Origin of the sequence: Nocardia exalbida NBRC 100660 (assembly GCF_000308575.1) — a bacterium.
Lineage (GTDB): Bacteria > Actinomycetota > Actinomycetes > Mycobacteriales > Mycobacteriaceae > Nocardia > Nocardia exalbida.
The window spans coordinates 1-55296 of record NZ_BAFZ01000124.1 but is presented as its reverse complement, the minus strand read 5'-3'; the positions used below and the strand labels follow the sequence as shown (position 1 = coordinate 55296).

The following is a 55296-nucleotide window of genomic DNA, read 5'->3' as shown; positions in this document are numbered from 1 at the left end:
ATCGCCTGGTACTCGCCGATCCAGCCGAGGTTGGTGAACAGCTGGAACAGCGGGGTCACCAGTACGACCACCGGGAACATCGAGGCGCTGAGGATCAGGCCGGACACCACGTACTTGCCGTGGAAGGTGAGCCGCGCCAGCGCGTACGCGGCGAGCACGCCGATCGCCAGCGCGATCGCCGTCGTGATGGAGCCGATGATGATGCTGTTGACCAGCGCCTTGCCGAAATTGTTGCCGCGGCTGGTGTCGAACGCGTTGCGGAAGTTCTCCAGCGTGACGTGCGTCGGCCACGGAGTGTTGTCGAAGGTGTAGTCGGGGTCGCGGAACGCGGTGACCGCCATCCAGTAGAACGGCGCGAGACCCCAGACCAGCACGATCAGCGCACCGAGGTACAGGCGTACCGAACCGAGTCGTTTGGTCCACGGAACCGGCCGCGCGGCGGACTTGTCGGTCGCCGGTTTTTGCGCCGTCTGCACGGACATCAGTGCGCCTCCCGCTGTTCTTCCTGGGTGCGAACCGCGTTCGCGCCGAGGATCTTCACCAGCACGAACGCCACGGCGAAGATCAAAAGGAAGGTGATCGTGGACAACGCGGCCGCGCTGTTGGGGCCTTGCCGGACCTGATCGACCACCAGGATCGACACCGTGCGGGTGGACGGGTTACCCAGCGTCATGATCGCGGGCAGGTCGTACATCCGCAGGGCGTCCATGGTCCGGAACAGCACCGCGACCAGCAGGGCGGGCTTCAGCAGGGGCAGGGTGATCTGGGTGAACCGCTGCCAGGCCGACGCGCCGTCGACGCGGGCCGCCTCGTACACGTCGGCCGGAATCACTTGCAGTCCGGCCAGCAGCAGCAGCGCCATGAACGGCGTGGTCTTCCAGACGTCGGCCGCGATCACCGCGAACCGGGCGGGCCATGCGTCGGAGGTCCACAGGATGTGCGTACCGAGTACGCGGTTCACCACGCCGTCGTACTGGAACATGAACTCCCACAACCGCGCGGTGACGGCGGTGGGGATGGCCCACGGAATCAGCACGGCCGCGCGCAGCAGCGCCCTGCCGCGGAAGGTCTTGCCCATCACCATGGCCATGCCGAGGCCGAGCGTCGCTTCGAGCGCGACGGTGACGACCGTGAAGAACAGGGTGACGCCGATGGCCACCCAGAATTGCGAGCCGAGGTTGCCGGTCGGGCAGGCCACCGTCTCGCCGGTGGCCACCTGGCACTGCTGCAGCAGCCAGTGCGTGTAGTTCGCGAACCCGGCGTTGCCGCCCTCGACGAACATGCCGGTCGCCGGGTCGAGGCCGGGGTCCTTCTGGAAAGACATCCACAGCGCCCGGATCACGGGATACCCGATGACGACCGCGAGCGCGATCAGCACGGGCGTGACGAACACCCAGGCTTTCCCGGATCGTCGCAATTCCAGGGCCGTCCTGGCGGCGAAGCCGCGCCCGGCCGGAACGACCTCGTCGTCTTTCGGCACGCTAGTCGCCGTTCCCGAAGGATCCGACACCGTTTCTCTCCTGCGGGTTCGTCGGGTCCGTTGCGCTCAACCGCTCACGATCCGGCGGTTTCGATGCCCTTTTGCATCCCGGTGATCGCGTCGTCGACGGACTTGGTTCCGTTCAACGCAGCATAAGCGTTGTCCTGGATGGCCTTGCTCACCGCGGGATAAAAGGGTGTCACCGGGCGCGGCACCGCGCTGGAGATGGAGTCCTTGAGCGCGGGCAGGTACGGCATCTTCGCGATCAGCGCCGGGTCGTCGTACATGGACGCGCGCACCGAGGGCAGCGCACCCGCGGCGACGATGTGCTGCGCGTCCTCGCTGATCAGGAAGCGCAGGAAGTCCAGCGCGGTGGCCTTGTTCTTGGAGTACGCGCTGATCGCCGCGTTGTAGCCGCCGAGGGTGGAGGCGCCGACGCCGTTCTCTCCGGGCAGCGGGGCCACCGCGAACTTGTCCTTCACGGCGGAGGCCTCGCCGCCGACGTCACCGAAGGTGGACGGCCACGAGCGCAGGAACATCAGCTTGCCCTGCGCGAAGGCGTTGCTGGACTCGGGCTCCTTGAAGGTGATGGCCTCTTTGGGGATGTCGCCGTTGTTGTACGCGTCGACCAAGACCTTCAGTCCGGCGCGGGACTGCGCGCTGTTCACCGTGGGGGTCTTGCCGTCGGCGCCGACGAAGCTGCCGCCATAGGCGTTGATCACCTCGGCCGCGTTCACGGTCAGGCCCTCGTAGGGCGCGAACTGGCCCGCGTAGCAACCGATGTTCTGCTGGCGCGCGATGGCGCACTGGGCGAGCAGTTCGTTCCAGGTCTTGGGCGGGTTCGCCACCAGGTCCTTGCGGTAGAACAGCAGGCCGCCGTTGGTGTTGCGGGGCGCGGCGTAGAGCGTGTTGTTGTAGGTGGCGCTGGCGACCGGCGGGGAGAGCAGCGCGCTGGTGTCGATGGTGAAGGAGTCCTTCAGCGGCTGGATCCAGCCCTTGGCGGCGAACTCGGCGGTCCACGGCACGTCCAAGGCGACCACGTCGTAGTTGGACTGCTTGGACCGCATGTGCTCGACCAGGTCGTCGTACTGCTGCGAGGCGTCGTTCGACTGTTCCTTGAACGTCACCGGCTCGTCCGGGTGCGCGGCGTTCCAGCGCTCGATCAGCTGCTTGACCGCGCCGGTCTCGGTGGTGTCCTTGCCCTCGACATAGGTGATCGGACCGCGACCGGTGAGGTTCTGGCTGGTCGGACTGCCGCCGCTGTCGCTGGAGCAGGCGCTGGTGAACGTCGCGGTCAGCAGCCCGACCGAGGCGACCGCCACCGCGGCTCGCGGCACCAGCGACGAACGTAGAGACGACACCTTCTTCACAGCCATCGCAAACACTCCAGGATCATTCGTGAGCGGCAGCACACCCTGCCGGTGCACAAGGCAAGATACATGGTGTCGATCCGGAGTGCGGGACAGTGGCGGTAGGAGCAGCTTGTGGGGCCTGTTCCCAGGATGCTCTCGGCGGTACACGCGGTGGCCACAGGGTGATTCCGGTGTTGCTCGGGCAATTCGTAATATCCTGCGCCACTCGATAATTCGATGGTATTCTCGTGCTACCGACGGGGGGTTCGTATGTTCGGTGTCCATTCCCGACAGGCGTTCGAGGTTGCACTACCTGTCTCTGCGAGTCTGTTCCACTTGTATCTCGGTGATCCGGCTCGCGGGTGGGCGGCCGTCGTTCGGAAGTGCTCTCCTCGCGGAGGGGTGCCTACACATGCAGGCAGGCACTTGCAGTTGATGGGAGTTGAGTTCGCCGCGTTATCGCGGGGGGAGGAATTCGCGTGTCTATCGCAATTCGGGTGGCTTTATCTGCTGTGTGCGCCGGAATCACTGTTCTGGGATTCGCATCACCCGCTGCAGCCGAACCCCAAGTCTGGGGTGCCTGCGGGGTGTCGGACAACGACGCAAAAGTAGTCAGAACCTTCTCGATCACTACCGGGCCTGTGGGAGGCAAGTCGGGCACGTTGCTGTGCGGGAACAGGGACAGTGGATTCCGTCATATCAAGGATCGCCACATGGCCGAATGGGAGGGCTTGGCGGCGATCGAGCGACGTAACTGGCGCGATATCGTTGATATGGCGATCGAAAAGTCACTGTCCTCGCCGGACAAGTTCACGACGCAAGACGGCGGGAAGTTCTGCTATACAGGCCAGATCTACCTGGTCAACAAAGTGACCGGCCAGATTGCACAGACCGTTCAACCTACGGTAATTGTTACTGGCAGTGGAAAGATCATTACGGCTTTTCCAGGAGGTGGGTGTGCACGTTGATCCGACGTCAGCCGAGCTGACCGAATCGGTGGCCCGCGCCGCGCGCGGGTTGGGACTTCGCGTGGCGACCGATGAGAAGGGCGGGCTCTGGATCACGGCCCGAGGGGAGGTCGAGCTGGCGCCGCCGGTCGCGATCGAGTTCAGTGAAGAGGCGATCAGTGACTACTACGCGCGGATCGCGTCGAGGGTTCCGGATGACGAACCTGACCATACGCCCTCGAGTTGGTGGTACATGCTGATGTCCACCCACCTGTACGAGGCGCTGTACGAGATGGATCGACTCGGTGTCCCGTGCGACATCGTGATCGGACCCAGCGGGCTCACCGCGGTACCCAGCGAGCGAATGACGTAGTTCTCGATCGAAGCCGACATCGGACGGAGTTCGACCGGCTACGCCCACTAGGCTGGGCGCGATGACTTCGCCGAACGCGGTTCCCGATCGGATGCTCACGCGCATCGGTGGGCTGCTGCGCAAGGCCGAGGCCACCGACAACGAGCACGAGGCCGAAGCGTTTCTCGCCGCGGCTCAGCGCCTGGCCACGAAGTCGTCCATCGACCTCGCGGTGGCGCGGGCGCACATCGCGGGACGCGAGCGCAGGCCCACGCCGGTGCAGCGGGTCATCCCGATCGGTGAGCCGGGCAAGCGCGGGCTGCGGACCTATGTCCAGTTGTTCATCGCGATCGCGGCGGCGAACGACGTGCGCTGCGATGTGGCCCGCACCTCGACGCAGGTCTACGCGTATGGATTCGACTCCGACATCGATACCTGCGAGGCGCTCTACGCCAGCCTGCTCGTGCAGATGGTGCGCGCGTCCGACCAGTACATCAAGTCGGGCGCGTACAAATCGGCCACCGTCGAGAAGATCGTGGTGGAGAAGCGATGGGGTCGTCCGGTCCGGCGCCGGGTGCAGGCGCCGGTCGCGGGTGTGACAGCACGACTGAACTTCCAGATGGCGTTCGCCGCGCGGATCGGGCGGCGGCTGACGGAGGTGAAGGCCGAGGTCGAAGCGGAGGTGTTGCCACGGGAGGCCGAGGCCACCGGCACGGCGCTGGCATTGCGCGCCAAAGAGATCGAGCTCACAGACTTCTACGCCGAGACGTCGGAGGCGCGCGGCACCTGGCGCGGGCCGCAGGCGTCGGCGGGGCATTCGGCGGCGGCGCGGGCGGCGGGGGATCGCGCGGGCCGGGCCGCGCGGATCGGTACCTCGCCCGAACTCCCGGCTGCCCGGCGGAAGTTGAGCACCCCCGAGGGCGGTTGACCAGCGTGCACAACATCGGGCGTGCGGGCGGGCGTGGCCGCGCGCGATCGTCGGAGGCATCGGCGGGTTTCGGCAACCGGTTGGTGCCCCCTGTCGCGAGATCGGCTTCGCGACCATGACGGTGCGCGACAGCCAGCGCGCCAAGGTATACGACGCCGAGCAGTTGGTACGCGGGGTGTTCGATCGCGCCGACGAGCACGGTGCGCGCACCGTAGAACTTTACGGTTCGCAGCTCACCTTGCCGATCGAGCGACGCTTCGCCTCGGTGGAATCCGTGCAGAGCTATGCGGACAAGGTGCTGGCCCTCAATTGGATACGGGCGCGGTGGGACCGGGCCGCCGTGGCGGTGCGCGTCCGCTCGCGAGCCGGGACCACCGCCGCGCATTACGAGGCGGCCGGGAACGTGTTAGCGGTTCCACTGCACACCGGCGGCACCGCCTGGGCGCTGCGGGAACTGGTGATCCTGCACGAATTAGCGCATCACCTGGAGTCAGCCCCGGCGTCGGTGGCCGCGCACGGTCCGGAGTTCTGTGACCGCTATGTGGAACTGGTCGACGGCGTTATCGGTCCCGAGGCGGCGTTGCTCTTGCGGACCACAATGCTGGGCTGCGGGGTACGGATCGGGTAAGGCCGCCGTTCAGCGGAAGACCACTCGGCGGGTGTGCCGCGGTGCTCGCGTGCGCGAGGTGGCAGTGGTTTCGCGCGGTCATGTGGGCGGGGCCTGCTGGACCAGGGCGCTGACGCGGGCCAGCCGCTCCTGCCACCACGCGGTGCGGTCGGCATCGGGATGGCGATGGCTTTCCATCAGACGCGGATCCGGCTCGGGCGGGGTGCGCAGGACGGGGAGATAACCGTCCGAGGCACGCAGCGCGCCCGGCGTCACGTCGCCGGTGAGCAGGCTCAAAGTGCCGAGACCACAGGCGAAGTCGAGTTCCGGCAGCGCGCCGGCCAGCGCCAGTTGCGCGGCGAGGCCGACGCTGGTCTCGAGCGCGGAGGAGACCACACACGGCAGTCCCGCCGCCTCCGCCACTTGCAGGGCGCGCCGGACGCCGCCGAGCGGCGTGCATTTGAGGACGGCGATGTCGGCGGCCCCGGCGACCGCGACCCGCAGCGGGTCTTCGGCGCGGCGGATGGATTCGTCGGCGGCGATGCGGACATCGACGCGGCGGCGCACCGCGGCGAGCTCCTCGATCGTCCGGCAGGGCTGTTCGACATATTCCAGGCCCCCCGCGGCCTTATCGATCCGCTGGATGTGGCGCACGGCGGTGTCGACATCCCAGACCGCGTTCGCGTCGACCCGGATCGCGCCGTTGCGGCCGAGCGCGTCGCGCACCGCCTCCACCCTGGCCAGATCCTCGGCGAGCGAGTCGGGGTGGTCGGCGACCTTCACCTTGGCGGTGCGGCAGCCGGACCGGCCCACGATCGCGTGCGCCTGCTCGGGGTCCACGGCGGGCACGGTGCAATTGATCGGAATGCGATCGCGCACCGGCTCGGGCCAGCCCGTCGTGACCTGTTCCAGTGCGGTGGCCAGCCAGGCGGCGGCCTCGCGGTCGTCGTATTCGGGGAACGGACAGAACTCGCCCCACCCGAGCGGCCCGTGGATCAGCATTCCCTCGCGCACCGTGATGCCACGGAAACGGGTGCGCATCGGAATGGCGTAGACGATGTTCTGCGCTGCGGAGTCGCTCATCGCCGCCCAGCTTATTCGGCCGCCGCCGCGGATCGGGGATTGCGCACGCGGACTCGAGTAGTTTCCCGGAGTCGCCGGGACGACCGACGCGGGATCGTCGGCGTCATGATCCAGACCGGTACCCCGCAGCCCTGGCCGCCGTACGGCATGCCGCCGGTGCCCGCACGTCCGGCCGCCGGGCAGCGGGCGGCGCGGACCTGGGACGTCGTGCTCGCCGTCGTGCTGTACTGCGTCGCGGCGGTCCTCGGCCTCGCCGCGGCCTACTTCACCGTCTTCTTCGCCTTGGCCACCGATCCGTGCGGGCTGGACAACTGCCGCACCGACTACCTGGGCTGGGCCTTCGTGGTGTCCTGGGGCGGCACCGCGTTCGCGATCGTCGGCGTGACCGGGATGCTCATTCTGGCCGCGGTGAAGCGCTGGTACATGTGGTACTGGCCGGTGCTGGCGATCGTGCTGATCGTCGCCTCGTTCGGCGGCGGCCTCGCCTTGGCGTCGCAGGTTTACCCGGGAAACTAACCGCCGAGATGCCGGGTGGCGGTGCCCCGGTCATGCTGAAGGCATGGCGTGGCATTTCCGGCGGCGAACGACCGATGCGCTGCGCGTGGCGCTGGGTTCGGTGATCGTGCTCGGATTCGGCTGGCTGATGGCGTCTTTCGTCCCGCTCTACGAAGTGCTCGCGCGCGACGGCGAGGCTGGGAGTGGAGTGGGGTATCTCCCGTGGGCGCAAGTGATCGCCTGGACCGGCATCGTGGCGTCGGTGCTCGCGGCGGTGTTCTCGGCGCTGGAGAAAGTGCGCGACGGCAGGCCGATCGCGTGGACCCCGCTCATCGCGATCCCGTTGATTCTCGAGTCCTGGTTGGTCGGTTTCCTGATCGCGGCAGTACTCGTTTCGTACTGATCGGCCGCCACCGGCGTGCGTCTTCGCGCGACGAACACGCACGCCGGTGGCGCTGCTGATCACAACCTTTCGACGATGGTGGCGTTGGCCAAACCGCCCGCCTCACACATGGTTTGCAGGCCGTAGCGGGCGCCGCGGTCCTGCATGGCGTGCACCAGCGTGGTCATCAGGCGCGCGCCGGACGCGCCGAGCGGGTGGCCGATGGCGATCGCGCCACCGTTGACGTTGACCTTCGCCAGGTCCGCGCCGGTGTCGTGCGCCCAGGCCAGCACCACCGGCGAGAACGCCTCGTTGATCTCGACCAGATCGATGTCCGACAGCCGCAAACCGGCGCGCTGCAACACTTTCCGGGTCGCCGGGATCACCGCGGTGAGCATCAGCAGCGGGTCGTCACCGGCCACCGCGAAGCTGTGCAGCCGGGCGAGCGGTTTCATCCCGAGTTCTTTCGCGCGCTCGCCGGTCATGATGAGCACCGCCGCGCTGCCGTCGCTGACCTGGCTCGCGGACGCCGCCGTGATGGCCCAGCCGATCTGCGGGAAGCGGGCGGCCATGGCCGGGTCGTAGTAGGCGGGCCGGAGTGCGCCCAGCGTCTCCAACGTGCTGCCGACCCGGATGCCCTCGTCGGTGGTGAGCCCGTTGATCGGCGCCAGTTCCCGGGCGAACAGACCGTTCTTCGTGGCGAGCGCGGCCTTGTCGTGACTGGCGAGCGCGAACTCGTCCAGCTGCGTGCGGGTGAGTCCCCACTTCGCCGCGATCAGCTCGGCGCTGATGCCCTGCGACACCAGGCCGTCGGGGTAGCGCTCGGCGAAGCCGGCGCCGGAGATATCGTCCGAACCGACCAGGTTGGCGCCCATGGGAATTCGCCCCATCGACTCCACGCCAGCGGCGACCACGATGTCGTAGGCGCCCGCGATCACGCCTTGCGCGGCGAAGTGGATCGCCTGCTGGCTGCTGCCGCACTGCCGGTCGACGGTGGTCGCGGGGACGGATTCGGGATATCCGGCGGCCAGCGCGGCGCGCCTGGTCATGTTCGCGCCCTGCTCGCCGAACTGGGTGACGACGCCGCCGATCACGTCGTCGATGAGTGCGGGATCGATGCCGCTGCGGTCCACCACCTCACGCAGGCTGTGGGCCAGCAGGTCCACCGCGTTGACATTGTGCAGTGCGCCGTTCGGCTTGCCTTTGCCGATCGGGGTGCGTACCGCTTCGACAATCACCGCGTCTCTCATGGTGCTTCCTTCCGGACCGAGAGCCGAGCCGCCATGCCTGGCTCTATCAACACATAGTCAGAGTACCTCTGGCAATAGCTGAGGCAAGTCAGCTTCGGTATGATGTTCGTCATGGCAGCAGTGATGGAAGGACCGTTGGCCGATCTCAGCGCGTGGAAGGCCGACGAATGCTCGATCGCGAAGGCGATGGACCTCATCGGCACGCGCTCGGCGGTGCTCATCCTGCGCGAGGCGTACTACGGGACGCGGCGGTTCGACGGGTTCGCCAGCCGGGTCGGCATCACCGACGCGGCGGCCGCCGCCCAGTTGCGCAAGCTCACCGAGGCGGGCTTGCTGGCGAAACGGCCGTATCGAGAGGAAGGCAAGCGCACCCGGCACGAATACGTGCTCACCCGGATGGGCCGGGATCTGCTGCCCGCCGTGCTGGCGCTCATGCAGTGGGGGGACGCCTACTTACAACCGGGACCGGCCCCGCTGCTCCTGGTCGAGGAGGCCACCGGCGACCCGGTGCGGGTGCAGGTGCGCAGCGAATCCGGCCGCGAGATCGAACTCGAGGAACTGGGCGTGCGGCTCAACGACGAATACTCCCGGCGGCGGCGCGAACGCCGTCGATCGGACGCGACGGACTGACCGCGCCGGGCCCGCTCCGGGTGACCGTGTTGCGGGCTGGCCTGGATCGCTGCCCGTCTGACGCGGGCTGCCGGTCCGCTCGTCCGGCTGGGCGAGCGGACCCCCTGGGCGCAGTGCTCAGTCGGAGCCCTGGACGCAGTGCTCAGTCGGAGCCCCCGGGCGCAGAGCTCAGTCGGACGTCTGGGGCGTAGCGCTCAGTCGGACGTCCTGGGCGTAGCGCTCAGTCGGACGTCTGGGGCGTAGCGCTCAGTCGGACGTCCTGGGCGCAGTGCTCAGTTGAGCCTGCGCCCGTCGATGTCGAAGAAGTAGATGTGCTCGGCATCGGTGGCCAGCCGCAGGCGGGTGCCCTTCGCGGGCGGGTTGCGCCAATCCGCGCGCGCCACAATGGTTTCCCCGGCGCCGTCGGTCGCGCCCTCGGCGCTGGTGCGGCCGTAGATGTAGGCGTCGGAGCCGAGTTCCTCCACCACGTCCACTTCCATCTCGATGCCGGAGCCGTCGCCCAGTTCGAAGTGCTCCGGCCGGATGCCGACGGTCACGGTGGCACCGGCGGCGTCCGCCACCGAGCGCGGCAACGCGAGCGTGTGACCGCCCAATCGGACCCGGCCGTCGGCGACCGGAAGCGTGAACAGGTTCATGGCCGGTGAGCCCATGAATCCCGCGACGAACACGTTGGCCGGATCGCGGTAGAGGTCGCGCGGCGTGGCGCACTGTTGCAGCAGGCCGTCCTTCAGCACGGCGACCCGGTCGCCCATGGTCATCGCCTCGACCTGGTCGTGCGTGACGTAGACCGTGGTGGTGGCGAGCCTGCGCTGCAACTGCGCGATCTGGGTGCGGGTCTGCACCCGCAGCTTGGCGTCCAGGTTGGACAGCGGCTCGTCCATCAGGAACACCTGCGGCTGGCGCACGATCGCGCGGCCCATCGCGACCCGCTGGCGCTGGCCGCCGGACAGCGCCTTCGGCTTGCGATCCAGGAAGGGCTCCAGGTCCAGCAGCTTCGCCGCCTCCAGCACCCGCTTCTGCTTCTCCGCCTTGGCGACCTTGGCCAGTTTCAGCGCGAAGCCCATGTTCTCGGCCACGGTCATGTGCGGGTAGAGCGCGTAGTTCTGGAACACCATGGCGATGTCGCGTTCCTTCGGCTCGGCGTGCGTCACGTCGTTGTCGCCGATCAGGATGCGGCCGCCGTTGACGTCCTCCAGCCCGGCGAGCATGCGCAGCGAGGTCGACTTCCCGCAGCCGGAGGGGCCGACCAGGACCAAGAACTCACCGTCCTCGATCTCCAGATTCAGCCGATCCACCGCTGGTGTGGTGGACCCGGGGTAGAGCCGCGTCGCGTTGTCGAAGGTCACCGTGGCCATGACGAATTCACATCCCATCCCGGCAGGAACGTGCCGGACGATCCGAGTAAGGGTGCGGCGATCCTATCGGGCCGGTCGGCGATGAGCCATGTCAGCGTGTGCGCGCCTCGAAGAACGCGCGCGGAACGTCGACCAGCATCGCGCCGATCTGTTCCTTGGTGACGCCGCGATCGAGCACATAGGGGAAGACGTCTTCGAAGAGGTGGGTGTAGTGCCACTGCGGCAGGGCGGCCATGGCGGCCGGCTCGATCCAGTCGATGTAACAGCTGGCGTCCTGGGACAGCACCATCCGGTCGGTGTAGCCGCGGCGCACCATTTCGATCAGCGTGTCCGCGCGGGCTTCGAAGGTGGTGTCGAGGTTGATGCCGAAGCGGTCCATGCCGAGCACGAAGCCGGAGTCGGCCAGGTAGGCGAGGTGATCGCAGTCGGTGGTGTCGCCGCTGTGGCCGAGCACGATGCGGCGGGGGTCGACGCCTTCCTCGTCGCACATCACGCGCTTCACGTCCAGCCCGCTGCGTGACTCGGGATGGGTGTGCACCGTGATCGGGACGCCGGTCGCGAGGTGGGCCCGGGCGACGGCGCGCATCACCCGCTCCACGCCCGGGGTGAGTCCTTGCCGGTCGATCGCGCACTTGAGCATGCCCGCCTTCACGCCGGTGCCCGCGATGCCGTCGCGGATGTCGCCGATGAACATGTCGACCATCGGGTCGGGGACCTGCGCGCCGACGATGTCGTTCAACGCGGGCCCGCGGTAGTGGAAGAAGAACGGGACATCGCCGTAGGTGTAGATACCGGTGGCGACCACCAGGTTCAGCGGCACTTGCTCGGCGATCCGCTGAATGCGCGGGATGTAGCGGCCCAGCCCGACCACCGTGGGATCGACGATCGTGCGCACACCGGCGTCGTAGGCGACTCGCAGCCTGCGCACCGCGTCGGCGATGCGTTCGTCCTCGGAGCCCCATTCCGCCGGATAGTTCTGCTGCATGTCCCCGGTGAGCACGAAGACGTGCTCGTGCATCAATGTCACTCCGATATCGGCGGTATCGATCGTCCCGCGCACCGTTTCCAGCGTTGACATGGCGGTTTCTCCTCAGCTCGGCTGCGCATCCGGGGGAATGCTACGAACCGGGATGTGAGACGGGCCATATTCGCCGACACCGAAAGTTCGTACAACTTTCGTGCGGTGCGCACATAGAGCGGCCGGCTCAGAGCGCCGGGTTCGGTCGCAGTACGGCCGGTCCGAGCCAGCGCGCGGCCTGCAAGGCCAGGTGCAGGTGCAGTGTGCGGTCGTGATCGTCGAAGACGTGGCCGATCAGCTCGACGGCCTGCCCCACCCGGTACTGGACGGTGTTGCGATGGACGGCCAACTCCTGTGCGGCCGCGGCGTAACTGCGGTTGTTGGCGAGGAAGACGCGCAGCGTTTCGCGCAGCCAGAGATTGCGCTGGTTGTCGGTGGCGAGCTCACCGAGGCAGTCGGCCACGTATCGGCGCAGTTCCTCGATGTCACCACTAAGGAGGGCGATGGCCGCCACCTGCTCGTGCGACACCGCCCGTGGCGCGCCGTCTCCGGCGAGCAGCACGAGTTCGCGTACCCGGTCGGCCTGGCGCAGGCTGCGGCGGAATCCCTCGACACCGCCGCCGCGCCCGCCGATCGCCACCCGCACCGGCAACGACAGGGCCGACAGCGCGCGCTGGATGGCGTCGATATCGATCGTCAGGTCGCGGGAGACGGAGAACCACATCCGGACCTCGCGTTCGTCGATCGGCACCAGCAACGCCCGGCGCGGGTTGCCCAACAGCGGCACCAGCGCCGCGCGAACGGCGTCGAGGACGTCCATCGCGGCCCGCGCCGAGAGCTGCGGCTCGGTCCAGGCGTTCACCGCGACGTGGTGGCCGGTCAGGGGATAGCGCAGCACTTGCTCGGCTCGGCCGATGTCGTCGGCCGAGCCGTCCAGTACCCGGGCCACCCACTCCTGGCGCAGGCCGCCGCGGCTGCCCACCCACCGGTCGCGTTCCTGTCCGTAGGCGACACCGACGTGCTCGCATACCCGGTCGATGTACACGGCGGTGCGATTGACGATCCGGATGATGGCCGCCGCACTGTCCGGACCGCCCAGTTCCACGGCGTAGCGCATCGCGACATCGAGGAACCCGGCATGCCCCACGCGGTAGGCGCGGATCAGCGCGGACAGCGGGACGTCGCGCTGGGCGAGCGTGCGCGCGTACACCAGCGCCCGCGCCGGGGCGTGCACCTCGTGCTCGGCGGCGTCGTTCTGCACGAAGTCCAGCACCGACATCAGGTTGTCGGTGGTGCCCGCTTCGAACAGGCCGCGCAGCCTGGTGTCCGAGTCGAGCGCCGCGACCTGCGCGCGCATGGACGCCGACAGCTCGGCGATCAACCGGTCACGATCACGCAGGATCGTCGAGACGACCGAGCGGACCACATCGTCGTCGCCGTCGGTCACACCCGGCACCTCCCTCCGCCCGCTCGGCATCGCGTCCCCAACCTAGCTCGCGCCGGGCGTGTCGGCGCGCGCGCCGTGGACCGTTGGCTGCCTGCGGGAAGGCGACCGCGCCGGTAACCTCGGCCGGGGGCGGGCCGAGCGACGAGGAGAGTGCCATGAGTCGTCCAGTTCGTATCGGAGTGCAGCTACAGCCGCAGCACGCGCCGGAGTACCGGCTCATCCGCGACGCCGTGTTGCGCTGCGAGGACGCGGGTGTCGACATCGTGTTCAACTGGGACCACTTCTATCCCCTCACCGGCGATCCCGACGGCGCGCACTTCGAGTGCTGGACGATGCTGGGCGCGTTCGCCGAGCAGACCGAGCGGGTGGAGATCGGCGCGCTGGTCACCGGCGGCGGCTACCGCAATCCGGACCTGCTGGCCGATATGGCGCGCACCGTCGACCACATCAGCGGTGGCCGGCTCATTCTCGGCCTCGGCGCGGGCTGGTTCAAGAAGGACTACGACGAGTACGGCTACGAGTTCGGCACCGCGGGCAGCAGGCTGGAGCTGCTGAAGGAGAACCTGGCCCGGATCAGCGCCCGGCTGCCGAAACTGAATCCGCGCCCGACCCGCGACCTGCCGATCCTGATCGGCGGCGGTGGCGAGAAGAAGACCTTGCGGCTGGTCGCGCAGTACGCCGACATGTGGCACACCTTCGCCGACCTGGACGTGCTCGCCCACAAGAACAAGGTGCTCGCCGAGCATTGCGCCGCCGTCGGCACCGACCAGGGGCGTATCGAGCGCTCGGTGCAGTGGCCTGGGCTGGAGAAGGCGGCCGCCTTCGTCGACGCGGGCGTGACGACCTTCACCATCGGGGTCAGCGGCCCGGACTACGATCTGGGCGCGGTCGCCGCCGCCGTCCGATGGCGTGACGAGGTCAACCCGGAACCGGTCAGCGGCCTGGCCTGAGGACGGATTGCCTGCCGGCTGTCGCGTCGCCGCGTGGCGTTCGGATCAGCGTGATCGAAATCTCGGCGGCTACCCCGGCATCGGCTTCCCATGCCCACGACCCTGGGGTAGCTGTGGAATAGCAGATTTTCGCGGCTAGGGTTGTCCGTCATGGCTGTTGTGCCCGCTGTGCGGTCTCGTGCGTTGATCGCCGTGTTATTGCTTGCCGTCGGTCTCAGCGCGACGGCGTGCGGTTCCGGCTCCGACGACTCGGCCACGGAGCGCAATCTCTGCGCGCCGCCCGGCGTGGCCGCGGCCTCCGCCGCGCCGACCAACCTGGCCTCGTCGGCCGCCGCGGGCAGCGACCGCTACACCACCGCGACCACCGTGCCGCTGAACTCCATCGACGTCTCGAAGCTCGGTTTGATCACGCCCGGCAAGCTCAGCGTGGGCACGCTGTCGGACGCACCGCCGAGTATCTGCGTCGACCGGCAGGGCACGTTCACCGGCTTCGACAACGAACTGCTGAAGGCGATCGGCGCCAAGCTCGGCCTCCAGGTGGAATTCTCCGGCACCGAGTTCGCCGGGTTGCTCGCCCAGGTGTCCGGCGGCCGTTTCGACGTGGGCTCGTCCAACATCACCACCACCGACGCGCGCCGCCAGTTGGTCGGCTTCACCAACGGCTACGACTTCGGCTACTTCTCCCTGGTGGCGCCGAACGGCAGTGCCATCAAAGGGTTTTCCGACCTGAACCGGAGCACCCGGATCGCCGTGGTGCAGGGCACCGTGCAGGACGAGTTCGTGGTGAACCAGCTGCATCTGGACCCGGTGAAGTTCCCCGACTACAACACCGCCTACGCCAACCTGAAATCCGGCCAGGTGGACGCGTGGGTCGCTCCGTCCGCGCAAGCGGAGGGCGCGATCGCGCCGGGTGACGGAATATCGGTCTCGCAGAACACCTTCAGCCTGGACAACTTCGTCGGGTACGCGGTCGCCAAGAACAACCAGCCGCTGATCGACGCGCTCAACAGCGGCTTGGACGCCGTGATCGCGGACGGTACCTACGCCGAGCTCTACACCGACTGGGTGCCCAGGCAGCTGCCCCCCGGTTGGAAGCCCGGCTCCAAAGCCGCACCCGCGCCGCAGCTGCCGGACTTCGCCGCGTTGGCCGCGGGCAAGCAAACGAATGAGACGCAGCGGAACGCGCCGAAATCCACCGCGCAGCAGTTGAAGGACACGTTCTTCGACTGGTCGCTGTACCGCAAGGCCTTCCCCGACCTGCTCGAGACCGGTCTGCCCAATACCCTGATCCTCGCGGTGGTCTCGGGTGCGCTCGGCACCGTCCTCGGCATGCTGCTCGCGGTCGCCGGGATCTCGCGGACCCGCTGGCTGCGCTGGCCCGCCCGGGTGTACACCGACATCTTCCGTGGTCTGCCCGCCGTGGTGATCATCCTGCTGATCGGTCTCGGCGTCGGCCCGGTGGTGCGCAACCTCACCGGCAACAACCCCTACTGGCTCGGCGCGGTCGCGCTGGCGTTGCTCGCCTCGGCCTACATCGGCGAGATCTTCCGCTCCGGTATCCAATCGGTCGAGGCCGGGCAGCTGGAGGCGGCCCGCGCGATCGGGTTCGGCTACCGCCAGGCGATGACGCTGGTGGTGATCCCGCAGGGCGTGCGCCGGGTGCTGCCCGCGCTGATGAACCAGTTCATCGCCCTGATCAAGGACTCGTCGCTGATCTACTTCCTCGGCCTGCTCGCCACTCAGCGCGAGTTGTTCGCGGTCGGCCGCGACCTCAACGCGCAGACCGGGAACCTCTCGCCGCTGGTGGCCGCGGGCCTGGTCTATCTGATCCTCACCATCCCGCTCACCCACCTGGTCAACTACATCGACCGCCGGATGCGGACCGGCAGGCCCGACCGGCCGATCGACCAAGTCGAGGCGGCCACGATCACGGAAGGGCGCGGATAGATGAGTGCCTCCCTCACCGGTACCGGACTGCATCTGACGCTCGGGCACAACCACGTGCTGCGCGGGATCGACATCCATGTGGACGCGGGCAAGACCGCCACCGTCATCGGGCCGTCCGGGTCGGGCAAGTCGACGCTGCTGCGGGTGCTGAACCGGCTCTACGAGCCGGATCAGGGCGACGTGCTGCTGGACGGCAAGTCCGTGCTCACCGAGAACCCCGATCGCTTGCGCCAGCGCATCGGCATGGTGTTCCAGCAGTTCAACCTCTTTCCGCACAAGACGGTCGCGGAGAACGTCGCGCTCGGGCCGCGCAAGCTGCGCGGCCTGTCCAAGGACCAGGCGCGGGCGCTGGCCATCGAACAGCTGGAGATCGTCGGCCTCGCCGACAAGGCCGATATCCGCCCCGCCAACCTGTCCGGCGGGCAACAGCAGCGCGTCGCCATCGCGCGGGCGCTGGCGATGCGACCGGAACTCATGTTCTTCGACGAGGCCACCTCGGCGCTGGACCCCGAACTGGTGAAGGGCGTGCTCGCCCTGATGGCCGACCTCGCCTCCGGCGGCATGTCGATGGTCGTGGTGACCCACGAGATGGGCTTCGCCCGCAGCGTGTCCGACACCGTGGTGTTCATGGACCAAGGGCAGGTCGTGGAGACCGGCACGCCCGACGCCTTGTTCGACGACGCGCAGACGCCGCGATTGCAGAGATTCCTCGCCCAGGTGCTCTGAGTCGGCACGCCGTGCCAGCACACGCGAGGCAATCTCTATTGATGCGCACCTGCTAATGTATTGGTCATCACGATTCCAGCTATCCGCGCCAGGAAAGAGGGAAATTCGATGACCACAGCACACGCGCAGCACACCGGCCACGACCATGTGCACGGCCCGGACTGCGGGCACACCGCGTTCCAGCACGGCGATCACATCGACTACGCCCACGATGGTCATCTGCATCGCGAACACCAGGGGCACTACGACGAATGCGAGCGTTCGGGGCACACCGAGTGTGGCGATCATCCGCATCAGCACGGTCCCAACTGCGGCCACGAGGCCGTCCAGCACGGGGACCACGTCGACTATGTGCACGACGGCCACCGCCACGCCGTCCACGACGGTCACTTCGACGAGCACTGACCGCGTCGGTACCCGGCTCTAGAGTCGGGCAGGTGATCGAAGAACTCGAGATTCGCACCGGAGCGGGAACCTTCGACGTACTGGCCGCCGGCTCTCCCGGCGACCGGGAGGTGCTGCTGCTGCACGGATTTCCGCAGGGCGCGCGCGAGTGGGAGTTCCAGCTCGGGGTGCTGGGCGGCGGCGGGTGCCACGCCGTAGCGCCCGACCAGCGCGGATATTCGCCGGGTGTGCGGCCGGAGCGAGCCGCCGAGTACCGGCTGGAGGAGTTGGTCGGCGACGTGGTGGCCATCGCCGACGCGCTGGGCTGGGAGCGCTTCGACCTGATCGGGCACGACTGCGGCGCGCTGGTCGGGTGGGCGGTGGCGGCGGAGCTGCCGCAGCGGGTTCGCACGTTCGGCGCGGTGTCGCAGCCGCATCCCGCCGCGCTCCAGCAGGCGATGGCCGAGGACGAGGACCAAGCGCAGCGATCGCACCACCTGATCACGCTGCGACAGCCGCGCACCGCGGAGCGGACCTTGCTCGCCGACGACTGCGCCGCACTGCGCCGGATCTTCGAGTGGAAGATCCCGGAGGAACGTGTGGAGGAGTACGTGCGCAGGCTGGCACGGCCCGGCGCGCTCACCGCGGCGCTGAATTGGTATCGCGCCATGGATTCGGCGGGTCCGATCGGCCCGGCGAGCGTGCCCACCCTGTACGTGTGGGGCACCGAGGATGCCACCATCGGGTCCACGGCGGCGCTGGCCACCCGGAAATACGTTTCCGGCCCGTACCGATTCGAGATGCTCGAGGATGTCTCGCACTGGATTCCGGAGGAGGCGCCCGAGGCGCTGACCCGGCTGCTGATCCAGCACCTGCTCGCCCATCGCGCCTGAACGCGTTGGGGACGCGGCCGATCCCGGCGTTTCCCGGACAGGGCGTGCGACCAGACGGAAAGCTGAGCTCGTCGACCACAATCAAGGGAGGTGAACCGTGGACGTCAAGGAAATCAATCGGCGAACCATCGCCGCGTTCCGAGCGGGCGGCGAGATCGACGGCATGCAGCGCGACCGACTGATCTTGCTGACCACCACCGGCCGCAGGACCGGCGCCCCGTACACCACCCCGTTGATGTACCACCGCGACGGTGACCGCCTGCTGATCGTCGCGTCCAATGTCGGTGCGCCGAAGCATCCAGACTGGTATTCCAACCTGCGGAAGGACCCGCACGTCACCGTCGAGGTGGGCCAGGAGAGCTATCCGGCGCTGGCCACCCCGCTGACCGGTGACGACCGCGCGCGCACCTGGGCGATGCTGAAGAACACCTATCCGTTCTTCGCCGAACACGAAATGGGCACGTCCCGGGTCATCCCCGTGGTCGCACTCACGCGGATGTGACGACGCGGCGAAGCGCTGTGCAGCTCAGCGATGGGCGGGCGCGTCGGTATGGGAAGAGGTCGCATCGGCTCGACGGGCTGCGACCAGGTCGAGCAGAGCTGTCAGGTTGTCCGGGTCGGCGGGGTCGACGACGCCCTCCGGTAGGGCCAGTTCGGTGAGCCGTTGTCCCCGATGGAAGGCGGCGGGGCGCAGCGGCGGTGCGTCGTCGGGTTGTCCGAGGATGGTGGCGATGTTCCCGTCGTTGTCGTAGACGGCGTAGTAGCGCATTGATTGGCTCCTCAGAGGCCGGTCGAGGCGGTCATCCGACTGGGGTTGCGACTTCTCCTGATCAGGAATCGTGATGGCTGACGGCGTTGAAGCTTATCCACATGTTCGATGCTGAGTGTCCGTTTGCGCAGGAGTAGCGTTACCCGTTTTCGTTCGAATCTCACGGCATCGCCGCACGTAGACCGGTATATGGAGACCGGTGGGCATGGTTTGCCCGAATCAGGCGCACACGGTAGCGAAGGCTGCCCAGAGCACCGGGGAATGCTCGATCCGGCCGGTGTCGCGCCAAGCGGTCGAGCGATCGCGCTGCCACGCGGCGAGGGCGGTCACCGGGTCGGGTTGTTCGTGCGCCTCGTCGATGGCGCAGATGGCCTCCTGGAGCGGGAGGGCTTGCGGCGGTGCGCCCGCGACGCGCTGGAAGGCGAAATCGGTGGGCAGCGGCCACCGGCTCGCAGTGACCAGTTCCGCGCCGCCGGTGATCATCGCGGCGGTCAAGCCGAGCGCCTCGCTGAACCGCAGGTCGCCACCGCTCTCACAGGCGATCAGCGCGACCCGGCTCGGCATCGGCCACAGCTGCGGTCCGGCAACGGGATCCGGATCGATGGTGTGCGTGCCGAGCAGTAGGTCCTTGGCCGACAGCGGCCGGTGCGTGCGCGATGGTTGGGCGAAGCCGACGGCGTCGGCGGTGCAGGCGAGGTGCAATTCGGCGTCCTCGCTGCGGCCGGATTCGGGCGCGGCGGCGGTGACATGCCCGACGTAGATCAAGCGGCTCGCGCCGGCGCGCAGGGCGGCGCCGAGCCAGTCACGATCGACATCGGTGCGCCGGAAAGCTTCCACCGGGCCTGGTACCTCGGGTCGCAATCGGTCCGCCGCGAGGTAATGCGCCATCCGCCGCGCGAGCGGAGCTTCGGGGGTCATCCGGCCCAGCACCGAACCGAGCGTCGAATCGGCGCGGAAGCCGGGGATGCGCGGGTCCAGCACCGCGACGATCGGATGCGCGGCGGTCTCGGTCCACGCGCGTGCGATCCGCCCCGGCGCCTGCACGACGCTCGCCGGGGCGAGGAGGCTGACGTCGGCGATGTCGATCAGCCGGACGTCGCGGTCCGGCGCGATGAGTTCCCACGGCACCTGGGCGACCCGTGGTGAGGGTTGCAGCCGGATATGCGGCCGCACGCCGCGCTGCCACAGCTCGTAGAGCTGCGCGGCCAGGCCGTAGGGCAGCAGTGCTCGCGAGAGCGCCTGTGCCACGGCGTATTCCCGCTCGTAGTCGGCGAACGCGCCGGTGGTGAGGGCCTGCTCGAGACCGCCGGGTTCGGCGGGCCGGGGGAGCGCGTCGGCCAGCAGTCCGACCGCTCGCATCGCCGCGTCCTCCGGAAGCACCCCCGCGCCGCGGGGTGCGCTGTCGTCGACCCACCGCCACGACACGTAGATGTCTCCCGCGTCCGCCATCCGGACGAGCACCGTCGGTCGCGTCATACCGTGAGCACCCGATCGTCGCGGATCACCCGGCCATAGCGCTGCTCGGCGGCGGCGATGAACGGCGCGAGTGCGATCCTTCCTTCGGCGGCCAGTGCCAGGCGCGGCGGCGGCGCGACCGGCAGGCCTGCTCCGGCCGCGACTTCGGCCAGGGCGGCGCCCAGTTGCAGCGCGGCGCTGCCGGGATGATCGGTGAATTCCTGCGGCGGATCGAGCAATTCGAGCGGAAGCCTGGTGGGAGCTTCCCGCTCGGCCCGATCGAGTGCCAATGTCGTCCCCGCGCATTGTGTTTCGACCAGGTCGGCGACGAGGACGCCATTGCCGGAAAGGTAGGCGAAGCGGAACGCCAACCGCATCGCCGGGTCGGCGATCTGCCGGTTCCATTGCTCGCGCTGCGTGCCGTTCGGCAAGGTGTGGCGCACGGCGTCGATGGCCAGTGCGGCGGGAACGGCGATTCCGACGGCACGCGCGAGCATCTCCGCCTGCGGCGATTCGGTCGCGCCGATCGCGCCTTCCAGGAGCGTCGCGTGCCAGAAATCGAGCTGGGCGCAGTGCAGGCCGAGGCCACGCTCGGCGTAGATCGCGAAAGCGGTGGCGAGCAACTCCTCGCACTCGCCCACCCGCCCGGACCGGAATGCCACGGTGGCCGAGCGAATACGCACGTCCGCGGCGTCGAGCACGGCTTCGGACGCGACGAAATACGCCAGGCTGCGCTCGTAGAACTCCCGCGCGCTCGCCAGGTCACCGCGGCCCTCGGCGAGAAATCCCATGGTCTTCAGGCCGACCCCGGCTCGGTGCCCGAGCCCGGCCTGCTCGAAATACCCCTGGCTGGATCGCAGCGGCGCCTCCGCCTCGTCGTACCGCTCGACGCGGACGAGCATGGTGGCGAGGTTCTGTTCGGTCTCGGCGACGGCGTTGCGATCACCCGCCGACTCGAACGCGGCGAGCGCCTGCCGCGCGAAATCGACGGCCAAGTGGCGGCGGCCGGTCTCGAAGTAGGTGGCGGCGAGATTCATCAGCGGGTGGCCGGCCAGCTGCGGCGCGAAACGCCGGGCCGCCTCCAGCGATTCGGTGGCCAGTTCGGCGGCGTAGGCCCAGTTCTGCCGGTGCAGAGCGACGGCGGTCAGGGAGAGCAGGCAGGCCACGCGCAGCACACCCAGGTCGGTGTCGGTGTTGTCGGCCAGCAAGGCCCGCGCCTGCTCGAGCGCCGCCTGCGCCGCGTCCAGCTCGCCGAGATGCTGGAGCGCCTGCGACATGTTGACCAGGGCATTCGGGCGCAATCGCGGTGCGTGCTCCGGCATCTCGGCCAGCGCCGAGCGATACAGGGCGAGCGAGGCGGCGTGGTCGCCGAGTTCGTCGGCCATGCTCGCGGCGTTGATGATCGCGCCGAGCCGGATGTCGCCGGTGGTTCGTGCGGCGGCGTCCTCGAAGAGGCGCTTGGCATCGGCCGGGTCCCCGCGGGTGTACGCCGCCGCGCCCGCGGCGAGCAGCTCGCGACCGTCGTCGGGAGTCGGCTCGGCCATGTCAGAAGTCCGAATCCGATGCGGCGGCCGCGATTTCCGCCAGCAAGAGGGAATCGACGGGATTGCCGGACGCGTCGTCCGCGCGGTGCAGCCGCGCCGTGACCAGGTCGCGAATCCGCGCGCGTCGGGTCGCCGCGTCCGGCTCCTGTTCGTCCACGCCGACGCCGGGAACGTAGACCTGCACGGTCACGCCCGCTTCCGCACCGGCCGGGGCCGTGGTCTCGGCGCGCCACAGGTCGCCCTCGCGCAGCAGCGGCACGTCGGCGGCGTCGGTCGCGGTGCGAATCCCGGCGCGGGGATGCAGGTGCGCAGGCACGTCCGCGGGCGAGAGCGGGGCGGCGACCGCGCTCACGCGCACGATCGTGGTCCCGGCCTCGCGCACCACTTCCCAGGACACGGCGCGTTCGGAAGCGTCGAGCAGGCCCGGTGGGCAGCGCTGCCAGTCCCATCCCGCGGTGCCCCTGGCCAGGACGAGCGCGCCAGGTGCGACGGTCGCGGCCGGTCCGGCGGCCAGCGCGTAGTCCTCCGCGCGGCCGAGCGCCACGGTTGCCGTGCGCTGTTCGGTGGCCGCGTCGGCTCCGTCGACGATCAGGTCGCATTCCTCGCTCAGAGCGGTTATCTCGTCCTCGAGCAGGCCCTCGTCCAGCGGGGCGATGCCGTCCAGGATCGACGCGGGCCACCAGCGTGCCGCCCAGCGCGCGTAGCCGAGCCGCCAGGCGCGCGCGGCGAGGTCCGGCAGCGCGGGCTCGGCCGGATATTCCCCTTCGCCGCCGGTCTCCGCGAGGGCGAGGGCCACCTCCGGGCCGTACAACGCCCAGATCCACTCCTGCGCGAGGTCGAGGTCGTCGAGGACCGCCGCCGGGGTCACCTGCCCGCTGAGCAGGCTCCAGGTCAGGTGCCCGCCCGCCACCTCGAGCACGAGCACGTCCACCCCGGCCCGGTCGTCCACGACGGTCGGGGCGTCGTCCGGCGCGATGATCCACAGGTCGTCGCGGCGGCGGATGCGTACGGTCGTGCTCATCAGCTCGCCTTCGATTCCGCCGCGTCCGGCTCACCCGCGTCCACCCGCACACTCAGCGCCCGCTTGACCCGCGTGCGATGGTCCAGGATGACCGAACGCGCCACACCGTCGAGCAGATCCCACAGCTCGTCCGGTTCGTGGATCGGGAACTCCCGAACATCCCTGCCGTGCAGGCGGACCCACAATCGGCGCAGGTAAGGCTGCCAGGGCGTGATCAGTTCGGCGGCGATGGCGGCCAACGGGCCGGTGGGCGGCTCGGCGGACACCACCAGCCGCCGAGCCTGCAACACATACGCTTCGCGCTGCCAGCGGCTGTTGACCAGCTGATGCGCCGTGGATCGCGTTGTGTCCTGCGCTGTTTCGGCCAGACGCAGCCGCGGTCGGCCCGTCGGCGGTTCGCGGCGGTGCTCGATGGGCGCCAATCCGGTCGCCAGCGTGGTTCCCGCCGTCGCCGCCACGCGCAGCGACTCGTCCAGCAGCGCCCACGGTGCGCAACTCCGGGCGATCTCGGCGTCGACCAGCTCGGGGATCGGCGGCAGCTCCGCGCGTTCGGTGGACGCTTGCAACACGGTGAACACCCGCTCGTAGACGGTGCGATCGAATGGACGCCCCAGGGTCGATTTCGAGGCCGAAGTGCCTATCGCGGGGGGCAGCGGCACCGGATGCGCGGTCAGTCCCAGTTCCCGAGCGGACGCGTCCTGCCACAGCCGGATTCCGGTGTGCGTACCGGCATGGGCCGCGACCAGCCGGTCCAGGGTCCCCTGCCCGTCGGCGTCTTCGCCGAGCCGTGCCGCCGCACAGGCTTCCAGCAGCTCGTCCACCTCTGCGTCGTGCTCACCGCCCGCCGGGCCGGTGAGCGGACGCCGCCGCCAGGCCAGCTCGAGCAGCCCCGCCAGCTCCCGTTCCCGGGTGTGGTCGGTGAGGTACTCCTTCAGCGCCTGCGTGGTGCGTCCCGCGGTGTACTCGTGGATCTCACGCAGTGCGTCCTCGGCGACCGCGCGAGCCCGTGCCGGATCGGGCATGCCCGCGGTGGTCGCCAGCTCGAAACAGCGCTGGAAGTACAGGTCCTGCGGGTGCCCCTCGGTGATCCGCAGCGTCCGCCGCACCTGCTTGAGCACCGTGAACCACGCCGCCGTCGCGCGCAACACATCGGCCGCCGCCTGAATGCGTGCCTCCAGCAGCACCGCTCCGTCGGCCGTCAGGATCGGCCCCGCGCACAACGGATGCCGCACGGGCCGGATCACCAGCGGGTCGAGCACAAGCTTCACCGTCCGGCGCAGCGGACCCCCGTGCGGACCGCTCAGCGGTTCGACCCCATCGAGCTTGCGCCACACTTCATCGAGCACCATGGCGCGCGGTCGTCGCATTCGAGCAGTGTATTTGCCGCGACCTCGTCCCGGCGTGTTCACGGCCGGCGCATAGAAACCGGAGTGCACTTACTTCGAACTGTGTGTGGCGTACCACACACCATCGGATTCGACGCCTAAGGTCTGACTCGGTCCGCCCATCAGGGGCAGCTGAGTGGAGGGATTCGAAGATGAAGTTCGAGAAGATCACCGCTGCCGTTTTCCTGGCCGTCTCGGTCTTGGGCATCACCGCGGCGACCGCCCATGCGGAACCGGCCGTGACGGAGCGGCCGACTGCGGAAATCACGACCTCCGGTGTCGATCACGGGATCGACTACCAGATCACCGTTTCGCCACTCGACGGAGTGGTTACCGCCACCGTCGAGAACGGCATGTTCGAGGTCGCGCAGAACGGTGCGGTGGTGCTCGAGTCCGGTGACGGAGCGGTGGTGACCGAAGTGCCGCAACGGTTCGCGGTCGACGGCCGTTCGATCGCGGCTGCCCAGCACATCGGTGCGGACGGCCGCACCATGGCGCTGACCCCGAGGGCGGGAGATATCGCGCAATTGGAGGACATCAGCTCCTACGACCGGCTCAAGGAGCAGATCAACAAGAACCTGCCCGGCGTTGTCACCGGGGCCATCGTGGGCGGTCTCCTCGGGGCATGCGTGATCCTGATATGGGGCGTCAGCATCCCGGTAGGTGCGCTGATCGGTGCGACCGTCGGCGGCTACGCCATGGGCGGCCCGGAGTTCCTCGACGCCGTACAGGCGTTCGTCGCCAACCAGGGCAGGTGAGATAGCGGCCACCTGGCCGGGGGGAAGAGCATCTGCCGGAAACCGGTAGCGCCTTATCGCCGTCGGCGAGGCGCTGCCGAACGAGGTGGCGCCGAACGCATGTGGTCGCGCACCGGCGACAGCAGGTCGGCCAGAGCTTTGGTGTCCTTGCGCGACAGAGGCGCAAAGAGCTGCTGGCTGAGGACCTCGGTATGACCGGGAAGCACCTTCGCGAGCAGCGCCCGCCCGGCATCGGTGATCGTGACCGTAACGCCCCGCTCATCATCCGCGGAGGGCATCCGCGTGACCAGGCCCGCCTTTTCGAGCAGGCTCGCCTGATAGGTCAACCCGCTGCGGCTGTAGACGACGCCGTCGGCCAGGTCGGTCATGCGTTCACTGCCGGTCGGCGAGTCGAGGCCGAGGCGCGCCAAAAGCTGGAACTGCACGTAGCTCAGATCGCCGGCTTCGCGCAGCTGCTGCTCGACCGCGTGCCGAAGCAGGCCCGCCACCTCCATGAGGGCGAAGTACGCGCCCAGTTGGACGGCGTCCAGGGGCCGCGGTGTGTCAGGCATGGCGCGCACTTTACCACTTGCTTCACATTCGAAGCTCTTGCTTTGAGTTCGAAGCACTGCTACGTTGACCATGTGCTTCGAGTTCGAAGCACATGACCCTCGAGAGTGAGGCACCTCGATGAAGACAGTTCGATTCCACGAGTACGGCGCCCCCGATGTCCTTCGCTACGAGGACGTCGACGAGCCCATCCCCGGTACCGGACAGGTGCGAGTGCGCGTCGCCGCGACGACGTTCAACGGCGTGGACGGCAACATCCGCGCAGGTCTCATGCAGGGCCCGATGCCGCTGACCTTGCCGCATACCCCCGGCGTGGATGTCGCGGGAACCGTCGACGCGCTCGGCGAGGGCGTCAACGGCCTGGATATCGGTGACCAGGTCGTCGGCTTCCTGCCGTTCGTCGATGACGGTGCTTCGGCGGAGTACGTCCTCGCGCCCGCGGAGAGCCTGGCGGCGGCGCCGACGAGCATCCCGCTCGCCGACGCGGCCGCGCTGCCCGTGGTCGGTCTCACCGCGTGGCAGGCTCTGTTCGACCACGCCGAGCTGAAGGCCGGACAGCGGATCCTGATCAGCGGCGCAGGCGGAGCTGTGGGCGGCTACGCGGTACAGCTGGCCAAGGCCACCGGCGCCTATGTGATCGCGACCGGCAGCCCCCGCAGTGGTGAGCACGTCAAGGCAGCGGGTGCCGATGAGGTCATCGACCACACCAGCACCGAGGTGACCACCGCGGTGACCGAGCCGGTCGACATCCTGCTCAACCTCGCGCCGATCGGCCCTGCCGAGTTCACAGCGCTGGCCGGGCTGGTCCGCGATGGCGGCGTCGTGGTCAGCACCACCGTGTGGATGCCCGCTCCGGCCGACGAGGAACGCGGCGTGCGCGCCATCGACGTCTTCGTCCGCAGCGACGCGAAGCAATTGTCGGAATTGGTTGCGCGCGTGGACCGTGGCGAACTGATCGTCGACGTCACCGAGCGTGTCCCGCTGACAGACCTGGCGTCGGTCCACGCCCGGGCGGCCGCGGGGACGCTGTTGGGCAAGGTCATCGTTCTCCCGGCCAACGGCTGACTCACCCGTCCGCCAGGCGACAGCGACACTCGAGAAGATGTCGGCTCCCCGGGCCGGTGGCGAAAATCGACCGCCTTATCGACAGCGAACAGCAGGGCGGGTGCTGGCTACGGCGGCGTGAAGCCGTCTGGCGACTCGATCTGCGCCAGTCGTTCCCAGGCGGGCGAGGTGATTCCGACTGATTCGTTTACCAGGCGGATCAATTTCGGGTCCGGTGTCGGGGTTGTCCGGCCCGCTCCGGTGCGTCTGCCGGTCAACCATCGTCGGGTGCGGTCGGCGAGGTCCACCAGGCGCGGGTCGTCCGGAGACCAGTCGAACGCGGCGTCGTAGTCGAGATAGATCGCCTGGAATCGGGGGTCGTCGATGGCGTCGAGCTTGTCGGTGACCCAGGCCGACGCCTGTCCCGGGGCGGCCGATCGCATCAGAATCCAGATGTCGCGCTCCATCCGGACGGCCCGGTCGCTGACCCCGAGTTGCCGCAGGCGGTCGAGGTACTCGGCGACTTCGGTGGACACGAACAGGCGGTCGCCGGAGTTCAATTCGGCGATCTGCTCGCGGGTCCGGCGGATCTCCTCAGCGCGTTCGGCGAGTGTGCGGTCGATCTGGGCGATCGCTGCCGCGAACTCTTCGGAGTTCGCGGTGAGCAGTTCCTTGACACGCGCCAAGGGCACACCGGCCTGCGCCAGTGTCTTTATCCTGACCAGATCGATGGCGTCTTCGGCGCGGTAGCGGCGATAGCCGGAGGAGTCGCGCGCCGGTTCGGGAAGCAGGCCGCGCTCGTGGTAGACGCGCACGGCCTTGATCGTCACGCCCGCATACCGTGCGAGCTGTCCGATCGTGATCATGCGCGTCTCCCTTCGGTGCTGCGTCATCCACCCGTGGTCGTCATCGCGCCCGGGCGAACAATCGACCGGCGAGGTCGATCCCGGTCACGGCGCCGGATTCGTCACGGGTGAAGAACCCGCGTTGTCCTTGCAGACCGCCCTCGGTGACGATGTACTCGTCCGCCTCGCCGGGCAGCAGGCCGAGGGTAGCCGGTGGCAGGTCGGGCGGCAGTTCGGTGTCTGCGGCGGCCCGGACCTCCGGTTTGATCGCGCATCCGATCGTCATCCCGGCCCCGTCGGTGGCGAGCGTGAGCCGCATCATCTCGTTCTCGTAATACCCGACGATCTCCGCTGCCCGCGCCCCGTCGTAGGGCATCGGTTCCGGGTCACGTTCGACCACACCGAGGTAGTGCTCGAGCACCCGATTCACCACGGCACGGTTGAACGCGAGGCCGGCGTCCGGGCCCGCGTTCGACGTCACGGCGACGGCGAAATTCCGCTCCGGCACGATGAGCAGGTCCGCGAACTGGCCGTTGCCCGATCCGCCGTGTCCGATGGTCGCGACACCGTCCACCTCGCGCAGGAACCAGCAGATGCCGAAGGCGTCACCCAGTGTGCTCCCGCGTAGTTCCACCGTCGGCTGCCGCATCCGGTGCAGCAGTTCGGTGGACAGGAGGCGTTCACCGCCGTCGGTCCGGCCGTCGCCGAGATGAAACCGCGCCCAGCGCAACAGGTCACTCACCGACGTCGCCACGCCGCCGCCGGGGTTGTTTGAGCGGTTGTCCTTCCACTGCCGGGCAACCTCCAGCACACCGTCGGCATCGACGTTGTGTCCCACCGCGAACCGCCGGGTTCTGACGTCGTTGACCGCGTAGCGGCTGTGTGCCAGTCCGAGCGGTTCGAACAACAGCGACGCGACGGCCCTTTCGAAGGTCGATCCGGTGACGTGCTCGATGATCCGTCCGGCCAGATTGAATCCCGCCTGGCTGTAGGAGGCCCGGGCTCCCGGTGCCGCGATCAGCGGCGATTCGGCGAGTGCTACCGCGTGCCGCGCCAAGGCGTCGTCTCCTTCACCGGGGTCGACGCCGAGCTTCCACTCCAGCCCGGCCGTATGGTTGAGCAGCCGTAACACGGTGATTTCGTCCGCCGCCGCATCGGTGCGCACGAATTCCGGAACGTACCGCCGCACCGGCGCGTCCAACTCCACCCGGCCCTCGGCGACCAGCCGCATGAGCGCGGTCGCGGTGAAGGTCTTGCTCACGGATCCGACCACGAACATCGTGTCCCGGTCCACCGGAAGCGGATTGTCCACGCTCGTCACCCCATGGCATGCGAAATCCTCTCGGCCATCGGCCAGCACCCCGACGGCCACACCCGGTACGCCCAACTTCCCAGCCGAGGCCGCTACAAAGTCCGACAATTCCTGTGATGTCTCGTTCATGCCACCATGCTCGAACCCTGCCCCTAGGGCAAGGTCAAGTCGGCGGCCAGAAGCGGATGACGGCTTGACCCTCACGTCGCGTGAGGCTGGAGGGTGGAGCGCATGAGTGACTACTACAACGCGTTCGAGATGAGTCCCGTGCCCGCTCCCGGCCCGGATGTGGTTGCCTTTCGATCCGGCCAGTGCGGAGGCGCGGAACCTCGCGGCCGTCGGGATCACCCCGCCGGGCGTCCGTGGCGACAATGATGAGCATGCCTGATGCCCCTGACGCCGATGGCTTGACCGTCGGTCAGGTCTCAAAGCGTCTGGGCGTGACAGTCCGCGCGCTGCACCACTGGGATGAGATCGGTCTGGCGCGACCGTCGCTGCGCACGGTCGCCGGATACCGGCTCTACACCGCTGGCGATCTGGAACGCCTGAACCGCATCGTGGTCTACCGTGAACTCGGTCTCGGCCTGGACGATATCCGGGCCATCTTGGACGGCTCGGCCGCAGACGTGCCCGGCGCACTGCGCGCGCAGCGCACCCAGATCGCCGAACGGATCGACCGCCTCCAGCAACTCAGCGCCGGTCTGGATCGGATGATCGACGCCCACGATCGCGGGCTGCTGCTGACCGTCGAGCAGCAGGCCGCGATCTTCGGCCCCCGGTGGAACCCGGACTGGCCCGCCCAAGCGCGTCAGCGCTATGGAGACACGAAGCAATGGCAGCAGTACGCCGAACGCTCGGCATCTCGCCGTCCAGAGGAATGGCAGACCATCGCCGACGCCATCGCCGACCTCGACCGCGCTTTCGAGGCTGCGATGGACGCGGGCGTCACACCCGGTAGCCCGGAAGCGAATCGACTCGTCGAGTGGCACCGCGAGATCTTTTCTTCTTCGTACTTTCCCCTCACCAGGCAGATGCAGGTCTGTCTCGGCCGCATGTACGAGGCCGATCCGGGATTCGCCGCCCACTACGACGGCATCCGCACCGGCCTCGCCACGTGGTTGCGTCGAATCATCGATGCCAGCGCGCGCGCCCACGGCATCGACCCCGACACCGCGACTTGGCAGTAGATCCTCCGCAACCGCCAGTACCAGTTCATCCAGCTCGTCGTCGGTCACGTACACGGCGAGACGGCATTCGACTGGGGATGCGCGCCGGCCGGGCTCGCTCGCGTCGGGCAGTTCGAGTCCCACCGCGAACTCCCAAACCTGGCGTTCGTCGTCGTTCTATACAGCCTTCCGGGGAAAATAACGTAGTCGTTGTATAACGTTGAGGATATAATCGATGCGTGTGGACTGTGATCCTGACGGACGAGGTCGAGGAGTGGTTCGTCACCTTGGCCCGCACCGATGCCCAGCAGGCCGCTCGGGTCGAGGCGGCCATCGACACCCTCGCCGACGAGGGGCCGCTGCTCGGTCGCCCGCTGGCGGACCGGATCAAGGGGTCGGAACTGCACCACCTGAAAGAACTTCGGCCGTTGACGACCCACATACGCATTCTGTTTGCCTTCGACCCCGACCGTCAGGCGATCCTGCTGGTCGCAGGAGACAAGGCCGGCCAGTGGAAACAGTGGTACATAGACAATATCCCGGTAGCCGAAAAGCGCTATCAACGATGGCTCGACACGAAGGACAGTGAGGACGATGGCACGTAGTTGGAAGGACGTGAAGACTGACGTGCATGCGCAGGGACTCATCGATCCGGCGCATGTCGCCGAGGCAAAGCTAGAGATCGAAGGGGCGCAGCGGGCTTATCGGCTGGCGCAGGTCCGTAAGGCTCAGGCGCGCACACAGACTGAGATCGCCCAGGCGATGGGTGTGACGCAGGCGCGGGTGTCCAATATCGAGCGCGGCGACATGTCACACACCGAACTCGGCACATTGGCGGCCTATGTTCGCGCGCTCGGAGGAAAGCTGCGAGTGGTGGCTGAATTCGGCAATGGCGACACTTTGGCTCTGCAATAACTGCAGTACGCAGAAAGGCCTCTCGGTCGGTGAATCCTGGCGATGACCAGCCGTTGCCATCCACCTAAAACGGATGGCCCAGGCCAGGCGGTTCGATGCCATACGGGCAGGTCAAGGCCGTGAAGGATCCCGATCCGTCGCTGGCGATTCTCGTTGATCATCCCCGTTGCGCCCTGCCGCGAACGTGTAGAGGCCCCGGAGCTGACCGGCCGAGTTCACGGCCCGTCGTACAGGCGCTCGTTCGGCAACCGCCGCAGGCCGGTGGTGTCGCCTGGGATTACCTCTACGGAGTCGACGAAGGGTCGCTGGTGCTGCTCTTGGAGGAACCATAGTGCGGATGTGAGGCAGGCGGCGAAGTCCAGCCGGTGCCCGTCGATCACCACCGCCAGACGCACGTCCGGCTGCTCCGGGTGCGGCGACACCTGCTCTCGGGTGCGGTCGATTGGTTGGTGCGTACGCCGCACGGCAGATCCCGTGCGGGCTGCCCGCATGATCACTCCCTGACGATGTACCTCGGAAGGACCGCCTGGCGCGTCACCGGCGCTTTCCGATTTCCTGATTCTGTACAGCGCCGCTATGTAGGTGGCACAGGTCATGGGCGGGCAATCTTGGTGATGGTGGTAGGCGGTGCGCGCGGCCTCGTAGCTCTGCATCGGCCAGTGCGGGTTGTTGTGGTCCAACCACGAGAGCGTCCGGGCGAGGACGTTGGTGTCGTAGCACGGTCCGTTCGACTCGGCCTCGACATCGCCATTGGCGACCAATTGTTCGAACACCTCCCACGAAAAGGGCGGCGCGGAGCCGCGACAGCACTTCGGAGTTATTGGCATTGCCGCCACGCTTCAGGTGGAGCGATAGCGGCTATGCCGGAACCGGTTCCGCGCGCACCCAGGGATCGCGGCGCGGTTCGGTGAGGTCACACAGGCACTCGATATCGGCGTCGGATGGCAGGGATCGGCTCGCGGCCTGTTTCAGATAAAGCTTTTCGGCACGGCTGACGCGATATTCGAGGATCGCCGTGCTCGCGAAGAAACAGATCGCAAGCCATGAGACGACCCCGAAAGCTATGAGTACGGGCACCATCTCGTTACCAGCCATAACGCGGAGCCGTGGCCGTCTGCGGCGGAACTTCGGACCATGCCCGTACGGCATCGACGACAACGAGGCCGGACGGAAGGAAAGCGCTCCGAGCCGGGACAATCCATTGCCGGATGGAGCCGTTCGGGCTAGGAGAGGGCAGTGCGATGACGGCTCCCTCTCGCGCGATGCTCACGTCCTTGCGGAACATCTCAGCGAACAGCTTGACGTCGTCGTCCTCGATGTCGGGACGGACGAGAAAAGTCCACCGATCCGAACGCGGATGTCCGACAACGGGTCCGAGAGCGATGCCGCTGCACTGCATGTGCGCTTTCACCGCCTGACCCAACCTGCTCGGCATCGTCACCGCCCACACCGATCCGGCGCGCATCACGATCCGGCCGAGTTCCGGAGGGTCGATCACGGCATTGAATCCGCAACTCCTGCGGTAGAACATGCAGCGGGACCGTGGTGTGTCCCCGAACGCATCCTGTTGGTCCATCGAAGAACTCTGCTCCCATCGAACGACGGTTAGGTGTGCGCCCAGCCCCGTGCCTCCTGCGATACCCGAGGGCGGAGGACTCCTTCGCCTCCTACTGGGCGCGCTACCCAGGACATCATGAGCAGGCCAAACTGGCATTGCCATTTCAGATATCGCGGAAAACTGCCCTAAAGGTGCAGGACAACTGCCAAACTGGCGAAGCTGGATGTCCAAACTGGCAATGACAAGGTGCCAGACTGAACATGGTGGGGAGCAGGTAATGGTAGGAAGCACGGCCCGAAGGGCGCTGCCGCGCCGCGCATTGGGTCGATACCTTCGCGAGCAACGCAACAGCCAGGGCCTCAAACTAGCGGACGTCGCTGAGCTCATGGAGTGGAGCATCAGCAAACTGGGCCGCATCGAGCGCGGCGAAGAAGGCAAACTACGGAAGGCCGATGTCCAACAGCTGTGCGAGATTCTGGGCTTCAGCGCGGAGCGAACGGCCGTCATGGTCGGACTCGCCCAGCAAGCCGATGTGAAGAACTGGTGGCACGCCTTTGGTGATCTCATACCCGATGGCTTCGTGATGTACGTCGACATGGAGTCGTCCGCCCATGAGATGACGATCTACCGGCCGGACCTGGTTCCAGGCTTGTTGCAGACGGCCGCCTACGCTCGCGCGCTGGACCGGATCTACTTCCCGCACGATTCCGAAGACGAGCAGGAGCGGCGCATCCGGCTGCGGCTCGAACGGCAATCCATCCTTACCAGGAAGACGAAGCCGACCCGCATCGAAGTGGTACTCCACGAGTCGGTGTTACACACGATAGTCGGCGATCCGGCAACCATGGCCGCGCTGCTGCGTCACCTAGCGGACATGAGTACTCGACCCAACGTAAGCATCCGGGTCTTGCCGTACACCGCTGGCATTCCGATCGGCGTACCTATCGGCCCATTCGTGATTCTCGACTTCGCGCCAGACGTGGAGGGCGTATCCGAACCGACCGTGATCTACGTCGAGAACTTCACTGGAGACATGTACCTTGAGCGCGAAGAAGACGTGAACAGTTACCGTGAAGCGTCTGCAACTATCCAACGTGCTGCGTTGGACGCCGTGACTAGCCGGAACATGTTCCGGCGGCTAGCAAGGGAGTTTTCGTCGTGACCGTTGATTTGTCCGGGGCGCGTTGGTTCAAGAGCAGCCGCAGCTCGGGAGGCAAGGAATGCGTTGAGGTGGCGTTTCTTGACGGCGGTCAGGTCGGCGTGCGCGACTCGAAGAATTCGACCGGCCCCGCGCTGGTGTTCACCCCCGGTGAGTGGGACGCGTTCACCGCTGGCGTGAACGACGGTGAGTTCAAGCGCCCGTAGCAGTAAGCGATCACTGCGGCCCGGCCCGCTGTCCTCGGAGGGACGGCGGCCGGGCCGTTCTCGTTGTAATAGCCGGTAGGTGGCGGTGGTTCGACTGTGCCGACCGTCGTCATTCCCAGGTGTTTCGTTCGTGGCTCCATGTCGCTTCATGATCAGCAGCGGGAAGCGAACTGAGGATTCGGCTGTAGCAACGGCTTGCCGCGGCGAGTGCCATGTCGAAGTCGTGGTAGTCGGCAGCGAGCGGACTTTCGCGCGCGGTAGCCGACCACCTGACCGGCCAGGTGGGGCCTGGACTTTCGAGGGCCGTGGGCAGTGCGGGAATGTTGCGAAGAGCTTTCTCGCGTTCGAGGGCTGTGACGGTGGAGGAGAGATCGATTGCGAGAAAGCCGCTGATCAACAGGAGATCCACCAGGTCGCGGTAGCGTCCTGACTCCGTACCGACGGCGCCGTGGATCTCATACATCGCGCAGATCTTGTCGGCGATCTGGTCGGCGAGCGGATAGAGCTGGACGGTGGTCTCCTGCGAGAAGTCGGCGGTATCGACCAACCGGGGGATGGGGCGGCGCTCGACTTGCCCGACGAGTTCACGGCGGGCGGAGGAAAGGTCGATCGAGAAAGCGTCGAAAACCTTTCCGCCGAGCAATGCCTCGACACGTACAGCCACTCCCTTGCCGTTGCTCAACTGGATCGGCGGCCCGACTTCGAAAAGGAAGTGGTCGATGGCGTGGTTGCGGCCGGTGTGACGCAAAGCTTCCACTGCCTCTGACATGTTCATGGCTACGAGTAGGTCGATGTCCTTGCTGTAGCGCGCGTCGGGCAGGCGCACCATCATGCCGACTCCGCCTTTGAGGATCCATCCCTCAGGGTCCATGTCGAAGACGCGAGCCAGGAACCTGGCCATGACGAAGCGGCGGCGCACAAGGTTGAGGCTTTGTTTGTTCGCTTTCGCGTAGTTGTTCAGCCGGGTCGTGATGCTCGTCCGAACGGCCTGGGGTGAACGCGATGACGAGCTCATCGGTCGGTACTACTCCTCTATTGTGTTGTGCGCCTGAGTACTTCCAGGATATGTGGATCGATCTTGCTCAGGCTTTCGGCTGCCTGCCGCACGGATCTCAGGGTGTCGGGATCGATCTTCCGCAGTTGCGCGGCGGCCTGCAGGATGGATTCGAACGCGGGATTCGTCAGTTCGGACGCCGCTGCCCTGAGTGCGGACTCGTCCGGCGAGTGGCTGTCTCGGAAGGCGGCGGCTTCGGAGTGGCGCCTCGCGATGTCCGCCATGGCCAGGGTGTTGACCGGTACTCCCGCCTGCACGATGAGCGCTTCGAGGAAGCCGTGCCCGTCCAACGCTCGATACCCATAGCCGAAGGCATGGGGCGCGAGTGCCGCTACGGCATCTTCGGTAGTGGTCAGGTTGCGTGTGAGCGCGTCACGAACAACCGAAGCGAGATGGCCGGAATCGAGACCTGCCGCGGCGAGGTCGCTGATAGTTCGGTGGGGAGTGGTCACCGGTAGCTCATCGACTATCTGCCAGTCATCGCGGGTGATGTGGCCCCGATGGATTTCGATGTCGGGCAGTGACAGCCGGATCCGCCGGGTCGTGGTCAGTTCCACGACGTCAGCGTCCAGATCTCCCAGTCGGTGCAGCTCGGCGGCGGTTCGATGAGATAACACCCCGGTGGGCACTTCCTGCTCCAGGCGTTGCCACGCGACGAGGTCCGGATTCAGCGCGAACCACGCCACTCGCATCTCCAGATGCTCGTCGTGCGGGACGCGAGCGAGCCGATAGAGGCCATGATGAAGCCGCTCCAGCACCCCGGAGTCGCTCAGGCGCTTGAGCTGTTGCGGTGTCACGGACGCGACCTCCCGCGCCTGTCGACTGGTGACCAGGCCTCTCTGCTCTGCTGCCAGGGAAATCAGATCAGCGACGTGACTTCCTGTAGCCATGTCACGAAGATACCTGAATTAGATAACTAATGAAGCAAGGTATGTAATTTTCGCGCCAGGTCTAGGTCGTTCGGCGCCGATCGGCCTTGCTCCATCTTGACCGAGGTGTCGGGCGGGTTTCCGGAGAGACGATCCGGTTCCCCGGAATCGTTGGGCGCAGTCGCACGTCATCTACCTGCGCATATGCGGAAAACCTGGGATCGGTAGGGCGCGCATCGTTCCTACCTTTTACTCAACGGCCCCACAGGAGGGCCGGAGAACAGGACCAGGGGCCCCGCCCCTCGAACGACAAGGACACAGACCATGAACGCCACTTCGCTCCGCATCGCCGCCGCCGCTTTCGCCGCCGCCGCCGCAGTCGCGGTTCTCACCGGATGCGGTGACAGCAAGGGCAGCTCCCCGGCCGCGCCCGCGCCATCCTCGGCCCAGCCCGCCCCGGGGGGTAAGTCGGTCGCTTCGGTCGACGGCAAGGCCTTCGACGCCAAGTTCACCACCACCTGCGCGAAGCAGGGCGGCACCCTGGCGCTGGCGCTGACCGACACGGAGAACTCCGCTTACGGCAACCTCTCGGTGAGCGCGACCATCACCGACGCGAACACCGTGCAGGCGGTCGGGATCGCGGGCAGCAAGGGCGGCGACAACGGCCTGCCCTACGCGGTGGGCTTCGGCAACGGCATGCCGGGCGGCTCCGCCACGGTCGTGAAGGACGGCAACACCTACAAGGTCACCGGCGAGGGCGTCGGCGCTCCCGACCTGACCAACCCGCTGGCCGGGCCGAAGACCTCGAAGTTCGACATCACCTTCGCCTGCTCGGCCATCGTCGGCGCCTGATCGCCGCATGCCCCCGCTGCGCCCCCGTCATCCTGGCCGACCCGCCGGGATGACGGGGCGCGGCGAATCCCGAAACCTCGCACGCTCGAAGGAAATGCCATGAAGAAGATCCGTCTGATCGCCCTCGCCCTCGCCGCCGCCGCGATCGGCTACTACGTCTACCACGCCGTTACCTACGTCCCCACCAGCGAATGGGAGCCCTCCGGAATGGGCTGGCTCGGCTTCGAGATGGCGCTGCCGATCATCGCGCTCACCCTGGTCCCCATGGTCTTCGCGTTCACCGGCGAAGGCATCATGAGCGCGCTGACCGGCCGCAACAGCGCGGAGTTCCGCGACGGGCTCACCGGCCTCGGCACCGTCCGTTCGGTGCGGCAGACCGGCGTCACCGTCAACGACCAACCGCAGGTCCACGTCGAGTTCAGCGTCGAAGGCGCGGACGGCAAGACCTTCCATTCCTCCGCGAAGATGATCGTGCCGTTCACCGAACTGGCGCTGCTGCGCGCCGGTGTGGTGCTGCCGGTGCGCTACCTGCCCGGCCGGACCGACAAGGTCGAGGTGGACCTGTCCGGCGACGCGTCCGCCGCGCAGCGGGCCATGAACGAGTCCCTGATCCGCAAGGGCATCACCACGCGGCACAAGCTCGACATCGCCGAGCGTGGCATCGCCACCCAGGCGGTGGTGCAGTCGCTGTCGGTCACCGGCGCGATCCGCGACGGTCACTCCGAGGTCCAGCTCGGCCTGGTGGTCACCCGGCCGGACGGGTCGAGCTTCACCACCCGGGTGACGAAGTTCCTCGCACCAGCCAGCGTCGCCCAAGTGCAGGTGGGGCGCATCCTGCGGGCGCACTACCTGCCCGAGAACGAGAGCGAGGTCGTCATCGCCCTGCCGGTCAACGCCTGATGGGCGAGCCGGACGAACTTCGCGCCGGGCCGGCCGGGAACGAGGCGACCGCCCGCAGACACCAATGCCGCGTCGATTCGAGATCATCGAGTCGGCGCGGCATTCGTTGTTCCCAGGTCTGGCTGTCGCGCAATCTCAGGGTTACGTAATTGGGCGGCTGTTCACTTTGTCGTCCCTTCCGGATCGTCCGCATGGTCTACCGTGCGGCCATCGGCCCAACCCAGGAGTCACCGTGAGTCTTCAGCCACTCGCCCTTTTCGTTCAGCACGACGGCCAATCGTCGCGCGCCGCCGTGACCTGTGAATACAAGTGCGCGAACGCGTGCTTCCACGAGGCGCCGAACACCTCCGCGGGCGCCTACTTCGGTGACATCGTCAGCTCGCTGAACCGGCGCGGGCTGATCAAGGGCGGTGCGGCCGCCGTGCTCGCGGTCGGGGCGGGCAGCGTCCTCGCCGCCTGCGGTGACGACAGCGAGCCCGCATCCGTGGCGGCGACTTCGCCCGCGGGCCCGCCGGGAACCGGTGTCGACTTCACCGCCGTGGCGCCGAACAAGGAAGACGCCGTGGTGATCCCGGACGGCTACGAGCAGTCCGTCGTGATCCGCTGGGGCGATCCGCTGTTCCCTGACGCGCCCGCCTTCGACTTCGACAAGCAGACCGCCGCCGCGCAGGCCGAGCAGTTCGGCTACAACAACGACTTCGCCGCTCTGCTGCCGATCGAGGGCCAGGCCAATGGCTACCTGCTCGTGGTCAATCACGAGTACACGACCAGCCCGCACATGTTCCGTGGCTACAACAAGGACGCGCCGACCGACGAGCAGATCGCGGTCACCATGGCCGCCCACGGACTGACCGTGGTCGAGGTGCGCGGCGAATCCGGTTCGGGCAAGCTGGTTCCCGCCTTCGGCAAATACAACCGCAGGATCACCGCGACCACCGAGTTCAAGCTGACCGGTCCCGCCGCGGGCAGCGATTTCGTGAAGACTTCGGCCGATCCGACCGGCACCAAGGTATTCGGCACGTTCGCCAACTGCTCCGGCGGCCTGACCCCGTGGGGCACCGTGCTGTCGGGCGAGGAGAACTTCCACGCCTACTTCGCCAACGCGGACAAGGTGACCGAGCCGGCCGCCGCCGCGCGGTTGAAGCGCTACGGTTTCGCCGCGGGCAAGACCGCCAACCTGTGGGAGCGCGCGGACAAGCGCTTCGATCTGGCGCAGGAACCCAACGAGGCCAACCGATTCGGGTACGTCATCGAGGTCGACCCGTGGGATCCGAACTCGACGCCGATCAAGCACACCGCGATGGGCCGGGTGAAGCACGAGGCCGCCACCATCTACGTCACGAAGAACGGCGACGTCGTCTCCTACACCGGTGACGACGAGAAGTTCGACTACATGTACAAGTTCGTGTCCTCGCGCAAGATCCAGCCGGGCACCGGGGCGGCGAGCATGCGGCACAACCTGACCATCCTGGACGCGGGCACGCTGTACGTCGCCAAGCTCACCGGTGATCACGCGGACAAGATCGACGGCACCGGCGCCGAGCCGTCGGACAAGGGCTTCACCGGCACCGGCAAGTGGATCCCGCTGCTGGAAACCGGCGTGGACGGCAAGGGAAAGTCGCTGGTCGAGGGCATGAGCGCGGAAGAGGTGGCGGTGTTCACCCGCCTGGCCGCCGACAAGGTGGGCGCCACCAAGATGGACCGCCCGGAGGACTTCGAGGCCAACCCGTACACCGGCAAGGTGTACGTGGCGCTGACCAACAACGACAACCGCGGTGCGGAGGGCAAGCAGGGGCCGGACGAGGCGAACCCGCGCAAGCTCAACAAGAACGGCCAGATCCTGGAGATCGACGACAACCACACCGGCACCGATTTCACCTGGTCGCTGCTGCTGGTCTGCGGCGATCCCGCGGCGGCGGACACCTACTTCGCCGGTTACGACAAGTCGAAGGTCAGTCCGATCTCCTGCCCGGACAACCTGGCGTTCGACCCGTACGGCAACCTGTGGATCTCCACCGACGGCAACGCCATGAAGTCGAACGACGGCTTGTTCGCCGTGGTGCTCGACGGGCCGAATCGCGGTCAGACCAAACAGTTCCTGACCGTCCCGCGCGGCGCGGAGACCTGCGGCCCGGTGGTCGGCGAGGCACGGGTGATGGTGTGCGTGCAGCACCCCGGCGAGGCCGACGACGCCACTCCCGACAACCCGTTGTCGCACTGGCCCGACGGCGGCGCCTCCCAGCCTCGCCCCTCGGTCGTTGCGGTCTGGAAGAAGGCAGGCGGCCGCATCGGCGCCTGAGACCACAGCCGCGGCTACCGGCCCCTGCGACCACGGCCGACCATCATCCGCGGCTCTCCCCACGGGTGGAGCCGCTACCCGACTGGGCGGGTAGCGGCTCCGCTCTCAGCTACTGCCGGTGCCGCTGATGTTGGCGTAGCCGGCGAAATCACCCTGGGCTCCGCTGTAGACGTTGAGGTCGACGCGGCCCGCGATGCCGGGGATGGCGCCGCTGTCGGTGGTCTGCCAGAACGTCCAGGTAGACCAGCCGCCGGGCACCTCGGGTTGGGCGTTGCCGCGATAGTCGGCGATCCACAGTGGGTAATCGGCGAACTCGGCGGTGTCGGCCATCGCGGTACGCCAGAAGTTGGGATAGGTGTAGACGATGGGGACGCGGCCGGTGAGCGTTTCCACGGTGTTCAGGTAGCGGCGGGTCCAGTCGATCAAAGCCGCCGGGCCGAGACCGCCGGAGTCCTCCAAGTCCAGCACGGGCGGCAGGTCGAGCGGTCCGTTCTGTCCGAGCACCACCGCCGCGTACAGCGCGGCCTGAGGTTCGGGCGGCAGGTTGGGGCGGGCGTAGTGGTAGGTGCCCCGAGCCATTCCGGCCGCGCGCATCAGCAGGCTGTCGGGCACGAAGTACGGGTTGATGTAGCTGAGCCCCTCGGTGGCCTTGACCATGGCGAAGTTGTGGCCGGCGCGCCTGACCGCGAACCAGTCGATCGGACTACCGCCGGTGTGCTGCCACGAGGAGACATCCGGACCGGTCGGCGCCGCGGTCGCGGGGAGCGTGGCGACGAGGATGCCGGACAGTGCGAACAGCGACAGCGCCGTGCCGCGGCGAGTGGTCGACCTCCAGATACCCATGCCGCACGACGATAGCCATTCGCTCTGGCTGTTACCAGTGTGACGAATGGGGTGTCAGAACTGTTCTGTGGCTTTCACCCCAGCCAATCCAGGACCGACGCCGCCGTCCACGACTGCTGCATGCTGCCGAGTGGTTCACCGGTGAACGGTTCGTAGTACTCGGCGAAGCTGCCGTCGCTGGCCTGCCGCAAGCCCTCGGCGCGCAACATGAACGAGCGCTCGGCCCAGCCGCGCCTGGCGAAGACCCAGGAGAACAGCCAGCTCATCACCGGCCACACCGGGCCGCGCCAGTACTCGCGGGAACGGAAATCCTTGGACACCGGCGAGGTCGATGGCGGCAGCGCGTAGCGCAGATCCGGGTGGCCGCAGAAGCGCGGACCCTCGAAGACGCGCAGCAAGCTGCGCTCGGTGTCGCGGGGGAGGCCGCCACACAGCAGCGGCGCGAACATCGAGAGCGTCTCGGTATTGATCCACCGCTGCAATCGCACGTCGAAATCGCGGGCCGCGCCGGTGCGGGCATCGGCCGTCGCGACGACGCCCGCGCGGAAACGGTCGGCCCAGGCGTAGAGATCGCGTACGTCGGCGTGCGGCTGCTTGTACTCCTCGCCGATATTGGCCAGCACCTCGCAGGCCAGCGCGAATATCCCGGTGACGAACACGTCCTCGACGGCGAAGCTCATGGTCGAGGCGAGCTGGTAGTCGTCGTAGCCCGCGCGGCGCATCTGCTCCACCAGCCACAGGTAGCGGTCGTACTCGCGGTCGGTAGGCCGCTGGGTCGGATCGGACACCACCAGCACGTCCTCGCGGCGGTAGGGCGGCAGGTCACCGGGGACCACGTGCTCGTAGGCGCGATCCCAGCGCGGCGAGTTGTCCATCCCGGACTCCCAGCCGTGATACAGCGTGATGCGGCCGGTCTCCTTGGGGTCGCGGGCGTGCGCCAGCCAGCGGTGCCAGCGCACCAGATCCGGCCAGCGCCGGTTGAGGAACTCCTCGGCCACCGACCTGGTACTGCGGCCGTGCCTGCGCGAATGATCCAGGATCCGCTGCACCGCGATGGCATGCACGGGCGGTTGGGTGATCCCGGAGGTGTCCAGGTCGTCCGGCGCGTTGGCCGCCAGTTTGCGGCACTCCCAGCGGGCCGGGCCGGGAAAATAGCCGTCCACGCCGTTGGCGAAGACGATGTGCGGGATCATGCCGTTCTTCCACTGCGCCGAGAGCAGGGTGTCCAGCTCGATCACCGCCCGCTCCACGCTCAGCGGCGCGAGGCCGACCGCGACGAATGCCGCGTCCCAGCTCCACATGTGCGGGTACAGGCGGGGCGCCGCGCTGGTCATCGTGCCCAGATCGTTGCCGCGCAGCAGGTAGGCAGCGCGGGCCGCGAGCTGGGTGGGGGTGAAGCCCGGATGTGCCATCCCCCTATTCTGCGATGTCACCCGCAGATATGCCCGCTCAGCGGTGTCCGTTTCGTCACCGGCCCCTGGGCCCGTGGCCGGTTCGTGTTCGGCGGTTCTCACTTTCGCATGCCCCGTCCGTGATTCGCTGCTCGAGATTGTCGCCTCGATTCGGTGCGCAGCGCTAGTCGTTCGTCCAGTGCTACGCGTTTCTACGCCTCCTTCACCCGGCCGGTTACGGTGGGGCCCATGACTTCCGCCGCGCCCGCGAAACCGACCGCGTTGATCACCGGCGCCAGCCGTGGCCTGGGCGCCGCGATCGCCCGCGAACTCGCACCCACGCACGACCTGCTGCTGGGCGCCCGATCGGCGGATTCGCTGCGCGGCATCCTGGCGGAGCTGCCCGCCGCGCAGGGCTGGCCGGTCGAGTTGACCGACTATGCCGCCCTCGCCGAAGCGGTCGCCCCCATCCGGAGCCTGAACGTACTGGTGCACAACGCGGGCATCGCCGATCTCGGCACGATCGCCGGGTCCACCGTCGAACAGTGGCGTAATACGTTGGAGGCCAACCTCATCGCCGTCGCCGAGCTCACCCGGCTGCTGCTGCCCGCGCTGCGGGCGGGCAAGGGGCACGTGGTGCTGATCAACTCGGGTGCGGGGCTGCGCGCCAACCCGGGCTGGGCCTCCTACGCGGCGAGCAAGTTCGGCCTGCGCGCTTTCGGTGACGCGTTGCGGCAGGAGGAGCCGGAACTGCGGGTGACCTCGATCCACCCGGGGCGCATCGACACCGATATGCAGCGAGAGATCATCGCGGGCGAGGGGCGCGAGTACCGCGCCGAGGATTTCCTCACCCCCGAGACGGTGGCGTACACGGTGCGTTCCGCCATCGACACTCCGCGCGACGCACACCCGACCGAGGTCGTGCTCCGGCCCTACTGATCGACGGCGCCTCGGCGGCGTTCCGGCAGCAGCGGCCGGCGTATATCCAGCCGCAGACGATCGTCATCGGGCACGCCGCCGCGCAACCGCGGGGCAGCACCAGGTCGTCGGGCAGCAGGACGGCGATGACGTCCTCGTCGTCGTCGAGGGCCTGCTCGGGCACGCCGTGGCCCAAGCTCGCCCGCCGTCCCGCAGTGCTACGGGCAGCGGGCCGACGTCGTCAACGAGCGCGACCCCCTCGACGACGTGCTGGTCCGGCCGCGCTGACCAGCGTCAGGCGACGATGTTCACCAACCGTCCGGGCACCACGATCAGCTTGCGCGGCGCCGCGCCGTCGAGCAGCTGGGCGATCTTCTCGTCGGCCAGCGCGGCCGCCTCGATCGCCGCGTTGTCCGCGTCGGCCGCCACCTGAATCCGGCTGCGCACCTTGCCGTTCACCTGAATCGGGTACTCCACCGACTCCTCGACCAGCAGGGCGGGATCGGCGACCGGGAACGGGCCGTGCGCCAGGGACGTGGTGTGGCCCAGGCGCTCCCACAGCTCCTCGGCGACGTGCGGGGCCAGCGGCGCCAGCATCAGCACCAGCGGCTCCACCACCGAGCGCGGCGCGCCGTCCGGGTAGCTCTTGGTCAGGTGGTTGGTCAGCTCGATCAGCTTGGCGCCCGCCGTGTTGTCGCGCAGCGCGGCGAAATCCTCGTCCACGCCCGCGATCGTCTTGTGCAGCAGGCGCAGCGTCTCGCCGGTCGGCTCGGCGTCGGTGACCCGCAGCGCGCCGGACTCCTCGTTCACCACCAGGCGCCAGGCCCGTTGCAGGAACCGGTGCGCGCCGACGACGTCTTTGGTGGCCCACGGCCGCGAGGTGTCCAGCGGACCCATGGCCATCTCGTAGAAGCGGAAGGTGTCGGCGCCGTACAGATCGCACATCTCGTCCGGGGAGATGGCGTTCTTCAGCGACTTGCCGATCTTGCCGTACTCCTGGAACACCCTGACCTCGGTGCCGGTGGCATCGGTCCAGAAGAACCGGCCGTCGCGTTCGACCACCTCGGCGGCGGGCACGTACGCGCCGCGCTCGTCGGTGTAGGCGTGCGCCTGGATGTAGCCCTGGTTGAACAGTCGCCGATACGGCTCCGAGCTGCTGACATCGCCCAGGTCGAACAGCACCTTCTGCCAGAACCGCGCGTACAGCAGGTGCAGCACCGCGTGCTCGACGCCGCCGACGTACAGATCCACGCCGCCCGGATCGCTCAGCCCGCCGACCTCGGCGCGCGGGCCCAGCCAGTACGTCTCGTTCTCCTTGGCGCAGAACGCCTCGGTGTTCGTCGGATCGGCGTAGCGCAGCTGGTACCACGAGCTGCCCGCCCAGTTCGGCATGACGTTGGTGTCACGCCGGTATTTCCTGGGCCCATCGCCGAGGTCCAGTTCGACATGCACCCAGTCGGTGGCCTTCGCCAGCGGTGGCGACGGTTCGGACGTCGCGTCGTCGGGGTCGAAGGTCACCGGCGCGAAGTCGTCGAGCTCCGGCAGCCGCACCGGCAGCATGGATTCCGGCAGCGCGTGCGGCGCGCCTTGTTCGTCGTAGACGATCGGGAACGGCTCGCCCCAGTAGCGCTGCCGGGCGAACAGCCAGTCGCGCAGCTTGTACTGGATGGTGCCGGTGCCGTGGCCGTCGGACTCCAGCCGGGCGATCACCGTGGCCTTGGCGTCTTCCACCGACAGCCCGTCCAGGTAGCCGGAATTCACCAGCTCGCCCTCACCGGAGTGCGCCGAGACGGTGATGTCGCCGCCGGAGATGACCTCTTTGATCGGCAAACCGAGCGCGGTGGCGAAATCCCAGTCGCGCTGATCGTGCCCGGGTACCGCCATGATCGCGCCGGTGCCGTAGCCGCTGAGCACGTAGTCGGCGATGAAGATCGGCACGGGTGCGCCGTTCACCGGGTTGACGGCGTAGTTGCCCAGGAAGACGCCGGTCTTCTCCTTGTTCTCCTGACGCTCCAGATCCGATTTGGCCGCGATCGACTTGCGGTAGGCCGCGACGGCGTCCGCCGGGGACGCGGCGCCGCCGTTGGTCCAGCGGGGATCGACGTCGGCGGGCCACGCGGCCGCGGTCAGCTTGTCCACCAGCTCGTGTTCGGGCGCCAGCACGACGTACGTCGCTCCGAACAGGGTGTCGGGCCGGGTGGTGAAAACCTCGATCTGCTCGCCGTCGGCGTCGAACCTCACCTGCGCGCCGCGCGAACGCCCGATCCAGTTGCGCTGCATGGCCTTGACGTTCTCCGGCCAGTCCAGCCGGTCGAGGTCGTCGACCAGCCGGTCGGCGTAGGCGGTGATGCGCATCATCCACTGCCACAACCGCTTCCGGAACACCGGGAAGTTCCCGCGCTCACTGCGGCCTTCGGCGGTGACCTCTTCGTTGGACAGCACGGTGCCCAGACCCGGGCACCAGTTCACCATCGAATCCGTCTGGTAGACCAAGCGGTAGGAGTCCAGCAGCGCGCCGCGTTCCGCGGGACTCAGCGTGGCCCAGTCCTTCCCGTCCGGTACCGCCCGTGCACCGGAGGCGAACTGGGCCTCCAGTTCGGCGATCGGGCGGGCGCGATCGGCCTCCTGGTCGTACCACGCGTTGTAGATGCGCAGGAAGATCCACTGCGTCCAGCGGTAGTACTCCGGGTCGGTGGTCGCGAACGAGCGCCGCCGGTCGTGGCCGAGCCCCAGCCGGTCCAGCTGGCGCTGCATCGTGGCGATGTTCGACTCGGTGGTGTCGCGCGGGTGCGCGCCGGTCTGCACCGCGTACTGCTCGGCGGGCAGGCCGAAGGCGTCGTAGCCGAGGGCGTGCAGCACATTGCGGCCGTGCATGCGGTGGTAGCGGGCGAAGACATCGGTGGCGATATAACCCAGCGGATGTCCGACGTGCAGTCCCGCGCCCGAGGGGTAGGGGAACATGTCCTGCACGAACAGCTTGTCCGGCGGCGTCGGGCCCGCCAGCGGCCCCACCGGGTTCGGCGCATGGAAGGTTCCGCGTTCGTCCCACGTCCGCTGCCACCGGCGTTCGATGCGGCCGGCAAGCTCCGCGTTGTACCGATGCTCTGGTACATCGCTTTCGGTTGCGCGTGTGTCTTGCACGGTCCTGCCTTCTTGTGGTCGCCGATCCCCGACAAACTTCGTCTATCAGGGTAGAACGTCACCTCCGCTGGACCGAAAATCGGGCTGGCCTGGACTTTGCCGACGTGTTCCCGGTCGCACCGCCCGTCATCGGCGGGGCGGCACCGATGCGCTAGCCTGCATGGGTGTTCGTCGTCGCTCTCGTCCTGTTCGCGCTGGCTGTCGTAGCCGTCACCACCGGCGCACTCGGGCTGACCGGCCGGTTGCCCCGCAATCGTTTCTTCGGGGTCCACACCGAGGCCGCGTTGTCCACCGGCGAGACGTTCCGCGTCGCCAACCGGGTCGCCGCGCCCACCTCGATCGCGGCCGGGGCGCTGCTGTTCGCCGGTGGTCTCGTCGCGCTGGTCGCCGGCGGCTTCGTCGCGCTGGTGGTCGCGGCCTGCACCGCCGTGGTCGCGCTGTTCACCCTCGGCGCGGGTGCGAATGCCGCCGCACAGGCCGCCGACGCCATCGCTCCGCCCCCCGAGACCAGCGGTTGCGGCAGCTCCTGCGGCGCGTGTTCACTCCGCGACGCCTGCCAGCCCGCGAACTGAGAGCAACCGTGGCTCACTTCGGCGGCGCCACGCTGCGCGACAGCGGGCTGCCGACCGGAGTGATGTAGAGCACGCACAGCAGCACCGGCTCGGTCCCGATATTGCGGGCGATGTGCGGGTAGCGCGGTCCGCTCGGTTCGCGGAAGACTCGCCACCGCCGATAGGTGACCGGCGCGCAGTCCGCGCCCGGGTGATCGAGCGTCCCCCGCGCGACGAGGACGAACAGCGTCCCGTCGTGATAGTGCCACCCGCTGGAGCCGCCGGGTTCGATGATCGTCTGGCGCAGGATGAACGCCCGTCGTCCCACGGCGAACCGGAACAGGACCCGACTGGCGGTCCCGTGCGCAGGCGCCGCGTTGGCCTCGAATGCGCGCCACATCCCTCGATCGAATCACTTCCGCTCGACTACTCCAAGGGCGCCCGCCCGGACATCGTCTGTACCGGCTGGGTGGCTCGTCGACGTCTGTTCTGGGGTGGCGGGTGTAGCGGTTGGCGGAAGCGGGCGGCGGCGGTTAGTTTCGAGCCATGTCGGCTGTTGCGCCTGAGGTCGAGGTATTCGAGAACTGCCGGCCGCGACTGGAGGCGATCGCGTATCGCCTGCTGGGTTCGGCGAGCGACGCCGAGGACGCGGTGCAGGATACGTTCATGCGCTGGCACGCCGCCGACCGCGCGTTCGTCGAGACGCCCGAGGCGTGGCTGACCAAGGTGCTCACCAATATCTGTCTCAACCAGCTCGCTTCGGCACGGGTACGGCGAGAGGCATATGTAGGCCAGTGGCTGCCCGAGCCGATCTTGGCCGGGGACCGTATGCTCGGCCCGGCCGAGACCGTCGAGCAGCGCGAATCGGTGTCGATCGCGATGCTCACCCTGATGGAACGGCTGTCGGCCAATGAACGCGTGGTGTATGTGCTGCGCGAGGCATTCGGTTACGCGCACAACGAGATCGCCGAGATCCTCGATATCACCGAGTCCAACTGCTATCAGATCTACCGGCGCGCCAAACAGCGCGTGACCAGCGACCGGAGCCGCGTGGAAGCCGATGAGGCCGTCGCCCGCAAGGTCGTCGAGGAATTCCTGGCCGCGGCGCTCAGCGGCAACACCGACTCGCTGGTGCGGATGCTGGCCGACGACGCGATCAGCGCGGGCGACGGTGGCGGCGTGGTCTTCTCTCTACCGGAGCCGATCACCGGCGCGCTGCGGGTGGCGCGGTTCCTGCGCCGCCTGTTCGAGCCCACCGAGGAGAAGTGGGCGACGATCGGCGGTCGTGCCGACCTGTTCGCCGCGGTGGTCAATGGCGGACCCGCACTGGTGGTCGTGGTCGGCGATCGGGTCGTCATCGTCATCACCCTGGAGGTGACCACCGACGGCATCGTGGCTGTTCACACCCAAGCCAACCCGGAGAAGCTCGAACGGGCGACGCGCCACTGGGCCGCATCCGAGCACGCCGACCCCCTCCTCGCGGGGTGGTGACCTAGATCACAGTCCACGTCTGTCAGGTTTCGCGTCGCTGTCCGGTTCAGGAAGCGAACACCACCCAGACAGGAGTGAGACCATGAAGCATCGCATCGTCGTTCTCGGCGCGGGATACGCCGGAGCCAACGCCGCTGGTCGCCTGGCCAAGCGGCTGCATCCCGCCGATGTCGAGATCGATCTCGTCAACGCCGATCCGGAGTTCGTCGAGCGGGTCCGCATGCACCAGCTCGCCGCAGGTCAGGAGTTGAAGACCCGCGCGCTGGCCGATGTCTTCGCCGACACAGGCGTGCGGGTTGTGACCGCGCGGGTGACCGCGATCGATGTCGACCGAAAGGTGATCGACATCGATGCCGCCGATGGCCGCCGCGAGATCACCTACGACACTCTCGTCTACGCCCTCGGCAGCGCCGCCGCCGACTGCGGCGTGCCCGGTGTGGCCGAGCACGCCTACGACATCGCGGGCAAGCAGTCCGCGCTGCGGGTGCGCGAGCGTCTGGCCGGCTTGGGCGCGGGTGCGACCGTGCTGGTCGTCGGCGCCGGTCTCACCGGCATCGAAGCCGTCACCGAAATCGCTGAGGCTCGACCGGATCTCGAGGTCGCCCTCATCGCTCGCGGCGGCCTCGGCGACTGGCTGAGCGCGAAGGCCCAACAGTATCTGCGCAAGGCGTTCGACCGGCTCGGCATCACCGTGCACGAGCACACCGACATCGCCCGCGTCGAGCCGACCGGCGCCGTCACCGTCGACGGCCGCACGATCCCGGCCCGAATGACGCTGTGGACAGCCGGTTTCGCCGTGCACCCGATCGCCGCGGCCACCACCCTGCGGGTGTCGGCGACGGGACAGATCATCGTCGACGACACGATGCGGTCGGTCTCGCACCCCGACGTCTACGCCGTCGGCGACGCCGCGCTCGCCCCCGGGGCGAACGGCGAGCCGCTGCGCATGTCCTGCGCTTCGGGTGTCCCTTCGGCCTATCAGGCCGCCGACGCTATCGCCGCGCGTCTGACCGGCCGAAAGATCCCCAGCAATTCGATCGGCTACACCGCCCAGTGCATCAGCCTCGGCCGCCGCGATGCCGTCGTCCAGTGGGTCACCCCCGACGATCAGCCCAAGCCCTCCGCCCTCACCGGCCGGGCGGCCGCGCGAGTCAAGGAGTTCATCTGCAAGAGCGCGGCGTGGAGCATCTCGCACCCGACATCGATGCTCCCGTCTCGCCGTCGTCACATCACCGCCGCCGAGCCGCAGCGCGCCCTCACCGCGTGACGGCGCGCTGTACGGCCCGTGTCGGACGGACGATCCGGCACGGGCCGACCTCTTTCCGTCTCAACGGTCACGAAGTGTGCGGCAGAAGCGCTTCCAGAACCGCATGATCGGCGGCGGGGTCGCCGACGGCGATCCGAGCGCTGCCGTCCGGATAAGGCTTCGCGGCGATCCCCGCGCGACGGAGGGCGGTGACGGTGCCGGGACCGGGGACGAACAGGAAGTTGGCGCGGCTTTCCGGTATCGCGAATCCGCGAGCCAGCAGTGCCGCACGGAGTGCGTCTCGTTCCTCGGTGATGCGGAGGGTTCGTGCGGCGAGTTCGGGTTCGGCGGCGTAGGAGGCGGCGACCGCGGCCACCGCCGCCGCGCTCAGCCCGAAGGGCAGTTGCAACTTACCCACCCGCGCGATCAGTTCGGTGTTGCCGAAGGCGTAACCGATTCGCAGCCCGGCCAATCCGTACGCCTTCGAGAAGGTCCGCAGGACGAGCAGGTTGGGGTGCTTGGCGAGCAGTGCCAGCGGGTCGACGTACTCGGCCGCGCCGAGGAATTCGACGTACGCCTCGTCGAGAATCACCGGAACCCGGGCGGGCACGTCGGACAGGAACGCCTTCAGCTCGTCCGCCGGAATCACCGTGCCCGTGGGATTGTGCGGACGGCACACCACGACCAGTGCGGTGCGCCGGTCGATGGCGCGGCGCATCGCGCGCAGATCCTGGTTCCCCGTCGCGTCCAGCGGCACCGGCACGGCGTCCAGGCCGGTCATCTCGGCCATGATCGGATACCCGTCGAACGTCGGCGCGCTGTAGACGATCTCCGTGCCCGGCGTGGTCAGCGCCTGCAGGATCTGCAGGGCCACCCCGGTCGCCCCCGAGCCGACCACCACCTGATCCGCCCGCACGTGCACATGCCGGGCGATCAGCGACGGCAGCCGATGCGGCAGGAACTCCGGGTATCGGTTGGCCTGTGCCAGCGTCATGTGCACCGCCCGCAGCACCGAAGGCAGCGGCGGGAACGGGTTCTCGCTCAGGGTGAGGTCGAAACGGGGCGGCACCCGGGGCGCGGGGTGCCTGCGGGAGGGCCGGGTGCCGTCGACGACGCGCACGCTCATCGCGCGGCTCCCCAGCGGATGGCGGCCGCGCCCGCGAAGTCGCCCGCGTGCGCGAACCCCGCCAGCAGGACCAGCGAGCCGTTGGCCAGCCGTCCCGCCCGGTTCTCCACGTCCAGGGTCACCGGGATACCGGCGGCGAACAGATTTCCGCAGGAGTCGAAGGTGTCGGGATGCCGCTGCGCCGGAAGCTCCAGCGCGTCGTGCCAGTTGCGCAGGAACAGCCGGTTCGGCTGATTGGTGACGAAGGTGTCGACGTCGCGTCCGCGCACGCCGAGCCGATCGCACACCGCGAGGGCGACTTCCGGAACCAGCCGGTTGCCCCTGGCGAACACCTTGGTGACCTTGGACTCGGTGAAGCTGACACACCCTTGTCCCTCGCCCGGCTCCCAGTACTTGCGCTCGCCGTTGGTGGAGAACTCCATGTCTCCCGCGAATTCGGGATATGTGCGGCATTCGACGTCGAGGATCGGAGCGCTGTCGTCCTTGCGCAGCAGCCCCACTCCGCAGCCGTCGCCGGGCACCGGAGCCTGGGCCAGCTTACGGATCTCGGTCTGGGTGAACACCGGTCCCGCGCAGTTCTGGCTCGCCGCGATCAGCGCGGTGCGCGCGGAGGTGGTTTGCAGGATCATGCGGGCCATCGCCATCATGTGCACGAACGCCGCGCACCCGCCGTTGTGCAGGTCGTAGACGTACGAGGGACGGATGCCGAGCCGCCGGGCCACCTCGGGGCCGCTGCCGAGCACCGGATTGTCCGGCAGCTGGGTGTGTGTGAGCAGGACGTCGACCTCGGCGATCGCGTCGGCGCCGTTGCGTTCGATCAGCGGTGCGACGGCGCGCTCGACCATGTCCACCGCGGTCTCGTCGCGCGCTATGTGGTGGCGGCCCTTGGGCGCGCGGAACATGACGTTCTTGGCCATCCGGTCCGAGCGGGCGAACTGGGTGAAGTATTCGGTGCCGACCGGTTCGCCGGGTAGATACGAGGACACGTCGACGAGGCTGACCGGGGGTAGGCCGGAGGTGTTCTGGTGCATAACGCGTCTCACTTCATCCAGTCGGGCTTGATGGGCAGGCCGTGGCTGGCCCGGTACTCGCAGATGGCCTTGAGGTTGTCCATCTCCAGCTGATGACCCGCCGAGAACAGCTCCCAGAAGTCGCCGACCCACACCTTCCGCTTCGGCGGCGCGGTCTCCGGGTAGGGGTTCTCGTCGTAGAACGGGTGCTTGCAATTCACCCACAGGACAACCGAACCCGGCTTGTCGAACACCACTCGGGCGTCGACCACGCGCAGCAGGTAGATCATCCACAGGTGCCGTGACTGGTCCCAGGCGCAGTGGTAGTCGACGGTCATGGCCTCGGGGTTCGCGATGGTGCGGGTGAAGATCTTGGTGTCGGCGCCCAGCCGGTCGTAGGCCAGCCACAGTCCGGGTTCGTCGGTCTCGGCGAACCCGCGCATGCTGTAGGTCCACTCCTCCAGCGACCTGGTGTCGGCGAGGTATTCGTACACCTCTCGCGGCGGTGCGGCGATATAGCCCTGCACCGGACAGTATTCGCCGTAGATCTGGTCGTGTGGGTACACCGATCGCAGCATGTCCATGATGAGCGGAGTGGCGGCGTCCTTGTCGAAGTTCTCGACGCGGACCACATTCGGCAGACCCTCCTCCGGGATGTCGCTGAGGGCGGGCAGGGAAGTCGCGGTCACGGGGTGCTCCTCTCGGCGGGCGCAGGCACGGTGCCCGCACGGGTTGGGCGAGTGTGGGTCATCGGGCCTTCCCGGATTGCTCGACGGTGGTCAGGAAGGGCAGGAACGGGGGGATCTCGTCGGGGTCGCATTCGATCGAAAGGAATGACGGGCCCTCGGTTTCCAGGCAGCGTCGCAGCGCCGCGGCGAGATCGCCGACGGTGTGCACCGAGAACGCGGGCAGCTCGGGGAACATCGCGGCGACGCCCGCGCCCAGGTAGGCCGGACGAAATCGGTTGAAACTGTAGCGATCCCGGTAGTACAGCTGCTCCCTGGTCACGCACATGGCGTGCGCGTTGTTGTTCAGCACGACGAAGGTGACCGGCAGCGCGTGCTCGATCGCGGTGTGCAGCTCCATACCGTGCATGTAGAACGACCCGTCACCGGCGATGACCACCGTCCGCCGCAAGCCGTCCGCTCGCGCGTGCCGCGCGAACGCGGAACCGATGCCCGCGCCGAAGGCGTAACCCATCCCGCCCATACCGAGGGCGACCACGAACCGGCCGCCCCGTGGGACCCGCAGATGGTGCACGACGGCCGCCCCGGTGTTGCCCGCGTCGGCGAACACGTCGGTGCCTTCGGGCAAGACCGCGTCGATCGTCTCGACCGCATCCCGATAGCGCAGACCGGGACCGGAGGACGCGGGCACGCGCAGGGAAGTCAGCGGTTGCGCCGCGAGCACGCGTTCGGATCCGGTACTGCCGTCGTCCAGTTCGTCGGCGAGTCCGGCGAGCGTTCGCGCGAGATCGGTACTGGTCGCGTGGATGGTGGGCAGGTACGGCGGCGCCACGCCGATGCTCGCGACCGCGCGTTCGGCGAGCGCGGTCTCCGAGCCGGCGCGGGCGGGCACCGGCAACCGGGTGCCGACCAGCAGGCACAGGGCCGAGGAGCGGATGGCCGCCGTCAGCTCAGGGTGACCCATGCTGCCCGCGACACCGCGGAAGGCGGGATCGGTGTTGTCGAAGGTGTCCTTCGCGTCCGGCGCGACGCCCACCGCGGCCTCCAGCGCGGTGGCCAAGCGGGCCAACTCGGCGCGCGCGTCGTCGCGCGCGACCTGATCACCCGCGATGATCACGATCTTGCCGGTGTGCCGGGCCGTGGTGAGCGCGGCGCGCACGCGAGCGATTCCGGCGTGGTCGGCCCGGTGCGTCCGCGGGCTCGGCCGAAACGGGGCGACGTTGCCCAGTTCGGCCTGCTGCACGTCTTTGGGCAGCAGCAGTACCGCAGGACCGCCGTGCCGGGCGGCTCGCATCGCCCGGTCCAGCTGCTCCGGCACATCCTCGGCCGATTCCACCCGTGCGCAATAGGTGCTGACCGCGCCGAAGAGGCGGACCGCATCGATGGTCCCGGCGCGTCCGCTGGTGTCCTGGAACGCGCCATTGCCCTCCAGCGTGGTCGGCGGCTGGCCGACCAGTGCGAGTACCGGCACACGCGACGCGAACGATTCGGCGAGTCCGGCGACGAGGTTCATCGCACCGCCGCCGGAGGTCGCCGCGACGACGCCGAATCCGCCCGTGCTGCGGGCATACCCGTCGGCCATGGTGGCCGCGGAGAACTCGTGTTTGGCGACCACCCCCGTGACGTACTCCGGCGCGTCGAAGATCGCGTCGTACAGGTCCTCGATATTGGCGCCGTCCACCCCGAAGATGTGCCGAACACCCAACGCCGACACCGCTTGCACCAGATGGTCCACGACCCGAGTCCGCATCGGCACTCCTTTCCGCTGACGATGAATCGACTGCGTACAGGAGTGATACGGGCCGGACCGCCGAACGGTTCAACGCTGCTTCAGGGGGAGGTGAGTGACACCTTGCGTGTACGTATACATCTACGTATAGTCGGGGTATGCCCAACAAGACGATCTACGTTGCCGACGACGACCTCCCGCTGTTCCAGCGCGCGCAAGAGTTGGTCGGCGGCAACCTCTCGGGTGCGGTGGTCACGGCGTTGCGCCGGTTCATCGAACTCGAGGAGGGTCGGCTGGAGGGCTACGACGAGATCGTGGTCAAGGTCGGCCGCGACGGTGTGCGCCAAGTCCGCTTCTCCGGCACTCTGCTGGGGGAGTGGCACGAGGTCAACGATACGCGGATCGAGCACATCCAGGTGTATCGCAGCCGCAAGGGCAAGTACGTGATGCACGCCCAGTATTCGAACTGGGACGACTATCCCGTAGACGCGGGCGCGAACTGGCTCAAGGACTGGCGGGACCCGAAGAGCTGGCGCCGCCTGCTCGGCGTCGGGCAACAGGACTGGGGCGATTTCGTCTTCGTCGTGGTGGATTCCCTGGACGAGTTGAAGGGGCAGCTGCCCGACAAGCTCTACCGGCGGGTCGCGGACGTGGCCGGAGGGCCGAAGATCGAGGACCTGGACATCTAGCCGCCACCAATCCGCGATCCCCCGCGGGGCAGTACCCGCAGGGGATTGTCCGATCGATCAGACCGTGCCGGTGAGCAGCACTTTCCCGGTGTTCGCCGCGCGGATCTCCACCGAGCGGACCTGATCGGGTGCGCCCTCGATGGTCCGGTCGATGGTCAGCTCGGTGCCTGGGCCCGCGGGCCACTCGTCGAGTTTCTGCTGCTGGCCGCTGGTGCTGGTGACGTACAGCGCGAGATTCGCGCTGTAGCGCAGCTGCTCGCCCGGTGGATAGCTGCACGACATCACCACGCGCGTCCGGTCGCCCGCCGGGACGAGCTTGAAGCTCGCCGAGACCGGCGTCGGCTCCAGCGGAGTCATCTGGCGTTCGACGAACGCCTGCTCGCTGGTGCCCGGCTCCTGCGAGTCGTTCGATCCGGACACCGAGATCGCGATCGGGACGGCGATCGCCACCGCGGCCGCGGCGGAGGCCACCGCGATGCCGACCGACGTCCACCCGCTGCGGCGGCGGCGCCGCTCGGCCGCGTCGGCGAGCCGGGGTGGCGGTGGGAGTGCCGGCATGGGCGGGGGAGGTGGCACCGCCGCGGACTCA

The 55296-nt window shown here is 68.0% G+C and carries 58 protein-coding genes and 1 pseudogene (1 of these 59 only partly in view); 28 read left to right on the top strand and 31 right to left on the bottom strand.

Annotated elements, in window-relative coordinates; translation table 11 throughout:
- The 3 genes in view from ON29_RS28925 to ON29_RS28915 are tightly spaced (at most 44 nt apart) and all read right to left on the bottom strand, a layout consistent with a single transcriptional unit that may run on beyond the window.
- On the bottom strand, nucleotides 1-482 hold the 5' portion of the coding sequence (locus ON29_RS28925; RefSeq protein ID WP_174371876.1) for a carbohydrate ABC transporter permease. It extends 412 nt beyond the left edge of the window; 482 of the gene's 894 nt are visible here — the first part of the coding sequence; it begins with the start codon at nucleotides 480-482; its stop codon lies off the left edge, out of view.
- A complete protein-coding gene (locus tag ON29_RS28920; protein WP_083864128.1) occupies nucleotides 482-1510 on the bottom strand; it encodes a carbohydrate ABC transporter permease in 1029 nt (342 codons plus the stop codon). Before ON29_RS28920 ends, ON29_RS28925 begins: the two co-directional genes overlap by 1 nt.
- Nucleotides 1511-1554: 44 nt before the next feature.
- Nucleotides 1555-2856: an ABC transporter substrate-binding protein gene (locus tag ON29_RS28915; protein ID WP_040871194.1), complete on the bottom strand. Its 1302-nt coding sequence runs from the start codon at nucleotides 2854-2856 to the stop codon at nucleotides 1555-1557.
- A 689-nt stretch (nucleotides 2857-3545) separates the two neighbouring features.
- Here ON29_RS28915 and ON29_RS36510 point away from each other — a divergent pair.
- The 4 genes from ON29_RS36510 to ON29_RS28900 all read left to right on the top strand — a co-directional run bounded on the left by ON29_RS36510 (nucleotide 3546) and on the right by ON29_RS28900 (nucleotide 5687).
- Nucleotides 3546-3800, top strand: coding sequence for a hypothetical protein (locus ON29_RS36510; RefSeq protein WP_169332612.1), 255 nt, complete (start codon nucleotides 3546-3548; stop codon nucleotides 3798-3800).
- Nucleotides 3790-4152: a hypothetical protein gene (locus tag ON29_RS28910; RefSeq protein WP_157172935.1), complete on the top strand. Its 363-nt coding sequence runs from the start codon at nucleotides 3790-3792 to the stop codon at nucleotides 4150-4152. Before ON29_RS36510 ends, ON29_RS28910 begins: the two co-directional genes overlap by 11 nt.
- Nucleotides 4153-4213: 61 nt before the next feature.
- Entirely contained in the window at nucleotides 4214-5059 is an 846-nt protein-coding gene (locus ON29_RS28905) for a DUF2786 domain-containing protein (RefSeq protein ID WP_245549209.1), read from the top strand.
- A gap of 115 nt (nucleotides 5060-5174) precedes the next feature.
- On the top strand, nucleotides 5175-5687 hold the full coding sequence (locus ON29_RS28900; RefSeq protein ID WP_040871173.1) for a TIGR04338 family metallohydrolase: 513 nt from the start codon (nucleotides 5175-5177) through the stop codon (nucleotides 5685-5687).
- Between the two features lie 78 nt (nucleotides 5688-5765).
- Here the strand turns inward: ON29_RS28900 and ON29_RS28895 are convergent, their stop codons facing one another.
- Nucleotides 5766-6749 carry an o-succinylbenzoate synthase gene (locus tag ON29_RS28895; RefSeq protein ID WP_040871172.1) on the bottom strand — a complete coding sequence of 328 codons (984 nt, stop codon included), beginning with the start codon at nucleotides 6747-6749 and terminating at the stop codon, nucleotides 5766-5768.
- Between the two features lie 105 nt (nucleotides 6750-6854).
- Between ON29_RS28895 and ON29_RS28890 the strand changes: the two genes are divergently transcribed.
- Nucleotides 6855-7265: a hypothetical protein gene (locus ON29_RS28890; RefSeq protein ID WP_040871171.1), complete on the top strand. Its 411-nt coding sequence runs from the start codon at nucleotides 6855-6857 to the stop codon at nucleotides 7263-7265.
- Between the two features lie 43 nt (nucleotides 7266-7308).
- Nucleotides 7309-7647 carry a hypothetical protein gene (locus ON29_RS28885; protein ID WP_040871169.1) on the top strand — a complete coding sequence of 113 codons (339 nt, stop codon included), beginning with the start codon at nucleotides 7309-7311 and terminating at the stop codon, nucleotides 7645-7647.
- Between the two features lie 59 nt (nucleotides 7648-7706).
- On the opposite strand, the gene ON29_RS28880 is transcribed toward ON29_RS28885, so the two are convergent.
- Nucleotides 7707-8876, bottom strand: a complete 1170-nt coding sequence (locus ON29_RS28880; protein ID WP_040871168.1) for a thiolase family protein — start codon at nucleotides 8874-8876, stop codon at nucleotides 7707-7709.
- Between the two features lie 99 nt (nucleotides 8877-8975).
- On the opposite strand from ON29_RS28880, the gene ON29_RS28875 reads away from it, so the two are divergent.
- The gene (locus ON29_RS28875; RefSeq protein WP_174371875.1) at nucleotides 8976-9506 is read left to right on the top strand and encodes a winged helix-turn-helix transcriptional regulator; all 531 of its coding nucleotides are present in this window, start codon (nucleotides 8976-8978) and stop codon (nucleotides 9504-9506) included.
- 272 nt (nucleotides 9507-9778) lie between these two features.
- Here ON29_RS28875 and ON29_RS28870 read toward each other — a convergent pair whose 3' ends face one another.
- The 3 genes from ON29_RS28870 to ON29_RS28860 form a co-directional block, all read right to left on the bottom strand.
- Complete coding sequence (locus ON29_RS28870) at nucleotides 9779-10861, bottom strand: ABC transporter ATP-binding protein (protein ID WP_040871191.1); 1083 nt, start codon at nucleotides 10859-10861, stop codon at nucleotides 9779-9781.
- A 91-nt stretch (nucleotides 10862-10952) separates the two neighbouring features.
- Entirely contained in the window at nucleotides 10953-11939 is a 987-nt protein-coding gene (locus tag ON29_RS28865; RefSeq protein ID WP_040871167.1) for a phosphotriesterase family protein, read from the bottom strand.
- A 127-nt stretch (nucleotides 11940-12066) separates the two neighbouring features.
- Entirely contained in the window at nucleotides 12067-13326 is a 1260-nt protein-coding gene (locus ON29_RS28860; protein ID WP_051175673.1) for a PucR family transcriptional regulator, read from the bottom strand.
- Between the two features lie 155 nt (nucleotides 13327-13481).
- On the opposite strand from ON29_RS28860, the gene ON29_RS28855 reads away from it, so the two are divergent.
- The 6 genes from ON29_RS28855 (at nucleotide 13482) to ON29_RS28830 (ending at nucleotide 18728) form a co-directional block, all read left to right on the top strand.
- Entirely contained in the window at nucleotides 13482-14276 is a 795-nt protein-coding gene (locus ON29_RS28855; RefSeq protein ID WP_040871164.1) for an LLM class F420-dependent oxidoreductase, read from the top strand.
- 150 nt (nucleotides 14277-14426) lie between these two features.
- A complete protein-coding gene (locus tag ON29_RS28850; protein ID WP_040871162.1) occupies nucleotides 14427-16223 on the top strand; it encodes an ABC transporter substrate-binding protein/permease in 1797 nt (598 codons plus the stop codon).
- A complete protein-coding gene (locus ON29_RS28845; protein WP_040871161.1) occupies nucleotides 16224-16949 on the top strand; it encodes an amino acid ABC transporter ATP-binding protein in 726 nt (241 codons plus the stop codon). It begins immediately after the preceding gene.
- 108 nt (nucleotides 16950-17057) lie between these two features.
- Nucleotides 17058-17354, top strand: coding sequence for a hypothetical protein (locus tag ON29_RS28840; protein WP_040871160.1), 297 nt, complete (start codon nucleotides 17058-17060; stop codon nucleotides 17352-17354).
- Between the two features lie 32 nt (nucleotides 17355-17386).
- Nucleotides 17387-18226: an alpha/beta fold hydrolase gene (locus tag ON29_RS28835; RefSeq protein ID WP_040871158.1), complete on the top strand. Its 840-nt coding sequence runs from the start codon at nucleotides 17387-17389 to the stop codon at nucleotides 18224-18226.
- Between the two features lie 97 nt (nucleotides 18227-18323).
- On the top strand, nucleotides 18324-18728 hold the full coding sequence (locus ON29_RS28830; RefSeq protein WP_040871157.1) for a nitroreductase family deazaflavin-dependent oxidoreductase: 405 nt from the start codon (nucleotides 18324-18326) through the stop codon (nucleotides 18726-18728).
- Nucleotides 18729-18752: 24 nt separating this feature from the next.
- On the opposite strand, the gene ON29_RS28825 is transcribed toward ON29_RS28830, so the two are convergent.
- From ON29_RS28825 to ON29_RS28805, 5 genes are all read right to left on the bottom strand, one after another.
- A complete protein-coding gene (locus ON29_RS28825; RefSeq protein WP_040871156.1) occupies nucleotides 18753-18995 on the bottom strand; it encodes a hypothetical protein in 243 nt (80 codons plus the stop codon).
- Between the two features lie 219 nt (nucleotides 18996-19214).
- Nucleotides 19215-20471, bottom strand: a complete 1257-nt coding sequence (locus tag ON29_RS28820; protein WP_040871153.1) for a CHAT domain-containing protein — start codon at nucleotides 20469-20471, stop codon at nucleotides 19215-19217.
- Entirely contained in the window at nucleotides 20468-21994 is a 1527-nt protein-coding gene (locus tag ON29_RS28815) for a tetratricopeptide repeat protein (RefSeq protein ID WP_040871152.1), read from the bottom strand. Before ON29_RS28815 ends, ON29_RS28820 begins: the two co-directional genes overlap by 4 nt.
- Nucleotide 21995: 1 nt before the next feature.
- A complete protein-coding gene (locus tag ON29_RS28810; protein ID WP_040871150.1) occupies nucleotides 21996-23015 on the bottom strand; it encodes a hypothetical protein in 1020 nt (339 codons plus the stop codon).
- Nucleotides 23015-24364, bottom strand: coding sequence for a hypothetical protein (locus ON29_RS28805; RefSeq protein WP_040871149.1), 1350 nt, complete (start codon nucleotides 24362-24364; stop codon nucleotides 23015-23017). The genes ON29_RS28810 and ON29_RS28805 overlap by 1 nt, the downstream gene beginning before the upstream one ends.
- Before the next feature lie 188 nt (nucleotides 24365-24552).
- Here ON29_RS28805 and ON29_RS28800 point away from each other — a divergent pair, with 188 nt between their 5' ends.
- A complete protein-coding gene (locus tag ON29_RS28800; RefSeq protein WP_040871147.1) occupies nucleotides 24553-25158 on the top strand; it encodes a DUF8020 domain-containing protein in 606 nt (201 codons plus the stop codon).
- A 53-nt stretch (nucleotides 25159-25211) separates the two neighbouring features.
- Here the strand turns inward: ON29_RS28800 and ON29_RS28795 are convergent, their stop codons facing one another.
- On the bottom strand, nucleotides 25212-25709 hold the full coding sequence (locus tag ON29_RS28795; RefSeq protein WP_040871146.1) for a MarR family winged helix-turn-helix transcriptional regulator: 498 nt from the start codon (nucleotides 25707-25709) through the stop codon (nucleotides 25212-25214).
- A 118-nt stretch (nucleotides 25710-25827) separates the two neighbouring features.
- Here ON29_RS28795 and ON29_RS28790 point away from each other — a divergent pair, with 118 nt between their 5' ends.
- Nucleotides 25828-26772, top strand: coding sequence for an NADP-dependent oxidoreductase (locus ON29_RS28790; protein WP_040871145.1), 945 nt, complete (start codon nucleotides 25828-25830; stop codon nucleotides 26770-26772).
- Between the two features lie 107 nt (nucleotides 26773-26879).
- Here the strand turns inward: ON29_RS28790 and ON29_RS28785 are convergent, their stop codons facing one another.
- The gene (locus tag ON29_RS28785) at nucleotides 26880-27617 is read right to left on the bottom strand and encodes a MerR family transcriptional regulator (RefSeq protein ID WP_040871143.1); all 738 of its coding nucleotides are present in this window, start codon (nucleotides 27615-27617) and stop codon (nucleotides 26880-26882) included.
- 40 nt (nucleotides 27618-27657) lie between these two features.
- Nucleotides 27658-29037, bottom strand: a complete 1380-nt coding sequence (locus tag ON29_RS28780) for a serine hydrolase domain-containing protein (RefSeq protein ID WP_040871142.1) — start codon at nucleotides 29035-29037, stop codon at nucleotides 27658-27660.
- A gap of 251 nt (nucleotides 29038-29288) precedes the next feature.
- Here ON29_RS28780 and ON29_RS28775 point away from each other — a divergent pair, with 251 nt between their 5' ends.
- The 3 genes from ON29_RS28775 (at nucleotide 29289) to ON29_RS28765 (ending at nucleotide 30989) form a co-directional block, all read left to right on the top strand.
- On the top strand, nucleotides 29289-30095 hold the full coding sequence (locus ON29_RS28775) for a MerR family transcriptional regulator (protein ID WP_085994958.1): 807 nt from the start codon (nucleotides 29289-29291) through the stop codon (nucleotides 30093-30095).
- 227 nt (nucleotides 30096-30322) lie between these two features.
- Nucleotides 30323-30679: a type II toxin-antitoxin system RelE/ParE family toxin gene (locus ON29_RS28770; RefSeq protein ID WP_085994956.1), complete on the top strand. Its 357-nt coding sequence runs from the start codon at nucleotides 30323-30325 to the stop codon at nucleotides 30677-30679.
- On the top strand, nucleotides 30669-30989 hold the full coding sequence (locus ON29_RS28765) for a helix-turn-helix domain-containing protein (RefSeq protein WP_040871138.1): 321 nt from the start codon (nucleotides 30669-30671) through the stop codon (nucleotides 30987-30989). Before ON29_RS28770 ends, ON29_RS28765 begins: the two co-directional genes overlap by 11 nt.
- A gap of 215 nt (nucleotides 30990-31204) precedes the next feature.
- Here the strand turns inward: ON29_RS28765 and ON29_RS28760 are convergent, their stop codons facing one another.
- From ON29_RS28760 to ON29_RS28750, 3 genes are all read right to left on the bottom strand, one after another.
- Nucleotides 31205-31750, bottom strand: a complete 546-nt coding sequence (locus ON29_RS28760) for a hypothetical protein (RefSeq protein WP_157172934.1) — start codon at nucleotides 31748-31750, stop codon at nucleotides 31205-31207.
- Between the two features lie 97 nt (nucleotides 31751-31847).
- On the bottom strand, nucleotides 31848-32084 hold the full coding sequence (locus ON29_RS28755) for a hypothetical protein (protein WP_040871136.1): 237 nt from the start codon (nucleotides 32082-32084) through the stop codon (nucleotides 31848-31850).
- Nucleotides 32074-32565 carry a hypothetical protein gene (locus tag ON29_RS28750; protein WP_051175672.1) on the bottom strand — a complete coding sequence of 164 codons (492 nt, stop codon included), beginning with the start codon at nucleotides 32563-32565 and terminating at the stop codon, nucleotides 32074-32076. Before ON29_RS28750 ends, ON29_RS28755 begins: the two co-directional genes overlap by 11 nt.
- A gap of 259 nt (nucleotides 32566-32824) precedes the next feature.
- On the opposite strand from ON29_RS28750, the gene ON29_RS28745 reads away from it, so the two are divergent.
- Nucleotides 32825-33709 carry a helix-turn-helix domain-containing protein gene (locus ON29_RS28745; protein ID WP_040871187.1) on the top strand — a complete coding sequence of 295 codons (885 nt, stop codon included), beginning with the start codon at nucleotides 32825-32827 and terminating at the stop codon, nucleotides 33707-33709.
- Nucleotides 33706-33912 (top strand): DUF397 domain-containing protein, encoded by a 207-nt coding sequence (locus tag ON29_RS28740; RefSeq protein ID WP_040871135.1) that lies wholly within the window; start codon nucleotides 33706-33708, stop codon nucleotides 33910-33912. Before ON29_RS28745 ends, ON29_RS28740 begins: the two co-directional genes overlap by 4 nt.
- A gap of 109 nt (nucleotides 33913-34021) precedes the next feature.
- Here the strand turns inward: ON29_RS28740 and ON29_RS28735 are convergent, their stop codons facing one another.
- Both ON29_RS28735 and ON29_RS28730 read right to left on the bottom strand, forming a co-directional pair.
- On the bottom strand, nucleotides 34022-34927 hold the full coding sequence (locus tag ON29_RS28735; RefSeq protein WP_040871134.1) for a nucleotidyl transferase AbiEii/AbiGii toxin family protein: 906 nt from the start codon (nucleotides 34925-34927) through the stop codon (nucleotides 34022-34024).
- 17 nt (nucleotides 34928-34944) lie between these two features.
- Entirely contained in the window at nucleotides 34945-35856 is a 912-nt protein-coding gene (locus tag ON29_RS28730; RefSeq protein WP_083864126.1) for a type IV toxin-antitoxin system AbiEi family antitoxin domain-containing protein, read from the bottom strand.
- 303 nt (nucleotides 35857-36159) lie between these two features.
- On the opposite strand from ON29_RS28730, the gene ON29_RS28725 reads away from it, so the two are divergent.
- From ON29_RS28725 to ON29_RS28715, 3 genes are all read left to right on the top strand, one after another.
- Nucleotides 36160-36687 (top strand): lipoprotein LpqH, encoded by a 528-nt coding sequence (locus ON29_RS28725; protein ID WP_040871132.1) that lies wholly within the window; start codon nucleotides 36160-36162, stop codon nucleotides 36685-36687.
- Nucleotides 36688-36786: 99 nt separating this feature from the next.
- Entirely contained in the window at nucleotides 36787-37587 is an 801-nt protein-coding gene (locus tag ON29_RS28720) for a hypothetical protein (RefSeq protein WP_040871131.1), read from the top strand.
- 232 nt (nucleotides 37588-37819) lie between these two features.
- The gene (locus ON29_RS28715; protein ID WP_040871130.1) at nucleotides 37820-39886 is read left to right on the top strand and encodes a PhoX family protein; all 2067 of its coding nucleotides are present in this window, start codon (nucleotides 37820-37822) and stop codon (nucleotides 39884-39886) included.
- A 105-nt stretch (nucleotides 39887-39991) separates the two neighbouring features.
- Here ON29_RS28715 and ON29_RS28710 read toward each other — a convergent pair whose 3' ends face one another.
- On the bottom strand, nucleotides 39992-40729 hold the full coding sequence (locus tag ON29_RS28710; protein WP_040871128.1) for a glycoside hydrolase family 25 protein: 738 nt from the start codon (nucleotides 40727-40729) through the stop codon (nucleotides 39992-39994).
- Between the two features lie 74 nt (nucleotides 40730-40803).
- The gene (gene ggh / locus ON29_RS28705) at nucleotides 40804-42141 is read right to left on the bottom strand and encodes a glucosylglycerate hydrolase (RefSeq protein WP_040871126.1); all 1338 of its coding nucleotides are present in this window, start codon (nucleotides 42139-42141) and stop codon (nucleotides 40804-40806) included.
- A gap of 228 nt (nucleotides 42142-42369) precedes the next feature.
- On the opposite strand from ggh, the gene ON29_RS28700 reads away from it, so the two are divergent.
- A complete protein-coding gene (locus ON29_RS28700) occupies nucleotides 42370-43059 on the top strand; it encodes an SDR family oxidoreductase (RefSeq protein ID WP_040871125.1) in 690 nt (229 codons plus the stop codon).
- An 85-nt stretch (nucleotides 43060-43144) separates the two neighbouring features.
- Here the strand turns inward: ON29_RS28700 and ON29_RS36160 are convergent.
- Together ON29_RS36160 and leuS are read right to left on the bottom strand one after the other, a co-directional pair.
- Nucleotides 43145-43234, bottom strand: a pseudogene (locus ON29_RS36160) (UTP--glucose-1-phosphate uridylyltransferase); the annotation flags it as partial.
- Between the two features lie 98 nt (nucleotides 43235-43332).
- Nucleotides 43333-46179 carry a leucine--tRNA ligase gene (gene leuS, locus ON29_RS28695; RefSeq protein ID WP_040871124.1) on the bottom strand — a complete coding sequence of 949 codons (2847 nt, stop codon included), beginning with the start codon at nucleotides 46177-46179 and terminating at the stop codon, nucleotides 43333-43335.
- Nucleotides 46180-46343: 164 nt separating this feature from the next.
- Between leuS and ON29_RS28690 the strand changes: the two genes are divergently transcribed.
- Nucleotides 46344-46751 carry an SdpI family protein gene (locus tag ON29_RS28690; RefSeq protein ID WP_040871122.1) on the top strand — a complete coding sequence of 136 codons (408 nt, stop codon included), beginning with the start codon at nucleotides 46344-46346 and terminating at the stop codon, nucleotides 46749-46751.
- A 13-nt stretch (nucleotides 46752-46764) separates the two neighbouring features.
- On the opposite strand, the gene ON29_RS28685 is transcribed toward ON29_RS28690, so the two are convergent.
- Entirely contained in the window at nucleotides 46765-47130 is a 366-nt protein-coding gene (locus ON29_RS28685; RefSeq protein ID WP_040871121.1) for a cupin domain-containing protein, read from the bottom strand.
- Between the two features lie 146 nt (nucleotides 47131-47276).
- Here ON29_RS28685 and sigJ point away from each other — a divergent pair, with 146 nt between their 5' ends.
- Together sigJ and ON29_RS28675 are read left to right on the top strand one after the other, a co-directional pair.
- The gene (sigJ, locus tag ON29_RS28680; RefSeq protein WP_040871119.1) at nucleotides 47277-48221 is read left to right on the top strand and encodes an RNA polymerase sigma factor SigJ; all 945 of its coding nucleotides are present in this window, start codon (nucleotides 47277-47279) and stop codon (nucleotides 48219-48221) included.
- Between the two features lie 82 nt (nucleotides 48222-48303).
- On the top strand, nucleotides 48304-49488 hold the full coding sequence (locus ON29_RS28675; RefSeq protein ID WP_040871117.1) for an NAD(P)/FAD-dependent oxidoreductase: 1185 nt from the start codon (nucleotides 48304-48306) through the stop codon (nucleotides 49486-49488).
- 67 nt (nucleotides 49489-49555) lie between these two features.
- Here the strand turns inward: ON29_RS28675 and ON29_RS28670 are convergent, their stop codons facing one another.
- From ON29_RS28670 to ON29_RS28655, 4 genes are read right to left on the bottom strand one after another with little or no spacing between them, the layout of a single operon-like run.
- A complete protein-coding gene (locus ON29_RS28670) occupies nucleotides 49556-50593 on the bottom strand; it encodes an aminotransferase class I/II-fold pyridoxal phosphate-dependent enzyme (RefSeq protein WP_083864125.1) in 1038 nt (345 codons plus the stop codon).
- Complete coding sequence (locus ON29_RS28665; RefSeq protein ID WP_040871116.1) at nucleotides 50590-51624, bottom strand: 3-oxoacyl-ACP synthase III family protein; 1035 nt, start codon at nucleotides 51622-51624, stop codon at nucleotides 50590-50592. Before ON29_RS28665 ends, ON29_RS28670 begins: the two co-directional genes overlap by 4 nt.
- 8 nt (nucleotides 51625-51632) lie before the next feature.
- A complete protein-coding gene (locus ON29_RS28660) occupies nucleotides 51633-52292 on the bottom strand; it encodes a hypothetical protein (protein WP_040871114.1) in 660 nt (219 codons plus the stop codon).
- A gap of 58 nt (nucleotides 52293-52350) precedes the next feature.
- The gene (locus ON29_RS28655; RefSeq protein WP_051175670.1) at nucleotides 52351-54039 is read right to left on the bottom strand and encodes a thiamine pyrophosphate-binding protein; all 1689 of its coding nucleotides are present in this window, start codon (nucleotides 54037-54039) and stop codon (nucleotides 52351-52353) included.
- A 137-nt stretch (nucleotides 54040-54176) separates the two neighbouring features.
- On the opposite strand from ON29_RS28655, the gene ON29_RS28650 reads away from it, so the two are divergent.
- Complete coding sequence (locus ON29_RS28650; protein ID WP_040871111.1) at nucleotides 54177-54707, top strand: EXLDI protein; 531 nt, start codon at nucleotides 54177-54179, stop codon at nucleotides 54705-54707.
- 57 nt (nucleotides 54708-54764) lie between these two features.
- On the opposite strand, the gene ON29_RS28645 is transcribed toward ON29_RS28650, so the two are convergent.
- Nucleotides 54765-55296, bottom strand: a 532-nt coding sequence (locus ON29_RS28645) for a zf-HC2 domain-containing protein (RefSeq protein ID WP_217999325.1), incomplete at its 5' end; no start/stop codon positions are given.

Bases quoted from the DNA above. Each gene is read 5' to 3' on its own strand.
- ON29_RS28915 (WP_040871194.1), bottom strand. From the start codon at position 2,856: ATGGCTGTGAAGAAGGTGTCGTCTCTACGTTCGTCGCTGGTGCCGCGA.
- ggh (WP_040871126.1), bottom strand. From the start codon at position 42,141: ATGGCACATCCGGGCTTCACCCCCACCCAGCTCGCGGCCCGCGCTGCC.
- ON29_RS28725 (WP_040871132.1), top strand. From the start codon at position 36,160: ATGAACGCCACTTCGCTCCGCATCGCCGCCGCCGCTTTCGCCGCCGCC.
- ON29_RS28820 (WP_040871153.1), bottom strand. From the start codon at position 20,471: ATGACGCGACCGACGGTGCTCGTCCGGATGGCGGACGCGGGAGACATC.
- ON29_RS28790 (WP_040871145.1), top strand. From the start codon at position 25,828: ATGAAGACAGTTCGATTCCACGAGTACGGCGCCCCCGATGTCCTTCGC.
- ON29_RS28905 (WP_245549209.1), top strand. From the start codon at position 4,214: ATGACTTCGCCGAACGCGGTTCCCGATCGGATGCTCACGCGCATCGGT.
- ON29_RS28775 (WP_085994958.1), top strand. From the start codon at position 29,289: ATGCCTGATGCCCCTGACGCCGATGGCTTGACCGTCGGTCAGGTCTCA.
- ON29_RS28795 (WP_040871146.1), bottom strand. From the start codon at position 25,709: ATGCCTGACACACCGCGGCCCCTGGACGCCGTCCAACTGGGCGCGTAC.
- ON29_RS28870 (WP_040871191.1), bottom strand. From the start codon at position 10,861: ATGGCCACGGTGACCTTCGACAACGCGACGCGGCTCTACCCCGGGTCC.
- ON29_RS28655 (WP_051175670.1), bottom strand. From the start codon at position 54,039: ATGCGGACTCGGGTCGTGGACCATCTGGTGCAAGCGGTGTCGGCGTTG.
- ON29_RS28700 (WP_040871125.1), top strand. From the start codon at position 42,370: ATGACTTCCGCCGCGCCCGCGAAACCGACCGCGTTGATCACCGGCGCC.
- ON29_RS28710 (WP_040871128.1), bottom strand. From the start codon at position 40,729: ATGGGTATCTGGAGGTCGACCACTCGCCGCGGCACGGCGCTGTCGCTG.
- ON29_RS28865 (WP_040871167.1), bottom strand. From the start codon at position 11,939: ATGTCAACGCTGGAAACGGTGCGCGGGACGATCGATACCGCCGATATC.
- ON29_RS28735 (WP_040871134.1), bottom strand. From the start codon at position 34,927: ATGAGCTCGTCATCGCGTTCACCCCAGGCCGTTCGGACGAGCATCACG.
- ON29_RS28845 (WP_040871161.1), top strand. From the start codon at position 16,224: ATGAGTGCCTCCCTCACCGGTACCGGACTGCATCTGACGCTCGGGCAC.
- ON29_RS28890 (WP_040871171.1), top strand. From the start codon at position 6,855: ATGATCCAGACCGGTACCCCGCAGCCCTGGCCGCCGTACGGCATGCCG.
- ON29_RS28780 (WP_040871142.1), bottom strand. From the start codon at position 29,037: ATGAACGAGACATCACAGGAATTGTCGGACTTTGTAGCGGCCTCGGCT.
- ON29_RS28675 (WP_040871117.1), top strand. From the start codon at position 48,304: ATGAAGCATCGCATCGTCGTTCTCGGCGCGGGATACGCCGGAGCCAAC.
- ON29_RS28825 (WP_040871156.1), bottom strand. From the start codon at position 18,995: ATGCGCTACTACGCCGTCTACGACAACGACGGGAACATCGCCACCATC.
- ON29_RS28815 (WP_040871152.1), bottom strand. From the start codon at position 21,994: ATGGCCGAGCCGACTCCCGACGACGGTCGCGAGCTGCTCGCCGCGGGC.
- ON29_RS28840 (WP_040871160.1), top strand. From the start codon at position 17,058: ATGACCACAGCACACGCGCAGCACACCGGCCACGACCATGTGCACGGC.
- ON29_RS28895 (WP_040871172.1), bottom strand. From the start codon at position 6,749: ATGAGCGACTCCGCAGCGCAGAACATCGTCTACGCCATTCCGATGCGC.
- ON29_RS28810 (WP_040871150.1), bottom strand. From the start codon at position 23,015: ATGAGCACGACCGTACGCATCCGCCGCCGCGACGACCTGTGGATCATC.
- ON29_RS28765 (WP_040871138.1), top strand. From the start codon at position 30,669: ATGGCACGTAGTTGGAAGGACGTGAAGACTGACGTGCATGCGCAGGGA.
- ON29_RS28880 (WP_040871168.1), bottom strand. From the start codon at position 8,876: ATGAGAGACGCGGTGATTGTCGAAGCGGTACGCACCCCGATCGGCAAA.
- ON29_RS36510 (WP_169332612.1), top strand. From the start codon at position 3,546: ATGGCCGAATGGGAGGGCTTGGCGGCGATCGAGCGACGTAACTGGCGC.
- ON29_RS28670 (WP_083864125.1), bottom strand. From the start codon at position 50,593: ATGAGCGTGCGCGTCGTCGACGGCACCCGGCCCTCCCGCAGGCACCCC.
- ON29_RS28805 (WP_040871149.1), bottom strand. From the start codon at position 24,364: ATGGTGCTCGATGAAGTGTGGCGCAAGCTCGATGGGGTCGAACCGCTG.
- sigJ (WP_040871119.1), top strand. From the start codon at position 47,277: ATGTCGGCTGTTGCGCCTGAGGTCGAGGTATTCGAGAACTGCCGGCCG.
- ON29_RS28665 (WP_040871116.1), bottom strand. From the start codon at position 51,624: ATGCACCAGAACACCTCCGGCCTACCCCCGGTCAGCCTCGTCGACGTG.
- ON29_RS28875 (WP_174371875.1), top strand. From the start codon at position 8,976: ATGATGTTCGTCATGGCAGCAGTGATGGAAGGACCGTTGGCCGATCTC.
- ON29_RS28685 (WP_040871121.1), bottom strand. From the start codon at position 47,130: ATGTGGCGCGCATTCGAGGCCAACGCGGCGCCTGCGCACGGGACCGCC.
- ON29_RS28750 (WP_051175672.1), bottom strand. From the start codon at position 32,565: ATGGACCAACAGGATGCGTTCGGGGACACACCACGGTCCCGCTGCATG.
- ON29_RS28785 (WP_040871143.1), bottom strand. From the start codon at position 27,617: ATGATCACGATCGGACAGCTCGCACGGTATGCGGGCGTGACGATCAAG.
- ON29_RS28900 (WP_040871173.1), top strand. From the start codon at position 5,175: ATGACGGTGCGCGACAGCCAGCGCGCCAAGGTATACGACGCCGAGCAG.
- ON29_RS28855 (WP_040871164.1), top strand. From the start codon at position 13,482: ATGAGTCGTCCAGTTCGTATCGGAGTGCAGCTACAGCCGCAGCACGCG.
- ON29_RS28800 (WP_040871147.1), top strand. From the start codon at position 24,553: ATGAAGTTCGAGAAGATCACCGCTGCCGTTTTCCTGGCCGTCTCGGTC.
- ON29_RS28885 (WP_040871169.1), top strand. From the start codon at position 7,309: ATGGCGTGGCATTTCCGGCGGCGAACGACCGATGCGCTGCGCGTGGCG.
- ON29_RS28850 (WP_040871162.1), top strand. From the start codon at position 14,427: ATGGCTGTTGTGCCCGCTGTGCGGTCTCGTGCGTTGATCGCCGTGTTA.
- ON29_RS28720 (WP_040871131.1), top strand. From the start codon at position 36,787: ATGAAGAAGATCCGTCTGATCGCCCTCGCCCTCGCCGCCGCCGCGATC.
- ON29_RS28730 (WP_083864126.1), bottom strand. From the start codon at position 35,856: ATGGCTACAGGAAGTCACGTCGCTGATCTGATTTCCCTGGCAGCAGAG.
- ON29_RS28650 (WP_040871111.1), top strand. From the start codon at position 54,177: ATGCCCAACAAGACGATCTACGTTGCCGACGACGACCTCCCGCTGTTC.
- ON29_RS28745 (WP_040871187.1), top strand. From the start codon at position 32,825: ATGGTAGGAAGCACGGCCCGAAGGGCGCTGCCGCGCCGCGCATTGGGT.
- ON29_RS28755 (WP_040871136.1), bottom strand. From the start codon at position 32,084: ATGGCTGGTAACGAGATGGTGCCCGTACTCATAGCTTTCGGGGTCGTC.